The organism is Pseudomonas quasicaspiana, from assembly GCF_021147825.1.
Taxonomy (GTDB): domain Bacteria; phylum Pseudomonadota; class Gammaproteobacteria; order Pseudomonadales; family Pseudomonadaceae; genus Aquipseudomonas; species Aquipseudomonas quasicaspiana.
On the sequence record NZ_JAGTPI010000039.1, the window covers coordinates 1 to 55,809 of the forward strand.

The 55,809-nt window shown below is 55.7% G+C and carries 55 protein-coding genes and 1 tRNA gene; 27 read left to right on the plus strand and 29 right to left on the minus strand.

All coding sequences use genetic code 11. The features are described 5' to 3' along the window. Positions 1 to 147 precede the first annotated feature (147 nt). The 3 genes from KDX30_RS20025 to KDX30_RS20035 all read right to left on the minus strand — a co-directional run bounded on the left by KDX30_RS20025 (position 148) and on the right by KDX30_RS20035 (position 3,898). Positions 148 to 1,512, minus strand: coding sequence for an aspartate aminotransferase family protein (locus KDX30_RS20025; protein ID WP_231677312.1), 1,365 nt, complete (start codon positions 1,510 to 1,512; stop codon positions 148 to 150). A gap of 216 nt (positions 1,513 to 1,728) precedes the next feature. Next, complete coding sequence (locus KDX30_RS20030; protein WP_027900697.1) at positions 1,729 to 3,087, minus strand: glutamine synthetase family protein; 1,359 nt, start codon at positions 3,085 to 3,087, stop codon at positions 1,729 to 1,731. 34 nt (positions 3,088 to 3,121) lie between these two features. Then, a complete protein-coding gene (locus KDX30_RS20035) occupies positions 3,122 to 3,898 on the minus strand; it encodes a gamma-glutamyl-gamma-aminobutyrate hydrolase family protein (RefSeq protein ID WP_231677313.1) in 777 nt (258 codons plus the stop codon). A gap of 275 nt (positions 3,899 to 4,173) precedes the next feature. Here KDX30_RS20035 and KDX30_RS20040 point away from each other — a divergent pair, with 275 nt between their 5' ends. Together KDX30_RS20040 and KDX30_RS20045 are read left to right on the plus strand one after the other, a co-directional pair. Next, positions 4,174 to 5,550 carry a glutamine synthetase family protein gene (locus tag KDX30_RS20040; protein WP_099267909.1) on the plus strand — a complete coding sequence of 459 codons (1,377 nt, stop codon included), beginning with the start codon at positions 4,174 to 4,176 and terminating at the stop codon, positions 5,548 to 5,550. A 212-nt stretch (positions 5,551 to 5,762) separates the two neighbouring features. Beyond that, positions 5,763 to 6,407, plus strand: a complete 645-nt coding sequence (locus KDX30_RS20045; RefSeq protein WP_231677314.1) for a TetR/AcrR family transcriptional regulator — start codon at positions 5,763 to 5,765, stop codon at positions 6,405 to 6,407. A gap of 3 nt (positions 6,408 to 6,410) precedes the next feature. Here the strand turns inward: KDX30_RS20045 and KDX30_RS20050 are convergent, their stop codons facing one another. Further along, positions 6,411 to 7,298, minus strand: a complete 888-nt coding sequence (locus KDX30_RS20050; RefSeq protein WP_231677315.1) for a LysR family transcriptional regulator — start codon at positions 7,296 to 7,298, stop codon at positions 6,411 to 6,413. Between the two features lie 392 nt (positions 7,299 to 7,690). On the opposite strand from KDX30_RS20050, the gene KDX30_RS20055 reads away from it, so the two are divergent. Then, positions 7,691 to 8,536 (plus strand): alpha/beta fold hydrolase, encoded by an 846-nt coding sequence (locus KDX30_RS20055; protein ID WP_231677316.1) that lies wholly within the window; start codon positions 7,691 to 7,693, stop codon positions 8,534 to 8,536. Between the two features lie 256 nt (positions 8,537 to 8,792). On the opposite strand, the gene KDX30_RS20060 is transcribed toward KDX30_RS20055, so the two are convergent. The 7 genes from KDX30_RS20060 to KDX30_RS20090 form a co-directional block, all read right to left on the minus strand. Further along, positions 8,793 to 9,008, minus strand: a complete 216-nt coding sequence (locus KDX30_RS20060; protein ID WP_020291765.1) for a TOBE domain-containing protein — start codon at positions 9,006 to 9,008, stop codon at positions 8,793 to 8,795. A 38-nt stretch (positions 9,009 to 9,046) separates the two neighbouring features. Continuing rightward, complete coding sequence (ssuB, locus tag KDX30_RS20065) at positions 9,047 to 9,862, minus strand: aliphatic sulfonates ABC transporter ATP-binding protein (protein ID WP_027902266.1); 816 nt, start codon at positions 9,860 to 9,862, stop codon at positions 9,047 to 9,049. Further along, positions 9,859 to 10,656 (minus strand): aliphatic sulfonate ABC transporter permease SsuC, encoded by a 798-nt coding sequence (gene ssuC / locus KDX30_RS20070; protein WP_027902267.1) that lies wholly within the window; start codon positions 10,654 to 10,656, stop codon positions 9,859 to 9,861. The genes ssuB and ssuC overlap by 4 nt, the downstream gene beginning before the upstream one ends. Before the next feature lie 27 nt (positions 10,657 to 10,683). Further along, complete coding sequence (locus tag KDX30_RS20075; RefSeq protein WP_231677317.1) at positions 10,684 to 11,649, minus strand: sulfonate ABC transporter substrate-binding protein; 966 nt, start codon at positions 11,647 to 11,649, stop codon at positions 10,684 to 10,686. Positions 11,650 to 11,990: 341 nt separating this feature from the next. Continuing rightward, positions 11,991 to 12,629, minus strand: a complete 639-nt coding sequence (locus KDX30_RS20080) for a peroxiredoxin (protein WP_231677318.1) — start codon at positions 12,627 to 12,629, stop codon at positions 11,991 to 11,993. Positions 12,630 to 12,796: 167 nt separating this feature from the next. Beyond that, positions 12,797 to 14,170, minus strand: coding sequence for an OprD family outer membrane porin (locus tag KDX30_RS20085; RefSeq protein WP_099267905.1), 1,374 nt, complete (start codon positions 14,168 to 14,170; stop codon positions 12,797 to 12,799). Positions 14,171 to 15,066: 896 nt separating this feature from the next. Continuing rightward, positions 15,067 to 15,507: a hypothetical protein gene (locus KDX30_RS20090; RefSeq protein WP_099267904.1), complete on the minus strand. Its 441-nt coding sequence runs from the start codon at positions 15,505 to 15,507 to the stop codon at positions 15,067 to 15,069. On the opposite strand from KDX30_RS20090, the gene trmL reads away from it, so the two are divergent. Beyond that, positions 15,506 to 15,961, plus strand: a complete 456-nt coding sequence (gene trmL, locus KDX30_RS20095) for a tRNA (uridine(34)/cytosine(34)/5-carboxymethylaminomethyluridine(34)-2'-O)-methyltransferase TrmL (RefSeq protein WP_027898931.1) — start codon at positions 15,506 to 15,508, stop codon at positions 15,959 to 15,961. The genes KDX30_RS20090 and trmL overlap by 2 nt on opposite strands. 179 nt (positions 15,962 to 16,140) lie before the next feature. On the opposite strand, the gene secB is transcribed toward trmL, so the two are convergent. From secB to KDX30_RS20110, 3 genes are read right to left on the minus strand one after another with little or no spacing between them, the layout of a single operon-like run. Then, a complete protein-coding gene (secB, locus tag KDX30_RS20100; RefSeq protein WP_027898930.1) occupies positions 16,141 to 16,629 on the minus strand; it encodes a protein-export chaperone SecB in 489 nt (162 codons plus the stop codon). A 49-nt stretch (positions 16,630 to 16,678) separates the two neighbouring features. After that, complete coding sequence (grxC, locus tag KDX30_RS20105; protein ID WP_027898929.1) at positions 16,679 to 16,927, minus strand: glutaredoxin 3; 249 nt, start codon at positions 16,925 to 16,927, stop codon at positions 16,679 to 16,681. 1 nt (position 16,928) lies between these two features. Then, positions 16,929 to 17,342 carry a rhodanese-like domain-containing protein gene (locus KDX30_RS20110; protein ID WP_027898928.1) on the minus strand — a complete coding sequence of 138 codons (414 nt, stop codon included), beginning with the start codon at positions 17,340 to 17,342 and terminating at the stop codon, positions 16,929 to 16,931. A 206-nt stretch (positions 17,343 to 17,548) separates the two neighbouring features. On the opposite strand from KDX30_RS20110, the gene gpmI reads away from it, so the two are divergent. The 4 genes from gpmI to KDX30_RS20130 all read left to right on the plus strand — a co-directional run bounded on the left by gpmI (position 17,549) and on the right by KDX30_RS20130 (position 22,695). Further along, positions 17,549 to 19,081, plus strand: coding sequence for a 2,3-bisphosphoglycerate-independent phosphoglycerate mutase (gpmI, locus tag KDX30_RS20115; protein ID WP_231677319.1), 1,533 nt, complete (start codon positions 17,549 to 17,551; stop codon positions 19,079 to 19,081). Positions 19,082 to 19,224: 143 nt separating this feature from the next. After that, entirely contained in the window at positions 19,225 to 20,547 is a 1,323-nt protein-coding gene (locus KDX30_RS20120; RefSeq protein WP_027898926.1) for a murein hydrolase activator EnvC family protein, read from the plus strand. Positions 20,548 to 20,577: 30 nt separating this feature from the next. After that, positions 20,578 to 21,900 carry a S41 family peptidase gene (locus KDX30_RS20125; protein ID WP_099267902.1) on the plus strand — a complete coding sequence of 441 codons (1,323 nt, stop codon included), beginning with the start codon at positions 20,578 to 20,580 and terminating at the stop codon, positions 21,898 to 21,900. A 3-nt stretch (positions 21,901 to 21,903) separates the two neighbouring features. Continuing rightward, complete coding sequence (locus KDX30_RS20130) at positions 21,904 to 22,695, plus strand: divergent polysaccharide deacetylase family protein (protein WP_231677320.1); 792 nt, start codon at positions 21,904 to 21,906, stop codon at positions 22,693 to 22,695. A gap of 166 nt (positions 22,696 to 22,861) precedes the next feature. Here KDX30_RS20130 and KDX30_RS20135 read toward each other — a convergent pair whose 3' ends face one another. Beyond that, entirely contained in the window at positions 22,862 to 23,638 is a 777-nt protein-coding gene (locus KDX30_RS20135) for a substrate-binding periplasmic protein (RefSeq protein ID WP_099267900.1), read from the minus strand. 209 nt (positions 23,639 to 23,847) lie between these two features. Between KDX30_RS20135 and KDX30_RS20140 the strand changes: the two genes are divergently transcribed. Further along, positions 23,848 to 25,353 carry a trypsin-like serine peptidase gene (locus KDX30_RS20140; protein WP_231677321.1) on the plus strand — a complete coding sequence of 502 codons (1,506 nt, stop codon included), beginning with the start codon at positions 23,848 to 23,850 and terminating at the stop codon, positions 25,351 to 25,353. Between the two features lie 270 nt (positions 25,354 to 25,623). Here KDX30_RS20140 and hisF read toward each other — a convergent pair whose 3' ends face one another. From hisF to KDX30_RS20170, 6 genes are all read right to left on the minus strand, one after another. Continuing rightward, the gene (hisF, locus tag KDX30_RS20145) at positions 25,624 to 26,394 is read right to left on the minus strand and encodes an imidazole glycerol phosphate synthase subunit HisF (protein ID WP_231677322.1); all 771 of its coding nucleotides are present in this window, start codon (positions 26,392 to 26,394) and stop codon (positions 25,624 to 25,626) included. Between the two features lie 204 nt (positions 26,395 to 26,598). After that, entirely contained in the window at positions 26,599 to 27,336 is a 738-nt protein-coding gene (hisA, locus tag KDX30_RS20150; RefSeq protein ID WP_027898921.1) for a 1-(5-phosphoribosyl)-5-[(5-phosphoribosylamino)methylideneamino]imidazole-4-carboxamide isomerase, read from the minus strand. 115 nt (positions 27,337 to 27,451) lie between these two features. After that, positions 27,452 to 27,712, minus strand: coding sequence for a DUF2164 domain-containing protein (locus KDX30_RS20155; RefSeq protein WP_027898920.1), 261 nt, complete (start codon positions 27,710 to 27,712; stop codon positions 27,452 to 27,454). 5 nt (positions 27,713 to 27,717) lie between these two features. Then, positions 27,718 to 28,356 carry an imidazole glycerol phosphate synthase subunit HisH gene (gene hisH / locus KDX30_RS20160; RefSeq protein ID WP_122397909.1) on the minus strand — a complete coding sequence of 213 codons (639 nt, stop codon included), beginning with the start codon at positions 28,354 to 28,356 and terminating at the stop codon, positions 27,718 to 27,720. After that, a complete protein-coding gene (hisB, locus tag KDX30_RS20165) occupies positions 28,356 to 28,949 on the minus strand; it encodes an imidazoleglycerol-phosphate dehydratase HisB (protein WP_027898918.1) in 594 nt (197 codons plus the stop codon). The genes hisH and hisB overlap by 1 nt, the downstream gene beginning before the upstream one ends. A gap of 308 nt (positions 28,950 to 29,257) precedes the next feature. After that, on the minus strand, positions 29,258 to 30,919 hold the full coding sequence (locus tag KDX30_RS20170; RefSeq protein WP_027901316.1) for an OFA family MFS transporter: 1,662 nt from the start codon (positions 30,917 to 30,919) through the stop codon (positions 29,258 to 29,260). A 255-nt stretch (positions 30,920 to 31,174) separates the two neighbouring features. On the opposite strand from KDX30_RS20170, the gene KDX30_RS20175 reads away from it, so the two are divergent. The 5 genes from KDX30_RS20175 (at position 31,175) to KDX30_RS20195 (ending at position 35,559) form a co-directional block, all read left to right on the plus strand. Next, the gene (locus KDX30_RS20175) at positions 31,175 to 31,573 is read left to right on the plus strand and encodes an acetyl-CoA sensor PanZ family protein (protein WP_122807183.1); all 399 of its coding nucleotides are present in this window, start codon (positions 31,175 to 31,177) and stop codon (positions 31,571 to 31,573) included. 108 nt (positions 31,574 to 31,681) lie between these two features. Next, positions 31,682 to 33,901, plus strand: a complete 2,220-nt coding sequence (locus tag KDX30_RS20180) for an AsmA family protein (RefSeq protein ID WP_122807184.1) — start codon at positions 31,682 to 31,684, stop codon at positions 33,899 to 33,901. Positions 33,902 to 34,045: 144 nt separating this feature from the next. After that, on the plus strand, positions 34,046 to 35,113 hold the full coding sequence (gene mutY, locus KDX30_RS20185; RefSeq protein WP_231677323.1) for an A/G-specific adenine glycosylase: 1,068 nt from the start codon (positions 34,046 to 34,048) through the stop codon (positions 35,111 to 35,113). Then, positions 35,110 to 35,382 carry an oxidative damage protection protein gene (locus KDX30_RS20190; protein WP_027901312.1) on the plus strand — a complete coding sequence of 91 codons (273 nt, stop codon included), beginning with the start codon at positions 35,110 to 35,112 and terminating at the stop codon, positions 35,380 to 35,382. The genes mutY and KDX30_RS20190 overlap by 4 nt, the downstream gene beginning before the upstream one ends. 101 nt (positions 35,383 to 35,483) lie before the next feature. Continuing rightward, positions 35,484 to 35,559: transfer RNA gene (locus KDX30_RS20195), tRNA-Phe, on the plus strand. 219 nt (positions 35,560 to 35,778) lie between these two features. Here KDX30_RS20195 and KDX30_RS20200 read toward each other — a convergent pair. Next, entirely contained in the window at positions 35,779 to 36,336 is a 558-nt protein-coding gene (locus KDX30_RS20200; protein WP_231677324.1) for a hypothetical protein, read from the minus strand. Between the two features lie 507 nt (positions 36,337 to 36,843). On the opposite strand from KDX30_RS20200, the gene KDX30_RS20205 reads away from it, so the two are divergent. The 13 genes from KDX30_RS20205 (at position 36,844) to KDX30_RS20270 (ending at position 50,578) form a co-directional block, all read left to right on the plus strand. Next, positions 36,844 to 37,812: a hypothetical protein gene (locus tag KDX30_RS20205; RefSeq protein WP_231677325.1), complete on the plus strand. Its 969-nt coding sequence runs from the start codon at positions 36,844 to 36,846 to the stop codon at positions 37,810 to 37,812. Positions 37,813 to 37,929: 117 nt separating this feature from the next. Beyond that, entirely contained in the window at positions 37,930 to 38,598 is a 669-nt protein-coding gene (locus tag KDX30_RS29530) for an AlpA family phage regulatory protein (RefSeq protein ID WP_406643958.1), read from the plus strand. 187 nt (positions 38,599 to 38,785) lie between these two features. Next, entirely contained in the window at positions 38,786 to 39,526 is a 741-nt protein-coding gene (locus tag KDX30_RS20220; RefSeq protein WP_231677326.1) for a TRADD-N-associated membrane domain-containing protein, read from the plus strand. A 1,161-nt stretch (positions 39,527 to 40,687) separates the two neighbouring features. Beyond that, entirely contained in the window at positions 40,688 to 41,149 is a 462-nt protein-coding gene (locus tag KDX30_RS20225; RefSeq protein ID WP_231677327.1) for a hypothetical protein, read from the plus strand. Between the two features lie 449 nt (positions 41,150 to 41,598). Then, positions 41,599 to 42,309, plus strand: a complete 711-nt coding sequence (locus KDX30_RS20230) for a hypothetical protein (protein WP_231677328.1) — start codon at positions 41,599 to 41,601, stop codon at positions 42,307 to 42,309. Between the two features lie 181 nt (positions 42,310 to 42,490). Next, positions 42,491 to 42,715 carry a hypothetical protein gene (locus KDX30_RS20235; RefSeq protein ID WP_231677329.1) on the plus strand — a complete coding sequence of 75 codons (225 nt, stop codon included), beginning with the start codon at positions 42,491 to 42,493 and terminating at the stop codon, positions 42,713 to 42,715. A gap of 747 nt (positions 42,716 to 43,462) precedes the next feature. After that, the gene (locus KDX30_RS20240) at positions 43,463 to 43,909 is read left to right on the plus strand and encodes a RuvC family protein (protein WP_231677330.1); all 447 of its coding nucleotides are present in this window, start codon (positions 43,463 to 43,465) and stop codon (positions 43,907 to 43,909) included. Between the two features lie 2 nt (positions 43,910 to 43,911). Next, positions 43,912 to 44,940, plus strand: coding sequence for a serine/threonine-protein kinase (locus tag KDX30_RS20245; protein ID WP_231677331.1), 1,029 nt, complete (start codon positions 43,912 to 43,914; stop codon positions 44,938 to 44,940). Between the two features lie 874 nt (positions 44,941 to 45,814). Beyond that, the gene (locus tag KDX30_RS20250) at positions 45,815 to 46,366 is read left to right on the plus strand and encodes a hypothetical protein (protein ID WP_231677332.1); all 552 of its coding nucleotides are present in this window, start codon (positions 45,815 to 45,817) and stop codon (positions 46,364 to 46,366) included. Beyond that, complete coding sequence (locus tag KDX30_RS20255) at positions 46,356 to 47,114, plus strand: DUF1828 domain-containing protein (protein ID WP_231677333.1); 759 nt, start codon at positions 46,356 to 46,358, stop codon at positions 47,112 to 47,114. The genes KDX30_RS20250 and KDX30_RS20255 overlap by 11 nt, the downstream gene beginning before the upstream one ends. A gap of 257 nt (positions 47,115 to 47,371) precedes the next feature. Continuing rightward, a complete protein-coding gene (locus KDX30_RS20260; RefSeq protein ID WP_231677334.1) occupies positions 47,372 to 47,854 on the plus strand; it encodes a hypothetical protein in 483 nt (160 codons plus the stop codon). 217 nt (positions 47,855 to 48,071) lie between these two features. Beyond that, a complete protein-coding gene (locus KDX30_RS20265) occupies positions 48,072 to 49,604 on the plus strand; it encodes an amidase (RefSeq protein WP_231677335.1) in 1,533 nt (510 codons plus the stop codon). 596 nt (positions 49,605 to 50,200) lie between these two features. Further along, a complete protein-coding gene (locus KDX30_RS20270; protein WP_231677336.1) occupies positions 50,201 to 50,578 on the plus strand; it encodes a hypothetical protein in 378 nt (125 codons plus the stop codon). Between the two features lie 49 nt (positions 50,579 to 50,627). Here the strand turns inward: KDX30_RS20270 and KDX30_RS20275 are convergent, their stop codons facing one another. From KDX30_RS20275 to epd, 7 genes are all read right to left on the minus strand, one after another. Continuing rightward, positions 50,628 to 51,155 carry a hypothetical protein gene (locus KDX30_RS20275; RefSeq protein ID WP_231672168.1) on the minus strand — a complete coding sequence of 176 codons (528 nt, stop codon included), beginning with the start codon at positions 51,153 to 51,155 and terminating at the stop codon, positions 50,628 to 50,630. 227 nt (positions 51,156 to 51,382) lie between these two features. Continuing rightward, the gene (gene fba, locus KDX30_RS20280) at positions 51,383 to 52,447 is read right to left on the minus strand and encodes a class II fructose-bisphosphate aldolase (protein WP_027901305.1); all 1,065 of its coding nucleotides are present in this window, start codon (positions 52,445 to 52,447) and stop codon (positions 51,383 to 51,385) included. A gap of 116 nt (positions 52,448 to 52,563) precedes the next feature. Then, complete coding sequence (locus tag KDX30_RS20285) at positions 52,564 to 52,884, minus strand: MliC family protein (protein ID WP_027901304.1); 321 nt, start codon at positions 52,882 to 52,884, stop codon at positions 52,564 to 52,566. 53 nt (positions 52,885 to 52,937) lie between these two features. Then, entirely contained in the window at positions 52,938 to 53,135 is a 198-nt protein-coding gene (locus tag KDX30_RS20290) for a hypothetical protein (protein WP_099267888.1), read from the minus strand. Positions 53,136 to 53,225: 90 nt separating this feature from the next. Beyond that, entirely contained in the window at positions 53,226 to 53,450 is a 225-nt protein-coding gene (locus KDX30_RS20295) for a hypothetical protein (RefSeq protein WP_231677337.1), read from the minus strand. Between the two features lie 28 nt (positions 53,451 to 53,478). Further along, the gene (locus KDX30_RS20300; RefSeq protein WP_027901301.1) at positions 53,479 to 54,642 is read right to left on the minus strand and encodes a phosphoglycerate kinase; all 1,164 of its coding nucleotides are present in this window, start codon (positions 54,640 to 54,642) and stop codon (positions 53,479 to 53,481) included. A gap of 16 nt (positions 54,643 to 54,658) precedes the next feature. Then, positions 54,659 to 55,708, minus strand: a complete 1,050-nt coding sequence (gene epd, locus KDX30_RS20305) for an erythrose-4-phosphate dehydrogenase (RefSeq protein ID WP_099267887.1) — start codon at positions 55,706 to 55,708, stop codon at positions 54,659 to 54,661. Between the last annotated feature and the right edge of the window lie 101 nt (positions 55,709 to 55,809).

Sequence of the window (55,809 nt, forward strand, 5' to 3'; positions counted from 1 at the left end):
TGTGAGGGGAGCCCGATCCGCTGTAGACAGGGGGATGCCATCTCATGTGGGAGCTGGGCTTGCCCGCGATAAGGCTGGACGCGGTTCACTTTAGATCGCGTCCAGCCTTATCGCGGGCAAGCCCGGCTCCCACAGTTCAAGACCGGCCTAACCTTGCAGCTCAGCCAACGTCAGATCCAGGCACTTGCGGGCCTTCTCGACCAACTCATCAATTTCCGCAAAACTGATCACCAACGGTGGCGCGATAATCATGGTGTCGCCTACAGCCCGCATAATCAGGCCATTGTTGAAGCAGAAGGTTCGACAAATCATGCCCGCCCCTTTACCGGTGTAACGCTCGCGGGTTGTCTTGTCCTTGACCAGCTCAATGGCCCCCAACAAGCCCACACCACGGACCTCACCCACCAGCGGGTGATCGCTCAGCTCACGTAGACGTTTCTGCAAGTATGGTGCCGTTTCCGCATTGACGCGTTCGACGATTTTCTCTTCACGCAGGATGCGAATGTTCTCCAGCGCCACGGCCGCAGCCACCGGATGCCCTGAATACGTAAAGCCGTGATTGAAGTCGCCGCCTTCGTTGAGCACAGCCACCACTTCGTCACGCACGATCAACCCGCCCATAGGGATGTAGCCTGAGGTCAGGCCTTTGGCGATGGTCATCATGTCCGGCTTGAGGCCGCAGAAGTCGCTACCAAACCACTCACCCGTACGGCCAAACCCACAGATCACTTCGTCGGCGACGAACAGGATGTCGTACTTGTCGAGGATCTCTTTGACCTTAGGCCAGTAGGTATCAGGTGGCACGATAACGCCGCCCGCACCCTGAATTGGCTCGGCAATAAACGCACCGACGTTGTCCACGCCCAGTTCGAGAATTTTCTTCTCCAGTTGCTCGGCAGCCCAGATACCGAACTCGTCCGGCGTCATGTCACCGCCTTCACCAAACCAGTACGGCTGCGGGATATGCACGATGCCCGGGATCGGCAAGTCGCCCTGCTCGTGCATGTAGGTCATGCCACCCAGGCTTGCGCCCGCGACTGTCGAGCCGTGGTAACCGTTGACCCGGCTGATGATGGTTTTCTTGTTCGGCTGGCCTTTGATTGCCCAATAGTGGCGAACCATGCGCAACATGGTGTCGTTGCCTTCCGAGCCGGAACCGGTGAAGAACACATGGTTCATGCCTTCAGGGGCGATTTCGGAGATAACTTTGGCCAACTCCAGCACCGGCGGGTGAGCCGTCATGAAGAACAGGTTGTAGTAAGGCAGTTCGCGCATCTGCTTGGCGGCTGCATCGGCCAGTTCTTCGCGGCCATAACCGATGGCGACACACCATAGGCCGGACATGCCATCAAGGATCTTGTTGCCCTCGCTGTCCCACAGATAAACCCCGCTGGAACGGGTGATGATCCGAGGGCCAACCTCTTTGAGTTGCTTGTAATCGCTGAACGGGGCCAGGTGATGCTCACTGCTCAAGGCCTGCCATTCGAGGGTTTGCGGGTTTTTGGAACTCATTACACAACTCCATATGCTTTTAGCTTGTAGTGCTTAAGAGCATCCAAGCTGGAACACGGTTTTGATGTGGGAGCGAGGCTTGGTCTGGGCGGCATTCCGACGATAAGGCTGGACGCGATTCACTTGAGTCCGAGGTGTTCTTATCGTCGGAATGCCGCCCAGACCAAGCCTCGCTCCCACAGGTCCAGCGTTCACTTCAGATCTGGGTGCCTTGTATCAAACCGCAAACAACAGGAACTCGCGTTCCCACGAACTGATGACGCGTTTGAAATTTTCGTGCTCGGCACGTTTGACCGCGACGTAGCCCTTGATGAATTTCTCACCCAGGTATTTCTCGACGGTCTTGCTGTTTTCCATGCGCTCCAGTGCATCTTCAATGGTCAGCGGCAGACGCAGGTTGCGCCGTTCGTAACCACGGCCGACGACCGGAGCGCTCGGGTTGATGTGTTCAACCATCCCAATGAAACCGCACAGCAGACTCGCGGCAATCGCCAGATAAGGGTTGGCGTCGGCGCCGGGCAAGCGGTTCTCGACACGACGGTTCTGCGGGCCGGCATCCGGGACACGTAAGCCAACCGTACGGTTTTCTTCGCCCCACTCAACGTTTACCGGTGCCGAAGTATCGGGCAGGAAGCGGCGGAACGAGTTGACGTTGGGCGCGAACAGCGGCAACAGCTCGGGGATCAGCTTCTGCAAGCCGCCGATATGCTGCAGGAACAGCTCGCTCATGGTCCCGTCTTCGTTGGAGAAGATGTTCTTGCCAGTCTTGATGTCGATGATGCTCTGGTGCAAATGCATGGCGCTGCCAGGCTCGCCCGTCATCGGCTTGGCCATGAACGTCGCTGCGACATCGTGCTTGAGGGCCGCTTCGCGCATGGTGCGCTTGAATACCAGAATCTGATCGGCCAGCGACAAGGCGTCACCGTGACGGAAATTGATTTCCATCTGCGCCGTGCCGTCTTCATGGATCAGTGTATCCAGGTCGAGATTTTGCAGTTCGCACCAGTCATAGACGTCTTCGAATAGCGGATCGAACTCGTTGGCTGCTTCGATGGAGAACGACTGACGACCCGTCTCAGGACGCCCGGAGCGCCCGACTGGCGGCTGCAACGGGTAGTCAGGGTCGTCGCTGCGCTTGGTCAGGTAAAACTCCATCTCCGGCGCAACAATGGGCTGCCAGCCTTGATCGGCGTAGAGCTTGAGGACTTTCTTCAAGACGTTACGCGGCGACAGCTCAATGGGGTTGCCCTGCTTGTCGTAGGTGTCGTGGATGACCTGCGCGGTGGGCTCGATGGCCCAGGGCACTACATAAACCGCGTTGGCATCCGGACGGCAGAACATGTCGATGTCTGCCGGGTCGAGCAATTCGTAATAGATGTCGTCTTCGACGTAGTCACCGGTTACCGTCTGCAGCAATACGCTCTCCGGCAAGCGCATGCCCTTCTCGGCAATGAATTTGTTGGTGGGAGAAATCTTGCCGCGAGTGATCCCGGTCAGGTCGGCAATCATGCATTCGACTTCGGTGATCTTGTGTTCTTTCAACCAATCGGTGAGCTGGTCGAGGTTGGTACTCATAAATACCTCAGGTGGTCAGAGTCCTGATCGCGAATCAGGCGTTATTTGACGCATCGGCGTCGCGTTGTAGTGCTCGTTTACGGCAGGCATCGCCAAACGCCTGGAAGATGACAAGGTAATCAGGGTTCGCTGTAACTTGCCACTCGGGATGCCATTGCACGCCCAGCGCAAAGCCCGGACTGCCCTGGACCGAGACGGCCTCAATCAGGCCATCGGGTGCGAGGGCCTCAACCCGCAGACCCGGTGCCAGACGCTCGATACCTTGTCCATGAATCGAATTGACGCGGATTTCACTCGCCAGCCCCAATGCATCCAGCACACCACCCTGCTGAACGCGCATGGGATGACTCGGCGCGTACTGGATTTCTACCGGTTCATTGTCGGGTTCACGATGATCCATAAAGCCTTCAGTTTCATGGACGCGCTGATGCAGGCTGCCACCAAACGCCACATTCATCTCCTGAAAACCACGGCAAATGCCTAAAACCGGAACACCGGCTGCCACGGCAGCACGAATAAGCGGTAAGGTGGTGCGGTCGCGTTCGGGATCATGAGCAGTACCCGGCGCACTGGCTGGGCCACTATAGTGGTAGGGTTCGACATTGGAAGGCGAACCGGTAAACAGCAGTCCATCGAGACTGGAAAGAATGTCAGCGGGGTCCAGCAAGGGGCCAAGTGAAGGCAGAATCAACGGCATGCCCTTGGCAGCCACTGCTACCGCGCGGACGTACTTGTCGCCAGAAACATGATAAGCATGATGACCGATCTGCTTGGTGCAGGCGGTGACGCCGATCAAGGGCAGGCGTGACATGGGACCCCCGTGTTGTTGCTGTTCTGGGTTGCAATCGAGCTTAGCCTTGTTCGTTTTTTTACACAACAGGCCTTTAGAAATCGAACAGGCACCGTGAAAGCCCCGTAATCCGTAGCCTTCCGCTGTTAAATACTTGCCCTGATTTGCGGCAAAAACGGCCTTTTTGCGCCCTTTCGGGGCAAGGGAAGGCTCTATTGACTTCATCATGGCTTTCGGATTGACTGAAACCCGTAAAGCTCGATGATTGATATTTTTAACAACAAAGGTGTTGCATCATGTCGGTACCCCCGCGTGCCGTTCAGCTTAACGAAGCGAACGCGTTCCTTAAGGAACATCCTGAGGTTCTGTACGTTGACCTTCTGATTGCAGATATGAATGGTGTGGTGCGCGGCAAGCGCATTGAACGCACCAGCCTCCATAAGGTTTACGAGAAGGGCATTAACCTGCCTGCCTCTTTATTTGCCCTGGATATCAATGGCTCGACGGTCGAAAGTACCGGCCTGGGTCTGGATATCGGTGATGCTGACCGAATCTGTTATCCAATCCCTGACACCCTGTGTAATGAGCCTTGGCAGAAGCGCCCTACCGCGCAATTGTTGATGACCATGCACGAACTGGAAGGTGACCCGTTTTTCGCTGACCCGCGTGAAGTGTTGCGCCAGGTCGTGACCAAGTTCGACGAAATGGGCCTGACGATTTGCGCCGCTTTCGAGCTGGAGTTCTACCTGATCGATCAGGAGAACGTAAACGGCCGTCCGCAACCACCCCGCTCACCGATTTCCGGCAAACGCCCGCACTCGACACAGGTCTACCTGATCGACGACCTCGACGAATACGTCGACTGCCTCCAGGACATTCTGGAAGGTGCCAAGGAGCAAGGGATTCCTGCTGACGCCATCGTCAAGGAAAGTGCTCCAGCCCAGTTTGAAGTCAACCTGCACCACGTTGCCGACCCGATCAAAGCGTGTGACTACGCAGTACTGCTCAAGCGCCTGATCAAGAACATCGCCTACGACCATGAGATGGACACCACCTTCATGGCCAAGCCTTACCCGGGCCAGGCAGGTAACGGTTTGCATGTACACATCTCGATCCTGGATCGCGATGGCAAGAATATCTTCACCAGCGAGGATCCCGAGCAGAACGCCGCGTTACGTCATGCCATCGGCGGTGTGCTCGAGACCCTACCGGCACAGATGGCGTTCCTTTGCCCGAACGTCAATTCGTATCGCCGGTTTGGTGCTCAGTTCTATGTGCCCAACTCCCCGAGCTGGGGCCTGGATAACCGTACCGTGGCCGTACGAGTACCAACCGGCACTGCCGACGCGGTACGTATCGAGCACCGTGTTGCGGGTGCCGACGCCAACCCTTATCTGTTGATGGCTTCTGTTCTGGCGGGCGTGCATCACGGCCTGACCAACAAGATCGAACCAGGCGCGCCGGTTTCGGGCAACTCTTACGAGCAGAACGAACAAAGCCTGCCCAACAACCTGCGCGATGCATTGCGGGAGCTGGACGACAGTGAAGTCATGGCCAAGTACATCGATCCTAAATACATCGATATCTTCGTCGCCTGCAAGGAAAGTGAGCTGGAAGAGTTTGAACACTCCATCTCCGACCTTGAGTACAACTGGTACCTGCATACCGTTTAAATGATGGTATGAAGCATAAAAAACGCCGCATAGCCGAGAGGTTGTGCGGCGTTTTTTTGTGTGGAGCTTTCTGCGTCTGAACCGGCCTCTTCGCGAATGAATTCGCTCCCACAGATGTGCGATGTGATCCCCGTGGGAGCGAATTCATTCGCGAAAGCATTGAATCCATCACCGCTGTACAATCTCCGCAGCCCCGCCCACGAGAACGCCACATGACCCGCCCCGTCACCTCCCGCAAACCGCGCGCAGCCAGTCAGGCCCGGATCGGCTCGATCCTTGAAGCCGCACGCGAGTTGCTGGCGGCTGAAGGTGTCGCAAGCCTGTCGATCTACAGCGTGGCCGAACGGGCACAGATTCCGCCGTCATCCGTTTACCACTTTTTTGCCAGTGTTCCCGCCCTGCTGGAAGCACTGACGGCTGATATCCACGCTGCCTTTCGCGCCAGCCTGCAAGCGCCCATCGAACACAACTCGCTCACGAGCTGGCGTGATCTGTCACGCATAGTCGAACAACGCATGCTGGACATCTACAACGCCGATGCGGCTGCTCGTCAGTTAATCCTCGCCCAGCATGGCCTGACCGAAATCACCCAGGCGGATCGTCAGCACGACATCGAACTGGGGCACTTGATGCTCGAGGTCTTTGAGCGACACTTCGCGCTGCCGGTATTACCGGGCGATGTTGACGTGTTCGCCCTGGCCATGGAGCTAGGCGACCGGGTGTACGCACGCTCGATGCAATTGCATGACGAAATCACGCCGCGCATGGCGGAGGAAGGGATGCGGGTGTTTGATGCGTATATCGGCCTGTATTTACCGCCCTGCCTGCCGAAAAGAGAGCAGCCACTGACGGCTTGATTTTCACGCAGGAGTCGGCGACTCGTCCCGGACACGCGTCAACGTCTGCGCCAGCATCTGCTGCAATGCCTGTAATACCGGATCGTGCTTGCGCTGGCTAAAACGCAACACGTTAGCCACTTCTGGCAACGGCATACTGCGCTCGAACAAATGATTGATCTCGACGCGTTTATCGACATTGCTCGCCGTCACCAACCCGATGCCCAGGCCTGCCGATATGGCCGACAACACGCCCTCAGTCGAGGGGCACTGCACCGCCACCTTGCAGCGAATACCTGCTCCCTGAAGACGATCCTGCGCCAGATTGCCGTAGAAACATCCTGCCCCGTAGGTCACGAGAGCAACCGTCGTGTCAGGGCTGTATTCCCAACCGGCAGGCACGCACCAGTTCAGCCGTTCACTCCACAGCAAGTGATCTTCAGTACTCAGCCCGTGAGCGAAATCCTGATGCAAGGCCAGATCCAGCGCGCCGTTGATCAAAGACTCGCGCAGCGCCTGACTCTGTTCGACGACGACACGAACGTCGACATTACCGTGCTGCCTGGAAAACTTCGCCAATATCGGTGACAACTGAGCGAGCGAAGCCTGCTCGGTTACGCCCAGTCGGACGGTGCCTTCAAGGGTGGATGGCGCAAACAGCGCCAGCGCTTCGTCGTGGGAATTGAGGATGCGCCGCGCATGAATCAGCAACTCGGCACCGTCGCTGGTCGCAACCAGACGCTGGCCTTCACGACAAATCAGCAGACGTCCGAGCTGCTTCTCCAATCGCTTGATCTTCCAGCTGACCGCGGACTGAGTGAGGTTCAGGCTTTCGGCTGCGCGGGTCACACTGCCCAGCTCGACAATGCTGCGTAGAGCCCGGAGTACGTCGATGGGGAGGCGTTGATTCACAATTTACCCCTGTAAACGAATTCGTCGTAGGAGCGGCTTTAGCCGCGAGAAGGCCAGTAAATTCGCCATATGCCCTTCGCCTGAAATGCCGCTCTCCCGGCTAAAGCGGAACGCCGCCCGGCCGGTCCTACGGAATAGCGCGGTCCATGTGGGAGCAGAGCTTGCTCGCGATACGGGCGATGCGGTGTGGCATCTAGACCAGGGTGTCTTTATCGCGGGCAAGCCCGGCTCCCACAGAAGATTGCGATCAATATGAGCTGGGAGCTTGCTCCATTCCGAATGCAAACATGCACATGACAAAAATCGAATTCCAGCAGCATAAGTTGTCATTGGCGTCATGAAAACCCCTTCGATACGCTGAATCCGTCATCAACGTCTCGGAGACCACGCACATGAACAACCCACTGCTCAATCATCAGGTGATCATCGAAGGGCGACGTATCGCTACTGGCTGCCACGGCGAAGGGCTGCCGGTTGTCCTGCTGCACGGCACGCCTGCGCACTCGATCATCTGGCGCAACGTTGTCCCCGAACTGGTAGCTGCCGGGCTGAAAGTGCACCTGTTCGATCTGCTGGGTTTCGGCGCCTCGGAGTTTCCGCAAAACCAGGACACGTCAGTAGCAGCCCAACGGATCCTGTTGGAACAGTTGCTGGATCACTGGGGGCTGAAGCGCACGCATGTGATCGCCCACGACATTGGTGGAGGCGTTGCGCTTCGGTTGGCGATCGAAGCACCTGAACGTTTCTTGTCCCTGACCATTGCCGATATCGTCAGCTACGACTCGTGGCCATCTGCAAGCTGGCAGCACATCCGCGCGCACTACGCAGAACATGCCGTAATGAACGCAGACGAGCATCGGCAATTAATGATCCGCCAGCTGCTTATGGCGGTTTTCAATAAAAGCATCATGGAAGGCGAGTTGCTTGAAGCTTACCTGGCACCGATCACCGGCCTCATCGGCCAGCAAGGCTTTTACAAGAATCAGGTCGCGCATTACGACTCGCGCTACACGGAAGACTTCGCGCAACGCCTGCCCGAGCTGAACATTCCGGTGCAGATCCTTTGGGGTGCCGAAGATGAATGGCAGCCATCAAGTTACGCCCACCGCTTGCACGGCGACATTCCCGGCTCGACGTTGCAGCTCATCGACAATGCGGGTCATTTTCTGATGGAAGATCAACCGCTGATGTTCGCCGAGAAGGCCAGTGCGTTTATCCACAAACACAATCTCCTGTAGCAGCTCGTGGACTATCATCAATAACCATCTGAGTTTTAGACGATTTTCTGTAGGAGTGAGCTTGCTCGCGATAGCGTCAGGTCAGATGACATCTTCTTAACAGATCTAACGCTATCGCGAGCAAGCTCACTCCCACAGACTCCTTTTTAGCAGGGCGACAGCGCTGTCTGCATGAAGGGAGGGCTCCTACAGCCATGCGCTCCAACAAAAAACCCCGGAGGGCATTCACCGTCCGGGGTTGTTTTTTGCGCATCGGTCACAGCTTGGCGATGGAAACCTCGGTGGATTTCACGAACGCGATCACTTCACTGCCTACCACCAGCTCCAGCTCTTTTACCGAGCGGGTTGTGATGACTGAAGTCACGATACCCGAAGCAGTCTGCACGTCGATTTCCGACAGTACGTCGCCTTCGACGATTTCCTTGATGGTGCCTTTGAACTGGTTACGAACGTTGATGGCTTTAATAGTCATGATGATCTTCCTGTGTGGGATTGATGGGTAACGGTCGGTTAATTGGCCCAACGCAGTTGCGTAGGCAGCGGTGAAACGGGATCAGGTTCAGGAGGCGAGCCAGGCAACGACAGCACTCGTTCGAGCACTTGCGCTTCAAGGTTGGCCAGACGATGCGAGCCGCGGGCACGTGGGCGCGGCAGATCAACCAGCAAGTCCAGGCCGATACGCCCTTCCTCGATAAGAATCACGCGATCAGCAATCGCAACGGCTTCGCTGACGTCATGGGTCACCAACAACACGGTGAAGCCATGTTTGCGCCAGAGGTTTTCAATCAGTTGCTGCATTTCGATACGGGTCAAGGCATCCAGCGCCCCCAGTGGCTCATCGAGCAACAGCAGGCGTGGTTGGTGAATCAGCGCACGAGCCAGAGCCACACGCTGCTTCTGCCCACCGGACAATGCCGCTGGCCATTCCTCGGCTCGTTCGGCCAGGCCCACCGCCTCAAGAGCTTCCAGTGCTTTACCGCGCCAGTCTCCGCTGAGACCGAGGCCGACGTTGTCGATGATCTTCTTCCAGGGCAATAGACGCGCTTCCTGGAACATGAGGCGCGTGTCTTCACGGGCGTCAGCCAATGCACCAGAACCCGCCAACAGTTGCCCGGCAGTTGGCTTGTCGAGCCCGGCCAGCAAACGCAGCAGCGTACTTTTGCCACAACCGCTGCGGCCGACCACGGCAACGAACTGCCCGGCCGGAATGTGCAGATCGATGTTCTTCAACACTTCACGGCTGCCGAACGCTTTCTTCAGCTGTTGAACCGCCAGAGGGATGCCGCGCAGCAGATGCGCGGGCTGTTGCTGTTTCAAGCTGCTCATGCGGCACCGCCTTTAGTCACTTGATAGGCCGGGTGCCAGCGCAGGCAAACGCGCTCCAGACCACGCGCAGCCAGGTCGGCCAGCTTGCCCAATATTGCGTACAGCACGATGGCCAGTACCACGACGTCCGTTTGCAGGAATTCCCGGGCGTTCATTGCCAGGTAGCCAATACCGGAGCTGGCAGAAATGGTTTCAGCGACGATCAGCGTCAACCACATAAAGCCCAATGCGAAGCGCACGCCGACCAGAATCGAAGGCATCGCCCCTGGCAGAATCACATGCCAGAACAGACCGAAGCCGGACAAACCATAGCTGCGGGACATCTCGACCAGCGCGGGATCAATGTTGCGAATCCCGTGATAAGTATTCAGGTAAATCGGGAACAAGGTGCCCAATGCGACCAGAAAGACCTTGGCGGTTTCGTCGATGCCGAACCACAGAATCACCAGCGGGATCAGCGCCAGATGAGGGATGTTACGGATCATCTGTACCGAGCTGTCCAGCAGGCGTTCGCCCCATTTCGACAGGCCGGTGATAAAACCCAGTGCCAGGCCAATGCCGCCACCGATAGCGAAGCCGACGCCTGCGCGCCAGCCGCTGATTGCCAGATGGGTCCAGATTTCACCACTGGAAACCAGATTGACGCCCGCCTCTATGACCGCGCTCGGCGCAGGCAGAATGCGGGTGGACAGCCAGCCAGCGCTGACCGACAGCTGCCAGATAGCCAGCAGCAGAATCGGCAGAGCCCAAGGCGCGAGGCGCTGGATTGTTCGTTGCGAAGCACTAGTGCTCATGGAGTTGTCTCCTCAGGGTCCGACTGATTACGGCGCTTTCGCGACGGCGGCGGGCGGCGTCCAGACCACATCCGCGATGTTCAGCGGCTTTGGAATCAACTTGAGCTGATAAAACGTATCAGCGATTTTTTGCTGCGAGGCGACCACTTGCGGCGTCAGGAACAGCGCTCCGTAGCCTTGGCGTTTGACCGACGTCAGGGTGATATCCGCAGGCAGACCGAGCAGAGGAGCAACCTGTTTGGTCACCTCTTCGGGGTGAACCTTGGACCACTCCCCTACCGCGCGAACTTCTTCAATCAGCGCCTGAACGACTTTCGGGTTTTTCTGAGCATAAGGCTTGGTCGCCAGATAGAACTGGTGGTTATCCACAATCCCGGTGCCATCGCGCAGGGTTTTCGCTTGCAGTTGTTGCTCGGCAGCTGACTGGTAGGGATCCCAGATAACCCAGGCATCAACGCTGCCACGCTCGAATGCCGCGCGGGCATCGGCTGGCGGCAGGAACACAGTCTGGATATCGGTGTATTTCAGGCCAGCATCTTCAAGGGCTTTGACCAACAGGTAATGCACGTTGGAGCCTTTGTTGAGGACGACTTTCTTGCCTTTGAGCTCTTTGACGGAAGTGATCGGTGAGTCCTTGGGTACCAGAATCGCTTCGCTGGTCGGCGCGGGAGGCTCGTAAGCGACATACACCAGATCAGCACCCGCGGCCTGGGCAAACACCGGCGGCGTTTCGCCCGTCACACCAAAATCAATGGAGCCGACGTTCAGACCTTCAAGCAATTGAGGGCCACCGGGAAACTCGGTCCATTGCACTTGCACGCCTTGCTCGGCCAGACGCTTCTCCAGCGTGCCTTTGGCCTTGAGCAGCACCAGCGTGCCGTACTTCTGATAACCGATACGCAAGGTCTCGGCCTGTGCCTGGGTGACAGCGCCGAAGGCGACCGCTGCGGCAAACAGAGCGACCAAACCTTGACGCAAAATAGCTGTGCGCATGGCGCGCTCCTTTGCTAATTCAGTGGCACCTGCTGGCCCGTTGGCGGACGAGTAAGGTGTGAGGGTTTTGTTGAATTGCAGTGACCATATCAGTGATTTTTTATATCCATAAATCTTATTTTTTCATTTGGTTATTCTTTAAATGCATATGAAGGGATTGCATGATTTTTGTGGGAGCAGAGCTTGCTCGCGATAGGACTGGACGCGATTGACCTGATATCTGTGCCGCCCTTATCGCGAGCAAGCTCTGCTCCCACAAGGGGATCCAGTGTTATTCGAGACATATAAAAAAGGGCCGACGAATCGGCCCAAGCTAACCCCATCTGTCGTGGAAGGGTGATTCAGCGATTAGGCTGTGGCGTCAGACGCAGGTACGGTTTGACGGCTCTATAGCCTTTTGGAAAGCGTTGCTTGATCTCGTCTTCATCCTTGAGCGAAGGCACGATCACCACGTCATCACCGTCGACCCAGTTAGCGGGCGTGGCGACTTTGTGGTTGTCGGTGAGTTGCAAGGAGTCGATGACCCGCAGAATCTCGTTGAAGTTACGCCCGGTACTGGCCGGATAAGTGATGGTCAGACGCACCTTCTTGTTCGGATCAATCACGAACAGAGAACGCACGGTCAGGGTTTCACTGGCGTTGGGGTGGATCAGATCGTACAGCTCGGACACCTTGCGATCCGCATCGGCCAGGATCGGGAAATTGACTCGGGTGTTCTGGGTTTCGTTGATGTCGTCGATCCACTTCACGTGGGAATCGACTGGATCCACAGAGAGCGCAATGGCCTTCACGCTGCGCTTGGCAAACTCGTCCTTGAGCTTGGCGGTGAAGCCCAATTCGGTGGTGCAGACCGGGGTGAAGTCAGCGGGGTGGGAGAACAACACGCCCCAGCTGTTACCCAGCCATTCGTGAAACCGGATACGACCTTCGCTGGAATCCTGTTCAAAATCAGGGGCGATATCGCCAAGTCGCAAGCTCATGGATGTGGCTCCTTGTTGTGATGTTTGCTAATTCATTGAAGCCACTCTGCGCCCCTTCGTTAGAAATTAAAAAGAATAGATAACGCTTTGAATATAGCGTTTGGAGATATCAAATTTCAGGCAAAAAGAACCCCGCCGAAGCGGGGTTCCTTTTCAACTGACCAGGCTTATTTGAAAGCGTAGGTGTAGTTGAAGATCAAACGAGTTTGATCGGTATCGGTTGCGCCGTTCAGACCAGCATCGGCACGGTACGAACCATGACGCAGTGTAGTACCGAAGCCTTTCAATGGACCGCTCTGGATCACGTAGTCAACGCGCATATCGCGTTCCCACTGAGAGTAGTCGTTGTTGCGGGTAGCATTGGTGTTGCCACGAATGTCATCGCCATGCAGGTAAGCGATTGCGGCTTTCAGGCCCGGAACGCCTACACGTGCGAAGTCGTAGGAGTACTGACCGAAGGTAGTGTTGGTACCAGCACGGTTAAAGCCATCGACCATGGAGTCAGTGAAGAGGTAGAAGCTCGAACCACCGTTACCTTCGTTGCGACCGCGGTCATTGGTAAGGCTACCCTGGTTCAGGAAGACCATACCGCCGTCATCACCGACTTGCTGGTGACCGACCATCAACGCGTGACCACCCAAGGCGTAGGTGAACATTGCGGACCAAGTGCTGTTGTCAACCTGGCCAGCATTTTTGGCGTAACCGCTGTTGTTGTTGAAGCGATAACCAGCGGTAGCGTCGTCGTTCTTGCCGTCAGCACTGCTGTTGAAGTAGCGGAGGTCTGTCTTGAAGGACTGATCTTCACCCAGTGGCAACACGTGCACCAGACCCAGGAAGTGCTGTTTGTAGAAGTCTTCCAGGTTGGCGAAGTAGTACTGCAAAGTCAGGTCTTTAGTGACTTTCCAATCAGCGCCCGCGAAACGGAAGTGATCGCTTTCTTCAGTTGCGCCGTTAACGGACAACCCTGTCCAGTTGCTCGACGCACGGCCAATGGTCTTGTCCAGTTGGCCAGCGGTGAAGGTAACACCTTCCAGCTCTTTAGAAGTTACGATGCCGCCTTGAAAGGCAGATGGCAGCAAACGACCATCGTTCGAAACGAGAATTGGCAGGTTCGGTGCCAACGCGTTACCCAGACGAAGTTCGGTTTTCGAGAAGCGAGCCTTGGCGTTACCGCCAATACGAGTCCACTCGTCAACGGATTTAGCAGTAGCGTTACCGTCTTTGGTTGCAAAGTCTTCACTAGGAGTGATAGCACCGTTAACGCCGTGATGACCGCGACCACCGTCAAGGTGAATACCAACCAATGCCTGCAAGTCCAGACCAAAGCCAACAGTGCCCTGGGTGAAACCGGACAGGTAGTCGAATTTCAAACCAGTTGCTGTTTCTTCGGTACGGTTGCCAGTGCCTTCACGTGGGTCGCTGTTGAAATACAGAGTACGCGAACTAACGGACGCTTTGCTGTCTTCAATAAAACCTGCTGCACCGGCCTGCTGAGCCATAACGCCGAAGGCTACAGCCATGGCCAGAGTGGACTTCTTCATGAATCGCTCCTCGTGAATCTTAATTTTTTATAATTTCTGGTGCCGAGGCCCTGGGACGCTCTGACCCAAAAATTTACGGTTAGCGCTAAACCCGACCGAAGCCAATGGTTAATCAGCGCCTCAAGACCAATGACCCACCGGTCACGGTGGTCGCAGGGTAGTGAACATTTAACAAATCGAAAAAGAATTATTACTGAGCTTTTAAGACCTGTCGGTTATATGTCACATACCATGTCGGATCCATCCGTCATTGAGTGTATCGAGCTGTTTCACTAATTCCTAAATAATATTTCACTGCCGTTCGTCAGATCATTCTGACTGGTCGAACGGAAAGCAAAAAGCGACCGGCCTGCTCTCTGGAATCAGCCCACCCAAAACAGCTCAACAACCACTCAAATCCCCGCAATCATTGAGGCGCAGAGGGTACATCACGGATTGTTACAGTTGTCATCACCCGGACGTAGCCCCGTAAAATTTGTTCTGAGAAAAGTTTGAAACGGCCGTTTCAGGTCCATCTGTCGGCCGATTTTGGGGCTGCGGGAGGGCACCTGACAGCGAGCGCAGCGAACAAAATCGGGAAATTGTTGTCGTGCGGCGTAATTGGGAAACGTTAAAACCGTGCATCCAACGCCAGGTTTGCACCATAACGAAGCGGTTTTCGAGTTCGGCAAAACTCAGGCCCATCCCGATCCGGCAGCCTGAATGGACGCTGAACACACATTTGATAAGTGAATGAAACACTCGAGAAGCCCGAAAACACGGGCTTGGGGGGCACGAAACAGGACAGGCAAATATTTTTGAAAGCAGAAATTTCAAAACTGGCACGACGCCTGCAATAGGTTACGTATCACCAGTTTTGGGGACCTTGGTACAGGCAGGCCGGGGATTCCCCTCTTTTATTCCTCTCGGAGACTGACCTCCAGTCTCCAGCGCCCGTCCAGCTCCGCACCGCGCAAGTCGCCGTGCAGAGGACGGGCCGCCAGCAGAGTCAGCAGCAAATCCTTCTTGTCCCGCTCCAGCTTCCAGCGCACATCCTTTCCGTTGACCTTCAGTTGCCCTCTCCACGGCTGACCTTTGGCCGCAAAGCGCATGGCGAACGTTCCGTCCTGGTGCTCAGGCACAACCTCAGGTTCACGGTTGAACCACAAGGCAAGCCCGGTCGGCTGTTCCTCTATCTGCAGCAGTTCCAGCGGAGTCGGCTCGGTAAGACGCCCGATCATCAAGCCGACCAAAAGCCCGACAATTGCCAGCGAACCCAGAACCTTTGGCCATAGCTTCGGCCGCGGGTCCTCTTCAGGGGTAGAATGCTCCCCATTCTTCAGCTCGGAGCCGTGCATGTTTCACGTCATCCTTTTTCAACCAGAAATTCCGCCGAATACCGGCAATGTCATCAGGCTGTGCGCCAATACCGGCAGCACCCTGCATTTGATCGAGCCCTTGGGCTTCGAACTGGATGACAAACGCCTGCGCCGCGCCGGGCTCGATTATCACGAGTTCGCCACTTTGCAGACCCATCCCGACCTCGCCAGTTGCCTGGAAAGCATCGGTCATCCGCGGCTGTTTGCTTTTACCACAAAAGGCTCTCGCCCCTTCCACGACGCCAGCTTTCAGGAAGGTGACGCTTTCCTGTTCGGCCCGGAAAGTCGCGGCCTGCCGGCTGAAGTTCTGGATGCCCTGCCCTCCGATCAGCGACTGCGCTTGCCGATGCGTGAGGGTTGTCGGAGCCTGAATCTATCCAACACCGTTGCCGTGGCAGTGTATGAAGGCTGGCGGCAGTTGGGATTCAAGTAGACGTGGTCTTTCCCTGTGGGAGCGAATTCATTCGCGAAGGCGGGTGTGTCAGTCACCATCATCGGAGCCTGACTCACCGCTTTCGCGAATGAATTCGCTCCCACAGGTCATATTCCAACGCCTTCATAACCCACAAAAAAGCGCCTCAAAAGGCGCTTTTTTGGGTCCAGCTAAAACACTTACTGAACAGTAGGTGTTTCGCCAGCAGCCTGCATGCGCTGCAGTTCTTGCGCGTACAGGGCATCGAAGTTCACCGGGGACAGCATCAGCGCCGGGAAAGAACCACGGACGACCAGGCTGTCGATGGTTTCGCGAGCATACGGGAACAGAATATTCGGGCAGAAAGCACCCAGCGTATGGCTCATCGAACCTTGATCCAGGCCTTTGATCAGGAAGATGCCGGCTTGCTGCACTTCAACGATGAAAGCCACTTCGTCACCGTTGTTGACGGTAACCGACAACGTCAGCACCACTTCGTAGAAATCACCTTCCAGCGGCTTCTGACGAGTGTTCAGGTCGAGGCTGACGGTAGGCGTCCATTCCTGACGGAAGATTGCAGGGCTTTTTGGCGCTTCGAACGACAGGTCGCGAACGTAGATACGCTGCAACGAGAATTGCGGAGCATCTTCTTCGTTGGTAGCGGTGCCGTTTGTCGGTTGATCAGTCATCTCGGGTCCTTTTAACGTTTAAGTTCTGGAAAGAGGGTTGGAGTCAGGCTCAGAGCAGCTCATCAAGCTTGCCGGCGCGCTCCAGGGCGAAAAGATCGTCGCATCCACCTACATGGGTCGTACCGATCCATATCTGCGGAACAGAGGTACGGCCAGATTTTTTCACCATTTCGGCGCGAACTTGCGGCTTGCCATCGACTCTGATCTCTTCGAAAGCCACATGCTTGTTCTGCAACAATTGCTTGGCGCGAGTGCAGTAAGGGCAATAATCGCTGGAATAGACGATGACTTCAGCCATTTCACTTCACCAAAGGCAGATTATCTGCGCGCCAGGTGGAGACACCGCCGGACAGCTTGGCTGCCGTAAAACCGGATTTGAGCAGCTCGCGCGCGACAGAGCCAGCCTGCTGGCCCATTGCGTCGACGATGATAAGAGTCTTGGCCTTGTGCTTTTCCAGCTCGCTGGTGCGGGTCAGGACCTTGTCGTTCGGGAAGTTCAGGGCACCTACGATGTGGCCTGTGGCGAAATCCTTGGGGGAGCGGATATCGATGATCACGGCCTGATCCTTGTTGACCAGCGCGGTCAGTTCACCTGTGCTCAGGCTGCGACCGCCCTTGCTCAATTCGTAGGCGATCAGCATCCCCAGCAAAATGATGAAAGCGCCAGTGATCAAATAGTGGTTGGTAGCAAAAGCAAGCAGGTGCTGAAGCATCAGTAGGTTCCAGGGCGTTAAAATGTCGGCCAGTATACACAGCAGCCAAGGTCGGCCAAAGCCCGTCAGACAATGAGGTCGATCAAGCCCATACGACATCGCGCCAGAACCGATAACTCCGGTATCGCGGCTCGCAATTGCAGATCAACAGCCCCTAAAATGCCGATCTGTTCTCCAACTTACTTTTTCAGCCACGAGTGGGATCTATGACTACCACGCCAAAACCTTTGGTCCTGATCATTCTGGACGGCTTCGGACACAGCGAGAGCCATGAGGGCAACGCCATTCTGGCAGCCAAAATGCCGGTCATGGACCGCCTGTACAAGTCGATGCCTAACGGCCTGATCTCGGGTTCGGGCATGGATGTCGGTCTACCGGACGGTCAGATGGGCAACTCCGAAGTCGGCCACATGAACCTGGGTGCCGGGCGAGTGGTTTATCAGGATTTCACTCGAGTCACCAAAGCCATTCGCGATGGCGAGTTCTTCCAGAACCCCACTATTTGTAGCGCAGTGGATAAAGCCGTTGGTGCAGGCAAGGCCTTACACATTCTCGGCCTGCTGTCGGACGGTGGCGTTCACAGCCATCAGGATCATCTGGTGGCCATGGCAGAACTGGCGGCCCAGCGCGGCGCAGAAAAAATCTACCTGCACGCCTTCCTCGACGGTCGTGATACGCCACCGCGCAGCGCGCAGAAATCCCTCGAACTGCTGGACTCCACTTTTACCCGCCTGGGCAAAGGCCGGATCGCCAGCATCATTGGTCGTTACTTCGCCATGGACCGCGACAATCGTTGGGACCGTGTATCAGCGGCGTACAACCTGATTGTTGATGGTGCATCGGAATTCAATGCCTCCAGCAGCGTAGCGGGCCTTGAAGCGGCCTATGAGCGCGGCGAAAACGATGAGTTCGTCAAAGCCACCAGCATTGGTGACAAGGTCACAGTGGAAGACGGCGACGCCGTGGTGTTCATGAACTTCCGTGCCGACCGTGCCCGGGAAATCACCCGTGTATTCGTCGAAGACGATTTCAAGGACTTCGAGCGCGCCCGCCAGCCGAAGGTCAACTATGTGATGTTGACCCAATACGCAGCCAGCATCCCTGCGCCGTCCGCGTTTGCAGCAGGCAGCCTGAAAAACGTGTTGGGTGAATACCTGGCCGCCAACGGCAAGACCCAACTGCGCATCGCGGAAACCGAAAAATACGCGCATGTGACCTTCTTCTTCTCGGGCGGCCGCGAGGAAGAGTTCCCGGGCGAAGAGCGCATCCTGATCCCGTCGCCGAAAGTCGCGACCTACGATCTGCAGCCTGAAATGAGCGCGCCGGAAGTCACCGACAAAATCGTCGATGCCATCGAGCACCAACGTTATGACGTGATTATCGTCAACTACGCCAACGGCGACATGGTGGGCCACAGCGGCATCATGGAAGCAGCAATCAAGGCCGTTGAATGCCTGGACGTCTGCGTCGGGCGCATCACCGAGGCGCTGGAAAAAGTCGGCGGCGAAGCCTTGCTGACGGCTGACCACGGCAACGTCGAGCAAATGACCGATGACCACACCGGCCAGGCGCACACCGCGCACACGTCCGAACCCGTGCCTTTCGTTTATATAGGCAAGCGCAATCTGAAAGTGCGCGAAGGCGGAGTTCTGGCCGATGTCGCGCCAACCATGCTGAAACTCATGGGCCTGGAAAAACCGGAAGAAATGACCGGCCATTCGATCCTTGTTGACGCGTAAAAACGCTCCAAACCGGCATGTCGCTTAGCCATATGCCGGTTTTTTATCTGTCAGGCCTCATACGAGGCGTTTTTTTTGCAGCGTGTGGCGGGCATACTAAGCCTGACACTTTTTTTCACAATTCCTCGGTATCGCCCACCCCCATGCTTCGCGCCTTGATCACCCTTGCTTTGATCTGCCTGCTCAATCCGGCGTTTGCCGACGATCAGCGGGCGCTCACCCAGAAACAGATTGACGCAGCGCGTCAGGATGTCACCGAGCTGCAAAAAGCGCTTGGCGACTTGCAGAAAGAGAAAGCCGGCGTCCAGAAGGACCTGCGTGGCACTGAAACCGAAATGGGTAAGCTGGAAAAGCAGGTCGAGGTCCTGCAAAAGGAACTAAAAAAGACCGAAGCCGAGCTCAATCGGCTGAACCAGGAAAAAAGCAAACTCCAGAGCGCACGCGTTGAGCAACAACGGCTGATCGCCATTCAGGCCCGGGCTGCGTATCAAAGCGGTCGTCAGGAATACTTGAAGCTGCTGCTCAACCAACAACATCCGGAAAAATTCGCCCGGACGCTGACCTACTACGATTACATGAGCCAGGCGCGCCTGACTCAGCTGCGCACCTTTAATGAAACACTGCGCCAGCTCGCAGGCGTTGAAAAAGATATCGACCTGCAACAGGCGCAACTGCTGGTGCAGAAGAGCTCGCTGGAAACCCAGCACGAAGAACTCGACAAGGTTCGCCAGGAACGCCAGGCGGCACTGGCCAAGCTAAATCAGGACTACAAGTCGCGGGATCAGAAGCTTCAGGCACGGCAGCAGGAACAAGCTGAACTGGGCAAAGTTCTGAAAACCATCGAAGAAACCCTTGCACGTCAGGCCAAAGAGGCTGAAGAAGCCAGACAGAGAGCATTGGTCGCTGAACGTGAGGCTGAAGAAAAACGTCAGCGCGAAGCCCAGGCGCAAGCCAACAGCAGTAGCAAAAGCAGCAGCCGAACCGACAGCGATGATGCACCAAAACGTCCGGCCAAAGCGCCAGGCGCCATGGTTTCCAGTGCTGGCGCTTCATACGGCGGAGCTTTCTCTGCAGTCAAAGGCAAACTTCCCTGGCCTGTTGATGGTCGATTACTGGCACGCTTCGGTGAAGCCCGCGGTGATGACGCTCGTTCCACGTGGGACGGCGTAATGATCAGCGCTTCGGCGGGGAGTCAGGTTCATGCTGTGCACGGCGGTCGGGTGGTCTTCGCAGACTGGTTGCGCGGCGCCGGGCTTCTGGTCATTCTCGACCATGGCAACGGTTATTTGAGTCTGTATGGCCACAATCAGACATTGCTCAAAGCCGCCGGGGACATTGTTAAAGCCGGTGAAGCCATCTCTACTGTTGGCAACAGTGGTGGACAGGACACACCGGCGTTGTATTTCGCTATTCGTCAGCAGGGTCGCCCTAGTGATCCGGCCCAATGGTGCCGCACTCAAGGATAAGTCGGTTCCACCTTCAGGAGTTCGTTAGACATGCCGTATCTGTCCCGCCTCACCTCGCTGGCCCTGGCTATTGCCGTCGTTATCGGCGCTCCACTGGCTCAGGCTGCAGAAGTCAAAGCTGCGCCAGCCACTGCACCGGCTGCTGCGAACACCGCCAAAGCGCCTTTGCCGCTCGATGAGCTGCGCACCTTTGCCGAGGTCATGGACCGGGTCAAAGCCGCTTATGTCGAACCGGTGGACGACAAGACGCTGCTGGAGAATGCCATCAAGGGCATGCTCAGCAATCTCGACCCGCATTCAGCCTACCTCGGTCCGGAAGACTTCCAGGAACTGCAGGAAAGCACCAGCGGCGAGTTCGGCGGACTGGGCATCGAGGTCGGCGTCGAAGATGGCTTCGTGAAAGTCGTCTCCCCTATCGACGATACCCCGGCGTCCAAGGCGGGCATCGAGGCCGGTGACCTGATCGTCAAGATCAACGGTGCACCGACGCAAGGTCAGACCATGCAGGAAGCGGTCGACAAAATGCGCGGCAAGATTGGCGAGAAGATCACTCTCACGCTGGTTCGCGACGGCGGTAACCCGTTCGACGTGACGCTTGCCCGTGCGACGATTCAGGTCAAGAGCGTCAAGGCACAGATGCTGGAGAACGGTTACGGCTACATCCGCATAACCCAGTTCCAGGTCAAGACCGGTGACGAAGTCGGCAAAGCGCTGGCCAAGTTCCGCAAAGACAATGGCAAGAAAATGAGCGGGTTGATTCTTGACCTGCGTAACAACCCTGGCGGCGTGCTGCAGTCGGCCGTTGAAGTGGCTGACCACTTCCTGACCAAGGGCCTGATCGTTTACACCAAGGGCCGTATTGCCAATTCCGAACTGCGCTTCTCGGCTGATCCGGCCGATGCCAGCGAAGGCGTACCGTTGGTGGTGCTGATCAACGGCGGCAGTGCTTCTGCTTCGGAAATCGTCGCCGGTGCCTTGCAGGACCAGAAACGCGGCATCCTGATGGGCACTGACAGCTTCGGTAAAGGTTCGGTGCAAACCGTGCTGCCACTGAATAATGACCGCGCCTTGAAGATCACTACGGCGCTGTATTACACGCCTAACGGTCGCTCGATTCAGGCGCAGGGCATCAATCCGGATATCGTGGTGCGTCGCGCCAAGGTCACCAACGAAGCTGACGGTGAAGCGTACAAGGAAGCCGATCTGTTCGGTCACTTGGGCAACGGTAATGGCGGCGCTGACAAACCAACAGTCAAAGGTGCTGCCGCCAAGGCTCGCCCGCAGGACGATGACTTCCAGCTCAGCCAGGCGCTGAGCCTGCTCAAGGGCCTGAGTATCACGCGCGGCAACTAAACGATGCGTGTGCTCCTGTCTCGTTGGCTGCTGGCCGCATTTTGCGTACTCACTGGCGTTGCTCACGCAGCGCCAGCGACGCAGGCCAGCAAACCTCAGCCTGCTTTCCTGACACTGATCATTGATGACCTGGGCCAGAATCCGGCCCGGGATCAACGCGTGCTTGCCCTCCCCGGCCCCGTCACCTTGGCGATCATGCCGGATACCCCTCATGCCACCGAGTTTGCTCGTCAGGGGCATCGTGCTGGCAAGATCGTCATTCTGCACATGCCCATGGACCCGGCAACCGGTCCCTATGCGTGGCATCCCGAACTTCCCCTTGCCGAACTGGAAAGCAGGCTGAACGCTGCGCTGCTCAAAGTCCCCTATGCCGCCGGGATCAATAACCACATGGGCAGCCGCATGACCGCCGAACCGGTCGCCATGGGATGGTTGATGGCCGAGCTGCAGCGCCGTCACCTGTTATTCGTCGACAGCCGCACCAGCGCGAAAACCGTGGCGGCGGCCGAGGCGCAAAAAATAGGATTGGCCAGCGTGTCCCGGGATGTCTTTCTCGATGATGAGCGCACGCCTGAGGCCATTACCCGGCAACTGAAAATAGCCATTGAGCTGGCCCGCAAACAGGGCTCGGCGGTGATGATCGGTCATCCTTACCCGGTGACGCTCGACGTGCTGGAGCGCGAACTGCCGCGCCTCAAAGCGCAGGGCATCGAGTGGATCGACTTGCGCCAGATGATCAGCGTGCGGGGTAATCAGGCGACGGCTGCGCATGGCAAAAACGGGATTTACCGGTAAAAACCGGAATCGTTAAAACGGTAGGAGCGAACTTGTTCGCGAAGCGATATGTCAGGCAGCCCCTTATTGCGACTTGGCGGCGGCGGGGCTTAAAACCGTGCCATCGTTCTTCGCGAGCAAGCTCGGCTCCTACCATTGACCGCGCTCCAACATTAAAAATGCGGTGTTACCGGTACTGGGACAGGATCTTGTCCACAACCCCTTCCGCTCGTAGCTGGTCCAGCGACGCCTGCAACTTGTTCACCACTTCGTCGGGCGTCGCCTTGTTGAGCGCCAGATACAGATCAGCGTGATTGAACCGCAGTACGGTCTTGAGGCCGGTGACGCCTTCTATTCTGGCCAGATAAGGCCCTGTTGGATCGCCCGCTGCCCACAGGTCTATCTGCCCGTTGACCAGTTTTTTGGCATTGTCCTGATCGCGCAGCAACAGGATCGGGTTCAGCCCTTGGGCCAGCAGTCGCTCACCAATGGCGTCACCTTTATAAGCACCAATCCGGTAACCCTTGGCCTGCTCCAGGCTGGTCAGTTTGATAGGGCTATCGGCACGGGCGAGCAGGATCCAGTCGTAGGAACCCACTGGTCCGACCCACTTGAACAGCTTTTCCCGCTCAGGCAAACGCGCTGTAGAAAACACCGCGTAGCCTGGCTTTTCCAGGGCCAGCTTGTAGATACGCTCCCAGGGGAACCGTAACGTCATGCTGTAGCTGATCCCTGCACGCTTGAACGTCTCGCGCACCACTTGCGCAGCGATGCCTTCAATGTTGCTTTCCTGAGCGAAGTTTTTGCCGTCGATTGCCATGTTGTAAGGCGGCAGATTTTCGGTCATCAGCACAATGGAGTCGCGTCCCGGTGCCTCAATGGCGTCATCGGCCAGTGCAGCCTCAGTGGCGCTAAAAACCAGAGCGCTGAAGGCCGTTAGGGCAATAAAACGAGATTTGAACATTGGCGCTCTCCATACGCTGACGGCAGACAGAGTGCAGCGCTCAAAAGCGCTTGTCCAGCACACATGGCGTATTGCCAACAGAGTGGCGCAAACAGATAAAAAAGATTTTCGATAATTATTTACTCCCGCGAGGGGGGAGGCTTCTGACTACCTGCCGGACAGAACTTCACCGCGAAATGAATCGCCGTGAACAACCGCAAAGGTCTGTCATGAATATCCAGATAACCGGCATCACAATCGCCGCCCTGCTCGCTTTCGCCCTGGCACCTGTCGTGCATTCGAAAGATTATGGCAACGGACGCGAAAACCTCGCGCCTTCACTGCTGCTGGAAAACAGCAACGGCCAGAACGATCACTGGAAAGGCATAGGTCGCCTGATCATTAACGCTAGCCATCCAGACTCGCACTGCACGGCGACCTTGATCGATACTAGGGATCACGACACCGGCACGTCAGGCCCCGCTTATGTTTTAACCAGCGCCCACTGTGTCTCGTTTGACAGTCTGAACGTGGTGGCTCATCAAGCCAGCGACGGTCACATCGACTTCAACTACTTTCACGACACCGCCAACGATCACCGGCGTTACGCGCTAAAGCGTGTCGCCTGGAGCCGCCTGCGCGGCCTGGACATGGCGATCGTCGAACTTGATGCCAGCCTGCAGACCTTGATGGACAACGGTATCCAGCCATTGCAGTTGAAGACCTCGACACCTGCAATAGCCGCAGAATTATTGATCGTTGGCGCACCGACTCAATACCCGGAGAGAGGCTTGCGGCTATCAACCTGCCGCCACGTGTCCATCGAAACGCTGATCGAACAACCGGCTATCCATCGAGGCTTTTATAAAGATAACTGCCAAGGGCTGAGACCTGGAAGTTCAGGCAGCCCATTGCTCGACCGCTATTCGAATGAAGTATTGGGAGTTGTCTCTACCAGTACGGCGACCTCTTTGCCTGAAAACCGCTGCATGGAAGACGCGCCCTGCGAGCTTAAAAATGGTTGGCCGCATTGGTCCGCAGGCACTAATTACGCCAGCCCGACGGCTCACCTGCAGCACTGCTTCGCTAAAGGTCTATTCAGGGCCAGCACCGCTGGATGTGATTTGATGCCAAGCGTCACCTTTAGCCAGAAACGGCCAATGGTGAATTATTACCAGCGGGTGAAATACGATGCAGACGGCAGCGCGACACTGCCCACCTGGCAATTCGCATTCAGCCTCGACCAACCGCTCTACCGCTACAAATCCGTGCGGGACCCACAGCTCTGTGAAAGCCCGAACCATTACAGCGACGTAATGAGCGCAGAAGACGCACAGATCAACGACCCTGTAGGCGCAGAGCCGGGTATCTATCTGCTGTGTATCGTCGGCGTCGACTCAGCCGAACAGTCGCCCACAGTAGCCATGATGAAAAGCCCGCTGGTAATCGCGACGGAAATTGCTGAGCCCGGCCCGACAAGAGCGCCGCAATTCGATATCACAAGGCAGAACAACGGAGATCACAGCATTCAGTGGCACTTTTCTAACCCGACCTTGAGCGCTTATGAATACAAGGCCGGAGCTGAATCAGAGACAAACTGTGATGAACCGGAGGGTTACGCGATCACCTTCGATGACGCGCTGATTGCCGCAAGTGGACAGCCAGTGAAGCTGTGCACCAAGGCATTTGATATGTCGGGGCAACGCTCAGCGCCAAGGATGGATTTGCTGCCCTGACACTGCACTATCACACTGCAAACGGAGAACTTGCGGAAGATTCTATATTGGCCTGTAAACACAAATCCGTGGGAGCGAATTCATTCGCGAAGGGCCGGTACATCCGCAGTTGATGTATCGCTCGAAATGCCGCCTTCCCGAATGAAGTGAAGCGCCACCCCGGTCGGTCCCACAGGCTCAAACCTCGCGGTGCTCGTGCGCTCCTACTGGGATCGTGTTTGCAGCGCGACGCATGGGCGACCGGGCAACTCCCTCAGAAACAGCGCGACCTCAGCGAACCACAATCCCGCGCGCGGCCATATAGGCCTTGGCTTCCGGTACGGTGTATTCACCGAAGTGGAAGATACTCGCCGCCAATACCGCGCTGGCGTGGCCTTCAATCACACCGTCAGCCAGATGCTGAAGGTTGCCAACGCCGCCCGAGGCAATGACCGGAATCCCCAGCGCGTCACTGATTGCGCGGGTTACGCCCAGATCGAAGCCGTTCTTCATGCCGTCCTGGTCCATGCTGGTCAGCAGAATCTCACCGGCACCGAGATCCTCCATCTTCTTGGCCCACAGCACAGCGTCCAGACCTGTCGGCTTGCGACCGCCGTGGGTGAAGATTTCCCAGCGCGGAGTTTCACCCGGCAGCGAGACCTTCTTGGCGTCGATGGCGACAACGATGCATTGCGCTCCGAAATGCTGAGCAGCTTCGGCAACGAACTCCGGGTTGAACACGGCAGCAGTGTTGATCGACACCTTGTCGGCACCGGCATTAAGCAGGTTGCGGATGTCCTGCACGGTGCGCACGCCACCGCCTACAGTCAGCGGGATAAACACCTGGCTGGCCATGCGCTCGACGGTATGCAGCGTGGTATCGCGGCCATCGACACTGGCGGTGATGTCCAGAAAGGTGATTTCGTCGGCGCCCTGCTCATCGTACAGACGCGCAATTTCAACCGGATCGCCAGCGTCACGGATGTTTTCGAACTTGACGCCCTTGACCACACGACCGTTGTCGACGTCCAGGCAAGGGATGATGCGTTTGGCCAGGGCCATGGGCTTAATCTCCGAAACAGATAACCATCGAACAACACACAACTGCTCGAACCGGACGTGTATCTCCGTGGGAGCGAATTTATTCGCGAAGTGGGCAGGCCTGAAAATAAATCAGGGGCTGACACACCGCTTTCGCGAATAAATTCGCTCCCACAGGTTCTGCGTCAATGCCATACAGCGAGGTATCAGGAAGTCAGAAGCGGTTTAGCGCTGGTAGCTATCGCACAACGCCTGAGCTTCAGCCACATCCAGCGTACCTTCGTAAATCGCACGGCCTGTGATTGCGCCGATGATTCCCGGAGCCTTGGCATCCAGCAATGCGCGGATGTCGCCCAGGTTATGGATACCACCGGAAGCAATGACCGGTATCCGCGTCGCAGCAGCCAGCGCAGCCGTGAAGGGGATATTGCAGCCCTGCATCATGCCGTCTTTGGCGATGTCGGTGTAAACGATGGCAGAGACACCGTCAGCTTCGAAACGCTTGGCCAGATCAATGACCTGCACAGTGCTGACTTCAGCCCAGCCATCAGTCGCCACAAAGCCGTCTTTGGCATCAAGACCGACAATCACTTTGCCAGGGAATGCGCGACAGGCTTCAGCGACAAACTCGGGTTCTTTGACGGCCTTGGTACCGATGATCACGTAGCTAACGCCCGCTTTCACATAGTGCTCGATGGTCTCCAGCGAGCGAATACCGCCACCGATCTGAATCGGCAGGGTCGGATAACGCTTGGCAATGGCAGTAACCACATCGCCGTTGACCGGCTGACCTTCGAACGCGCCGTTCAGGTCAACCAGATGCAGACGACGGCAACCGCCCTCGACCCATTTGGCAGCCATGGCAACCGGGTCATCGGAAAATACGGTGGAATCTTCCATCCGGCCCTGGCGCAGACGCACACAGGCACCGTCTTTGAGATCGATAGCGGGGATGATCAGCATGCTTTTTCCTTCGTCAAAAGAGCTCAAGAGCAGCTACAAGCCGCAAGCTTCTAGCGGTAAGTTTCCGCGCCCGACGACTTGCAGGTTGAAGCTCGTCGCTTGCAGCTGCTTCTATTCAGTTTTTCTCGAGCGCCCACAAATCGCTTTCGATGCTCTCGAACCTCTCTTTGAGGTGCTGCTGAACATCGAAAATCGCTCGATTGTAATAATGCGGGGCAATCTCGCTGGTAAAGAACTCAAGCACCTCGGCGACTTCGAATGAACCAAGGTCCAGTTCGAAACGCTGAGAGAACAGCCGCTTGAGCTTGTCGATGGCCTGCTGCTCGTGCTCGGGGCTGAGCGTCAGGATCGGCGGCTTGCTTTTACCCTTGGCCATAACGATTACCAGCGACCGTCCCACGCAGCGAAGTTCTGCAGCAACTGCAGGCCATGGGTATGGCTCTTCTCCGGGTGAAACTGCACAGCAAAGCGCGAACCGTCAGCCAGCGCGGCGGCAAAGTCGACGCCATAGTGGCCGCGACCGACAACCTGACGCTGATTGGCCGCATCGATGTAGAAGCTGTGCACGAAGTAGAAACGCGCCATGTCCGGAATGCTGTGCCACAGCGGGTGATCCACTGCCTGCGCAACTTCGTTCCAGCCCATGTGCGGCACTTTTAGGTGCGCGCCGTCTTCATGCAGATCCTTGCCGAAGAACTTCACCTGGCCGGGGAACATGCCGATGCAATCCACGCCGCCATTCTCTTCACTGCTGTCGAGCAAAGCCTGCATGCCGACGCAGATACCGAGAAAAGGACGATCCTGGCTGACCTCACGGACCAGTGAGTCGAACTCCAGACGGCGGATCTCAGCCATGCAGTCACGAATCGCGCCGACACCAGGAAACACCACGCGGTCGGCTTCACGAATCACATTGGCGTCGCTGGTGATGTGCACCCGGCCAGCGCCAACATGTTCAAGCGCCTTGGCGACCGAGTGCAGGTTGCCCATGCCGTAATCGATGACTGCAACTGTCTGCATCAGAGCACACCCTTGGTCGAAGGCATTTGCCCGGCCATACGATCATCCAGCTCAACCGCCATGCGCAGTGCACGACCGAAGGCCTTGAAGACGGTTTCAATCTGGTGGTGAGTGTTGGTGCCACGCAGGTTGTCGATGTGCAGCGTCACATTGGCGTGGTTGACGAAGCCCTGGAAAAACTCCTGAAACAGGTCCACATCAAATCCGCCCACAACAGCGCGGGTATACGGCACATGCATTTGCAGGCCCGGACGACCCGAGAAGTCGATCACTACACGCGACAACGCTTCATCCAGCGGCACGTAGGCATGGCCATAACGACGGATGCCTTTCTTGTCGCCGATAGCTTTGCTGAAGGCCTGACCCAGAGTGATACCGACATCTTCCACCGTATGGTGATCGTCGATCTCAAGGTCGCCTTTGCAGTTGATATCCAGATCGATCAGCCCGTGACGGGCGATCTGGTCGAGCATGTGCTCAAGAAAAGGCACGCCGATATCGAATCGGGCCTTTCCGGTGCCATCCAGGTTGATCGAAGCGTTGATCTGGGTTTCCAGAGTATTACGCTCGACGTACGCCTTACGTTCGGCCATCACCAGCTCCGCAAAATCATTGGGCGAAAAAGGCGAGCATTATAGGCCCAGAACCGGCTGGCATGAAGCAAACAGAAGAAGGGAAAGAGAGAAGACGACGAATTACGGAGGGATGCTGCTTTTTGGTGCGAATAAATCGGGAGAATGTGGGAGCTGGGCTTGGTCTGGGCGGCATTCCGACGATAAGTCTGGACTCGATTCACTTTTGATCGCGTCGACCTTATCGTCGGAATGCCGCCCAGACCAAGCCCGGCTCCCACAGTACAGCGTTCCAACTTGAGGCTTGGGTTGCTAGCCTCTACAGCGGCTTAGTGGAACAACACCGCAGTCTTCTGCAGAGTGATCCAGACGCCCCACGCCAGCGGGATGCCTACAGCCAGCCAGGCGGCGATAGCCAGTGGTTTGCTGCCCGGATCGGCTTTCCACTCAAGAACAGTGGTGTGATCCGCGCCTTTATCCATACCGTAGGATTGCTCAACGGCCAGTTCTTCATCAGTCATGAAGTACTTGTCGGCCACCGGACGAACCAGCAGGTTGCAGATGAAGCCCAGCACCAGCAGGCCAGCCAGAATGTACAAGGTCATATCGTAAGCATCGGCACGGGCAACGCCGTGGCTCAGCTGATATTCACGCAGGTAGTTGACCAGAACCGGACCGAGGATGCCCGCCGCAGCCCAGGCAGTCAGCAGACGACCGTGGATCGCGCCAACCATTTGCGTACCGAACAGGTCAGCCAGGTAAGCCGGAACCGTCGCGAAACCACCGCCGTACATCGACAGGATCACGCAGAAGGCCGCTACGAACAGCGCGACGCTGCCCATGTGGCTCAGGCTTGGTACCAACGCGTAGAGCAGGAAGCCCAGAGCGAAGAACACGAAGTAAGTGTTTTTACGACCCAGGTAGTCCGAGAACGAAGCCCAGAAGAAGCGACCACCGATGTTGAACAGACTCAACAGACCGGTGAAGCCCGCAGCGATGGCAGCGATCTGGCCCAACTGAACAGCATCAAGCTGGTTGAACGCCAGGTCGAGGCCCAGCAGTTTACCGGCGAACACTTCCTGCAGCAGCGGCGAAGCCATGCCGAGAATACCGATACCTGCCGAAACGTTGAGGCACAGCACCAGCCATACCAGACGGAATTGCGGCGTTTTCCAGGCCACACTTACGTGTACATGACGGTTGGTGATCATCGCGTTGCTGGCTTTCTTGACCGGTGCGGTCCAGCCTTCTGGTTTCCAGCCGGTTGGCGGAACACGGTAGGACAATGCGCCACCGATCATGAAGATGAAGTAGATCACCGCCATCACCACGAAGCTCTGCCAAACGCCCACGCCTTCAGGCGAAGCGAAATGGTTCATCAACGCTGCGGCCAGTGGAGCACCTACCATCGCGCCGCCACCGAAGCCCATGATCGCCATGCCGGTAGCCATACCGCGCTTGTCCGGGAACCACTTGATCAGGGTCGAAACCGGCGAGATATAGCCCAGCCCGAGACCGATACCGCCGATCACCCCGGAGCCGACCCACATCAGCCATATCTGGTGGGTATAAATCCCTAACGCAGATATCAGCAGACCACCACACCAGCACAATGCCGATACAACACCGGCCTTACGCGGGCCTGCGTGTTCCAGCCAGCCACCCCAGATGGCAGCCGAACAGCCCAGGAAGATGAAGAACAGGGTGTAGATCCAGCCCAGCATGGAGATAGGCCAGTCGCAGGCAGACGAGAAAATCTGTGCGAAGAAGCTCATATCAGGTGCACAGGCTACTGGAGCCTTGATGCCAACTGCCTTGGACAACGGCAGCCAGAACACGGAGAAGCCATACGCCATGCCGATGCACAGGTGGATAGCCAATGCCGCAGGTGGTACGAGCCAGCGGTTGAAACCCGGCTTGGCGATGATGCGCTCTTTGGACAAGAACGCAGGCTGTGCGGGTGAACCGCCCAACGCAGTGCTTGTACTCATTGTTATATCCCCAGAAAAGATGCTCACAAGGTGTCGACGTTCCACCCACAGCCTCCGTGCACGCAGGCAACGACCGTTTTATCGGCAGAGTTCCCGAATACGTGACAAATAGACGCACCGGATTAACGAACGGCGCGAGATTATCACCTGTCAATTAAAAAAAGGCGTTTTGACATCACTTTTTTTGACGCCAACGCTCTGCCTTTTGAATTTAGGGCACAATCGCCGGTGCCGCCCGTCGCCAGAGGACATTTAATGCCTATCGTCGTTGAGTTTCTCCAGTCGGCCACCTATCAGGATCAGGCGGACTTGCAGAAGATTTACCGGGACGCACCCTCCTGGTTGTTCACGCCTTTTGCTGACGCGGTGCAACTGATCGAAAGCTGTCTTGAGGAAAATGCGCTCGTCGTTGCTCGCTTCAATGACCGGCTGGTGGCTGCCGCCCGGCTGAAACGTCACGAGGCGACGTGGGAGCTGTCGCATTTATGCGTCCGTAGCCCGACGCGCCGGAGAGGTTTTGCCGAACAACTGATCAGCGAAGCGCAAAAGTCGGCCCAACAGTCCGGCTGCGAGCTACGCTTGCTGGCAACCGCCGAACCTCCCGAAGTCCAGGCTCTGGCGGCCAAACTTCAGATGTCGCTCGTGCTCTATTAGCCGAAAAAGCTGAACAGGGTAGCGCTTGAGGCATCCAAAGCCCTGCACCTGCGTCAGGAGGTTATACTCGCGGGCAAATTTTAAACGTTCGAATACAAGGACTCGCCCATGAAAGCGTTCGGCAAAATCCTGGGACTTTTTGTTCTCGGGCTGTTGCTGATCATCGTGGCTCTCGGCTTTGCCCTGACCCATCTGTTTGATCCCAACGACTATAAAGACGAGATTCGCCAACTGGCCCGTGACAAGGCGCACGTTGAACTGACACTCAACGGTGATATCGGCTGGAGCCTGTTCCCTTGGCTCGGCCTTGAGTTGCACGAAGCCAGCGTCGCGACCTTGAACAACCCGACCAAGCCTTTTGCCGATTTGCAGATGCTGGGCCTGTCCGTTCGTGTACTGCCGCTGTTGCGTCGCGAGGTGCAGATGAGCGACGTCCGCGTTGAAGGCTTGAATCTGAGCCTGAGCCGCGACGAAAACGGCCATGGCAACTGGGAAGACATTGGCAAACCGGCCACCCCTGACGTAGCCACCAGCACGCCTCCGTCCGATGGCGAACAAGCTCCGGCAGTCAAACCGGACAAGCCTTCCCAGCCGATCAAACTTGATATCGACAGCCTCACCGTGAACAACGCCCGGGTGGATTACGTCGATGCGAGCAAAGGTCAGTCGTTCACTGCCGAAAGCATCCAGCTCAGCACCGGCGCGGTGCATGAAGGCGCTGACATTCCGATCAAACTGACCGCATTCCTTGGCACCACTCAACCCGTGATGCGCGCCAAGACCGAACTGGTTGGTCAACTGCGTCTGGATCGCGCCCTCAAGCGCTACCAGTTTGGCGACATGCGTTTGTCCGGCGAAGCATCGGGCGAGCCATTGCAGGGCAAGACGGTAACTTTCGCTGCACAAGGCCAGCTCTTGGTTGATCTGGCGGCAAACGTCGCTGAATGGACCAACATGAAGTTGTCCGCCAACCAGCTACGCGCTCTGGGCGAGTTCCGCGCCCGCGATCTGGACAAAACCCCGCAAATCAGCGGCGCAGTGTCCGTTGCACCGTTTGACCTGCGGACGTTCCTCGACAGCGTTGGCCATCCACTCCCGGCCATGGCAGAAGGCAGCCTGAGCCAGGTGGGCATGATCACCCGCATCAGCGGCACGCCGAACAGCGTGGCACTTGAAGAGCTGAACCTGAAAGTTGACGACAGCACCTTCACCGGTCGCGTTGCCTTGGAAGACTTCGCCAAACAGGCGCTGCGCCTGCAACTCAAAGCGGACACGTTCAACGCCGATCGCTATCGCCCGGCTGAAAGCGAAGAGAAAAAAGGCGCAAGCGCGGCACGCAAGTCTGAAGTACAGAACAGCGAAGCTGCTGCCGTTGCTGGCGCGGGCACTACGCCGCTGCCTGACCAGCCGACAAAAGCCGCCTGGAGCACCGCCAAACTGCTTCCTCTGGAGCGTATGCGTAAGCTTGATGTAGACGCCGACATCAGCTTCGGCGCTCTTACTGTGGAGAAGCTGCAAATCCAGAATGCCGTACTGAAAACCCAGGCCCTGAATGGCGAGGTCAAGGTCGACAGCCTGCGCGGCGATCTCTACGGCGGCAACTTCGAGGTCAAGGGCAATCTTGATGTGCGCCCGGACCTGCCGCTGCTGAGCCTGCAGACGCGAGTCGACAAGGTTCCGGTCGAGCGCTTCCTGCAAAGCCAGGATCAAAATCCGCCCGTCAGAGGCTTGCTGACCCTAAACAGTAATCTGACTGGCAAAGGCAACAGCGAAAAAGCACTGATCGACAGCCTGAACGGTACGGCCAGTTTCATGCTCACCAACGGCGTGCTGGTTAACGCCAACCTTGAGCAACAGCTTTGCCAGGGCATCTCGATACTCAACCGCAAAACACTCAGCGGTGAGCCACGCGGCAAGGACACCCCTTTCAAGCAGCTCAACGGCAATCTGGTGTTCCGCAACGGCGTGGCCAACAACCCCGACCTCAAGGTCCAGATTCCGGGCCTGACCGTCAACGGCAATGGCGATGTGGACCTGCGCGTGCTGGGCATGAACTACCGCGTCGGCATCATCATCGAAGGCGACAAAACCGAAATGCCCGACCCGGCCTGCGAAGTGAACCCTCGCTACGTGGGTATCGAGTGGCCTGTGCAGTGTCGCGGCCCACTGGAACTGGGCGCCAAGGCTTGCCGTCTCGACAAGGAAGGCCTGGGCCAGATCGCCGCGAAAATGGCGGGTGACAAGATCGGCGAGAAGATCGAAGAAAAACTCGGAGACAAAGTCAGCCCGGAATTGAAAGACGCCCTGCGCGGACTTTTCAAACGTTAAACACAACATCTGTAGGAGCGCGCTTGCCCGCGATTCAACCTGTCAGGCGACAATATCGTCGCCTGACCTGACGCATTCGCGGGCAAGCGCGCTCCTACCCCGAACAGGCGAAGACCTGGATTACTCATCAAAACCGGATCAGCAATGCAACCCGAGCAATTTTCCAGCGCTGTGCTTGATTGGTACGACCGCCATGGGCGACATAACCTGCCCTGGCAGCAAGGCATCACGCCATATCGGGTCTGGGTGTCGGAAATCATGCTGCAGCAAACCCAGGTCAGCACCGTACTGAATTACTTCGACCGCTTCATGGATGCCCTGCCCACCGTGCAGGCATTGGCCGAAGCGCCCGAAGACGAAGTGCTGCATCTGTGGACCGGCCTGGGCTACTACACCCGGGCGCGCAACCTGCAGAAAACCGCAAAGATCGTGGTCGCTGATCACGACGGCGAATTCCCGCGTGACGTGGAAAAACTGATCCTGCTGCCCGGCATTGGCTTGTCCACCGCCGGGGCCATTGCCAGCCTGAGCATGGGCCTGCGCGCGCCGATCCTCGACGGCAACGTCAAACGCGTTCTGGCGCGTTTTACGGCGCAGGAGGGTTATCCGGGGGAGCCGAAGGTCGCAAAACAACTGTGGGCCACCGCAGAGCGCTTCACGCCACATTCAAGGGTGAACAACTACACCCAGGCGATGATGGATCTCGGCGCCACGTTGTGTACTCGCAGTAAACCGAGCTGCCTGCTATGCCCGCTGGAATCCGGTTGCGAAGCGCATTTGCTGGGTCTGGAAACTCGCTACCCCATCCCCAAGCCGCGCAAGGAAGTCCCGCAAAAGCGCACGCTCATGCCAATGCTTGCCAACCGCGACGGTGCGATTCTGCTCTATCGCCGTCCTTCTAGCGGTCTCTGGGGCGGCCTGTGGAGCTTGCCGGAGCTGGATGACTTCGAGGACCTTGAGCATCTGGCAGTGCAACACTCGCTGGAACTGGGCCAACATCAGGAACTCCCAGGGCTGGTCCATACTTTCAGCCACTTTCAGTTGAGCATCGAACCGTGGCTTGTCAGGGTCGAGGAGTCAGCTCATCACGTGGCCGAGGCCGACTGGCTCTGGTATAACCTCGCCACCCCGCCGCGCCTGGGCCTTGCCGCCCCGGTGAAGAAGCTGCTGAAACGCGCAGCCGACGTATTGAACGCAGGAGAGTCGTCATGACCCGCACCGTAATGTGCCGCAAGTACAAAGAAGAACTGCCAGGCCTGGAACGCGCCCCTTACCCTGGCGCCAAAGGTGAAGACATCTTCAACCACGTCTCACAGAAAGCCTGGGCCGACTGGCAGAAACACCAGACCCTGCTGATCAACGAAAAGCGTCTGAACATGATGAATGCCGAAGATCGCAAATTCCTCCAGACCCAGATGGACAAGTTCCTGTCCGGTGAAGAATACGCGCAAGCCGAAGGCTACGTTCCCCCCGAGAAATAAAGCGTTTCAAGCAGTGCGGGTCGTAAGCGACGGTAATAATTCAGATTTTTTTAAAAACATGCTTGACGACCCCCTGAAAAACACGTCTAATGCGCCCCGTTGCCCAGATAGCTCAGTCGGTAGAGCAGGGGATTGAAAATCCCCGTGTCGGCGGTTCGATTCCGTCTCTGGGCACCACTAATTGATTTCAGGTGGTGCCAGCATCACCTGAAAAATAAAGAAACCCGCCTAGTGCGGGTTTTTTTATGGCTGCGGTTTGCTGCCACGACCTGAAAGCACTACCGGCTTGAAGCAAGCCAGTGCGCTCTAAAATCTAATCACATCACATCAGCAACTTATAAACGCTTGCGGGCAATCACCGCCTTCGAATCGCTTCGCGTCCTGCGCTCTGCGGCATTACGGCCGGTAGAGCGGGAAAGCCTCCATCAGCGGCGGTATCTCTTGGCCCATCTCTGCTGCGCTGTCAGAAGGGTTGCTCGGTTTTGGAATATTTCTGGCGAAGTGAAAGATGATGGTCTGGCCAGTGGTGCCATCCTTGTAATACTTGAAATAGCTGATCTCCGAGAATTGCCCGTCTTTACGCAGTGAATTGGGATAAAACATCATCGCGTAATCGATCCCGGTTCTATTGTCGGTCAGCAGGACTGCCGGCATGTTCGGGTTTTCCTGCTGATGAAGCTGTATGGCGCGCTTGCCGAGGTCGAGGGGTTTGAAGCGGTGCATCTCGCGAGGTACGACGGTAAAGTCCACCATCTCATTCCAGGCCTCCATGCTTTCCTCTGCCGGAAAGTACTCCCACAAGCCCGGTTTCTGGAATTTCAGGACGAACGTCTTGCCGCCGAACACTACTGTTTTGGTTTCGGCAATTGACGGGCTGGACATGTCGGAGGTTAACGGCGTGGCGCAGCCGTAGAGCAGGAGGAAGGCGGATAACACAAGCAATGTGGCCTTCATTTCAATCCTTGAAGATGTGAGTCAGTGTATTTTTAGCAAGTACAGTAGCTGAACGCATCACTGAATACTTTCTTTATAGGGATCGAAGGCGAAGATGCAGAACCCAAAGCACACTGCTCATACGATGACCGGGATGGAGAAGTAGACAACCGACTTCGGTAAGTTTGGAGCGTGGCGTATAGCGATATGACGTCATCCTTGAGCTTAGGCCGTCGACTCCATGCCCCACCCACGAGGCAACCACACGGCCTATGTCGAGCAGCGCCGGAAATTGATACAAGCCTGGGCCGACTCAATTGATGCGCTAAGCGCTGGCGCTAAGGTGGTGAGCATCAAGCGCTAGGCATAATACTTATCCACGCGGGTACGATTGGTTGTGGTCGGGCCCAGCTGATAAGATACTAGCCATCGCTGGATATTCGTACAGCAATGAGTATCAGCCGGTTGTTCCAATCTAGGCGGCCAATCGCTTGGCTCACCCCAAAAGTGCGCGGACAGGACAATTAAATGCTTCCACCCGGAGAGTACATACCGCTTGAAAGCGCTATAGCCTCACTCAGGCGCGAATCCCCCGAGGTGTTAAAGGCCATCGCGAAGACCATTAACTCAGTAGAACCGCACGCTGAGTTCAACCGGGAAACCATCGCCGGATCAAGATACGGGAACAGCATTCCAGGCTTCGCCATCACTTATGGGCAGCTTGGCGCATATCTGAATACAGCTGTGACTAGGCTCGTTTCGGTCCTTATCGAGACCAAGGTTGGGGTTATTGAGTCGTCGCACGTCGCAGTCAATCGCGAATGGCTGTTCAACCAGCGCGAGCACGCCGCATGCCAGCCTGAGGTGATGCGAGAGATAGAGCTACGCTCCTACGCCTCACATGGCGCAACTGTAACCCCGATCATTCAACCGCTGGAAGACCAAGACCCGAAAGCCGCACGCGCCGAACTTCGCAAACTAAATATCCGCATAGAGCGGAACTTGGTAATACGCCCAGACGACGAGCGAGACGGCGAAATCGAACGATTGCTGGAGCTGCTGGAGGTTTCTAACGCTGAGAAAATTGCCGCGACTGCCGAAAAAACTGCATTAGCAAAAATGGTCAGAACCCTCACTATCGAGAATGACCGATTACGTATATCCCGCGCCAATTCTGCCCATCCAGTAGCGTCAGTCCAACCAACTGCGCCGAAAGCAAAAAAGCTCAAAATCACCAACGTAGAGATTCTCAACGAAGAAGTGAGAGCAACCAGAAAGGCCATAGCTGAACGAGCTCGTTTAATGTGGAGTCACGAGGACTATTCCAAGCATAAAACTATGGATATGGTTCGCACGATAAGGTGCCTAGCCGAAACGGAACCCATGGGAAGGCTGCCAGCGACGGATGAAGTTCTAGCTCGATGGCTATCAGAAGATGCGGCACCGCCGTTTGCGAAGCGGCCAGGCCGCCCGCGAAAGGAAAAATCAAAAAAATAAATCACACGCCCGGCCGGATAACAGATTATCCGACGCCGCTCAGCAATTTTAACTGCGCTTAGTCCCTGCCAGCATTCCCATCGTCGATTACCCAAGCCGCCCTGGAGCGATTAGACGATGACAGCCACTACACACTCAGTCCGCACATCAGCCAAGCAAGCCAAATCTGTTTCCGGCGCTAAACCAGAAACTCGCTTCATCAAGCGCCAAGCTGTGGAGGGCATCACCGGCCTTTCATGTACTGAGATTTACCGCAGGATCGCTGCCGACAACTTCCCCAAGCAAGTAGTGCAAGGCCCTAAGTGCGTCGCTTGGGTCGAATCTGAAGTGCTAGCGTGGTTGGAAGCACGTATCACTGAAAGCCGCGACTTGGTTAAGCAGTTGGGCAATAAGCACAAAAGCTCCATGGCGCTGATTGAGCGCTACTCCGAGAAATTCAAAGAGCTCGGCTTGCTGGCGCTTGAAACGGAGGCAAGGCAAGTCGGCCAGCATGGCGGTGGTGATGTGCGCTTCGCACTACTGAATGAAGATCAAGCTTTCTTCCTGCTGTCGCTGTCCCGTAATACCGACCGCGTTGTGGAACTGAAAGCGAGCCTCATCATGGCGTTCCGCGAGGCCCGTTATGGGCGCGCCTGCCAGACGCTGGAGGCCCGAAAGAAAGAAGCCAGCAGCAGTGGACGCCGCCTAGCCCATTGGCGGTATGACAAGCCAAGCGTATACGCCCACGTCGCTAATCTGAGGGAGCAACTGAAGCTGCCAATCGATCTGGAGGACCGGCACCCATGAACGCAGTGCTCATGTTCAACGATGAACGGTCGATAAGCCCTATTAGCCAAAACAGAGCATGTACAGATTATCAGTGTCTCCGTAATGTTAGTTGCAGACACGTCGCTCATTCCCCTCTAATGTCGCGGCGCCCACTGAAAGCTTCGCGTCACTCCCATCGCCGACTCACTAACTAGGCTTTTTGCAAATGATTCCTTTTATCGAACCTCTCATGGGGTTTTTTGAAATTCTGGTGAAGGCTTGGAAGCGTGACGATAAATACGTCCGCTTATTACTGGTATGCGCGACCATAGCTACGGCCAGTGCCATTGTGATTTTGGTTTGCGGTCAATCCGGGCTATTCGATAAGAAATTTACGGAGCCGTTGGCAGGAGCCGTTGGTGCATTTGCAGGGATAGTTGGCTGCGGTGTTGCGGCCTATCAAAGTTTTATTGATCAAGAGGCAAGAGAGCAAAAAATAGAGACGGTTGAGCAGCGTGTACGTGAACATCCAGAAAAGCCTCAGCTGGCTTGGGATCTCGCCAGAGCGAAGCTTGAGAATTATCTAGATCGCAACCTCAGCCAAGTAAGATCGATATATTGGCTAACCTTAATGGTTATGCTTTGCGGGTTCGGCTTTGTCAGCTACGGACTTTTCCAGGCATCCCAAAATCCAGCTCAACTTCCAGTTTCGATAGTTGCCTCAGCTTCAGGTGTGCTCATCAGTTTTATCGGCGGGTCATTTCTGCTCATCTATCGGTCGATATTGGCCCAGTCTAAAGAATACGTCACCGTGCTAGAGCGCATTAACGCCGTAGGAATGGCCGTCCAAGTCATTGCCACGATCCCGGAGGCTAGTGCTGAGCTGAAAAGCCAGACCAAAGCGGAGCTTGCAAAGCAGTTATTGAACCTCTATGCACGCTCACCTCTCATGAACAAAGATAGCTGAGAATCTAAGGCCTAGTCTTTCAAATCCGGGAGCGCTACAAGCAAAGTAGGACGTGCAATCTCGCTTCAACCGCTTGCGAGTTGCCACTCTCACCAACCTTACCAAGGACTAACTTTTGCTAACAGGCCGCGAGCGTTGCCAATGGCTCCAAGCTGATCTGACCTAAACATTTGTCAACATCGAGCCTAGCCCCGCACTCAATCCAATGTCAGGCTTTGTCAGGTTCTGGCCCCGCTCGATGACAGGCTTTGACAGATTCTCGACCTGAAAAAAGGTTAAGCTTTGTTAAGTCGATGACGCTGGATAATGCGGACGGTATCCACTCTGGTATCCATATCCACCATTTGTTAGCAAAAGTTAGTGCGCATCATCGCCCGCAGTATGGCATCGGCCCCCTCGCACCTCCGTTGACCAGTCGCGGTTACCGCCATTTGTGACCGCTTCACACGGCCACCGGGTCATTCAATGCCGTTCCGCGAAAACAACCCCCATGAATAAGCCTTCGCGCACAGCTTCACGCACCATCGTCACGCACCCAAGAGCGCGCGAAATCCATGTGGATGCACGATGCGCAACGCTGGTACGCAGAGTGATACGCACGATCGGTACGCACTTGTAACAGCAGATGTAACAGCAGAACGCGCCGTTACAGATCAGGCCAAGCAGTCGCCAGCAAGTTAGCACCGGTGGTTCGCACCTAGCTCGCAACCGCCATAGCGCGCGAACCGGGAAACAGCCTGCGATTACCGAAGCGCTCCTAGATCAGCCATTCAGCCATTTACGACTAACTCGCAAAACTTATGGCTGACCATCCAATCGCCGAGCGAATGGTGGACTGATCTCCCGCACAACAGGGCTAGCTGCAAACCGGCATGCACAGTAGTAGTCACTCGCACGCGCTATGGCCGCTTGGTTGATTACTGCGACCTGGTCCCGGGTCAGGATCAAGTCGGGAAGATCTGCGACGATCGCGATCTTGGGTGAGATGGGAACTATCATCACATCGTCGAAGCAATCCGGAACTATGAACTCGCCAGCGATGGATCGAGCAATACCCCATCGCATTGACTTGTTATCGTGGATAAATCGATCTTGATATCCAAACACGTGGACGCTTGCCAGTAGCCTCCCCCTCATGACCCCATCAACGGAGTACATCACGTGATTCCGTTCCAAGATCTCCTGCTCATCCTTGGTAAGAGAGTCACCATTGATGCCGTTGAGGTGGACGTCCTCCAGACCTTGAAGCCTAAATTTCTGGCGCGTTCGCCACAGCGAAAAAAACTCCTCAACGATGCGTTTCTCGAAAACCCCAATGGTGGTCACTGCGCCCTTTTCTATCGCACACGCCAACGCTTGAAACCGATCCTCAATGTGCTTCCCAATCCCGGCCTCGGTTTTCTGATCCCAAACTCGCTTGGCGCAGAAGATCGAATTGTTTGGTTTCAGTTTCAGTACACGGTTCAACTTTTTGACGAAGATTTCAACGCTGCCTCCCGGGTTCGTGAAGCGCTGGATGCTCGCTTTCGGGAAGACATGCTGGTCTATTGTCAGACGGTGAGGGTTACCAGGCTGGGTAGGCTCAAACTTCACAATTCGTCTGCCTTAGTCGTTTTCTTGTAAAAATAGAGCTTCGCACCTTTGGTCTGAACCTTACAACGCGAACTAGCGCGAACTCGGCCATGGCTATGACGGAAGGTTACCTATGCGAGCGGTTGCCAAGCGCATGGTTCCACTATTGTTTCCACCAAAAGAAGGCGTTCTGACTGCCAACCTAGGGAAATATAGGCACATTATCTGAAAACCGCATACGGCAAGAGCATTGTCCCCAAATTGGGGAAGCACACTGTAAATGATCACGCCCGTTCTATTCAGCTACATTCCTTCTCATCATCGTAAGGGATAAGGCTATGCCATCAATGGAAGTAGCTCTTGTGGGCGGAGAGCGCACTGCGCCAGCGCCAGGCCTTAAAGGCGAGTGTCCATTATGCGGAAAACCCGCTAAGGCGAAATGCGGGGCAATTATTCGTTGGCATTGGGCACACGCTGGCCAAAGGCACTGCGACCCATGGATGGAGAACGAAGGCCCTTGGCATCGCGCCTGGAAAGCTCTGTTTCCGTTCGAGTGGCAAGAGGTTGTGGCCTATGACCATACTGGCGAGAAGCATATCGCGGACGTGAAGCGGCCAGACGGGATGGTGGTTGAACTGCAGAACTCGCCAATGGGCATTGAGGAAATGAAAAGCCGCGAGACGTTCTATGGAGAGCGGATGATCTGGATAGTGAACGGAGAAAAGTTCAAGGATCACATCTGGATAGGCGAATCGCTGCCTGACCCTAATCACGATCGGCTGCGAGATTTCAAGCTGGGAATGCCTACCTACACGAAATGGTCGAGCCACTTTAGGCAACCGAGTCACGACGGCAGTGCTTACGGCTATTTCTGTAGGAGTGATATTGCAGCAGACCCGTCACGGGGTGCGATGTATGAATTGCACCACGGCAAAGCGTTCGATGGAATCGTGGCTGAGTCTTACCGGGGGCAACATGCATGGTCTTGGAGAAATCCTCGCGAGGGATGGCTGATGTCCCAGCGCACCGTTGTCTTTGACATGGGTCAAAGGGGGGTGTGGGCGATAGCGAAATACGGCCACGACGGGGGGCCATGCCTTCAGCACGTATCGCTCAAAGCGCTCCTGGATTCGCTGCTGTCGGGCGCTACACCTGATTTTAGCTGGGTGGTGAAACCTGCCTGGGATCTAATAAACCCATCAGCACTTTGACCACACACTTTGACGGATTGCGAGACAGGCATCAGACCAAAACCATGCCGGTTGGGTGTCTGAGGCTTATTCCGAGCGGGCTGCGTCAAAGTAGGCGCCTGGCCATGTCATACCCCTGACATACCCTAGACGGTTCTCCAGAAGCCGGTAATACGCTCCCTCAAAAACACGCAGAGCCACAATGACGGATACCAAACTGATTACCAGCCTGTTCGACCGCCTCAATCAAAACCAGCTCGCACTGGGCGCCGCAGTGGAGGAGCTTTCCAACTGGGTCGAACAGCGCGGATTGGCAGACATCGCAAATAACGTGCGCGGCGCTCTCGAAACGCTCGATGAGAACCTGGTGTTCATTCGCCAGGGCATTGCTGAGCTGACCGTCGCCGGCAGTCTGGGCCAGTCGTGACGCTGGCTAGGATTCTGGACAGGCTCTGGACGGCTGAAGGGGACGCAGTTCTTCCGGCCCGGCCCGCAGTCCAAAGCCAGCAAAGACTGGCGGCAGATTGGGCATGCGGCCGGATAGCCACCTCGCCCAGAAACGGGGACGAGCCGGGACAGTCAATTGCGGAACAAGTGGCCCACGGTCGAACCAAAAAAACGTGGCCAAAATCCTTGACCGGCCTTGACGGATTTATCTGACGCCATCGGCAGTTGGAACGCTGAAAGCCACACAGAGCAACGCTTTGCGGGCATTCGCGCAGCTTGGCCAGCACCAGCCTCGTCAAGAATTCAAGAGGTGGCCGTCAAGGGAACCGCCCGATCAATAACCAGGCTCACGCTGGTGGGATGGGGTGGTGAAATACCGCGTCAGACAAGTCCTTAGCGCCACACACAATTCTAGACAGGCCCTTGACGGTTTTTAGAGCACCTATGCTCCTCAAACGGCCTAAGAGGTATGCGATATGGCGCTCGGGCGCTCAGTGCATGTCCAAACAGCAGAGACCCTGTCTAGAGCTTTAGACAGACCCAACAATAACGTAAAGGGTAGGTCGTGTAGAGCACGCGCTATCAGTCAAATTGAGTAGTAGGCACTCCCTAAAGTCGACTCCCTCAGAGTGATGCAAACAAAGACTGCTGACAGCATAGCTAGCAACATGACACCATCGGGCGAGCAGGTTGAGATAACGTATTTATTTTTATCGGAGCATCAAGGATGAAACTAGGCGTAAGAGCGTCACCTTCTGAAGTAGTTTACTGTGTAATTGATGACAAAAAAGGAGAAATTATCACCATTGGAAAAATAACAACACCGAAATCAATGAACACTCCAGAAGCACTTAAACATATCCGACTAAACCTTATAGACATCTTGCGAGAATACTCGATACTAGAAGCAGGCATCCGAATCCTCGAGCCTACTGCACAACGAATTTCCATAGAGCGCGTTCAGATCGAAGGTGTAATACAAGAAGCATTTGCTAGCAGCCCGCTTAAAAGCTACTACATTGGACAAATATCAAACATCTCTTCTCGTATCGGGATTAAAAGAACTGAATTCAAGCCACTTGTGGAAGGCGAAAACGCACCCGATGGATTTGAAGGCTGGGGTGATCTTTCCAAGGCCGAGCGTGAAGCCGTTCTTTGTGCGATGGGGGCATAATCATGTATGGAATGTATAGTAAGGCTGAAGTAAGCTTCGAATATCGCAAAGAAATCGGACAGGATGGCGCGAACTCTAGAGCATTCATTGCCCATGATAGATATTTGGATGCCCTGCTAGTTGTGAAAGAGATTCCAAAGGGTCGTTTTTCACATCCAGATCTATTCTTCAATGAATCCAGGGTATTGTATAAGGCGACTCATCCTCACGTAGTTCAGATCCAATATGCTTGCGAGTGCGATCAAAACATATATCTTGCACTACCATACTATGAAAATGGCTCATTGAAAGACCTGATGAAAACAAGGCATCTTTCGGTGCGAGAAATTGTTAGATTCGCAATTCAAATATGCACCGGACTTCATAACATCCACTCAAAAGGCTTGATTCATTTCGACATAAAACCGGACAACATTTTACTTTCAAATAGATTTGACGCGCTCGTGTCCGATTTTGGCCTATCGAAAAGTATGGATGCAAACTTCCGAGCAACCCCCGAACTCATATACAAAAAACATGTTGCCCCAGAACACTTTTCAGACAAGTCATTCAATTGTCAATATGACATCTATCAACTCGGACTGACGATATACAGAATGACACATGGAGAGAGGGCCTTTGATCTTCAGATCCAAGCATTCAATAATAATATGGACGCTTATCGAAATGCGATTTGTGCCGAAACCTTTCCATCTCGGGCTCTCTTGGAGCACATCCCATCTAAGCTTGGGAATATTATTAAAAAATGCCTGAAGGCAAACCTTGCAGAGCGCTATCAATCCGCGCTCGAAGTGGCTAACGACCTGGCATCGATTGATGACAATACGCTCGACTGGGTCTATAACGAAGTCAACGGTGTTCGCACCTGGAGCAAGGTAACCGATACCCATGAATTCTATCTTGAGGTCGGAGCAGATGGCTCGTCTGTCGCGAAGAAGAAGACCTCTGCAGGAAAATGGACTATGGTTAAGGACTTCTGTAGCCCAAGAATCACAGTGGCAGCCATCAAGAGGTTTCTGAGGAGCGTGTGATGCGCATCATTAGGAACGACAAAAAAAACTACCGTACCCGGGAGTCTTTGTCGTCGCCCCCGAAGCGTGAACCAGTGGAGAATGAGCCCAAGCTTCAATTCACTTTTGAAGTGGTTGGCCATTACTTAAAACGTAGCGAGAAATAATCAGAACCCCACCTAGCGTGGGGTTTTCCTTTTATCCCTGCTGTTTTTTTCCTCTTGTCCAACGCCCCGACCAGCATGGACGTCGGATACCTCCAGCAACTGACATACCGAAATGGGACGTCGGGCAATCCTCCAAAAATCACGGTAAGCAAAACAAACCGTATAGGGTGGGTTATCCATCAATTGTCGCGCGGTGAAAACCGCCCCAATGACCACGACCACCACCCTGATCTGGGGTAGTGCTTGCGCGAGAGGGTTTAACAGGACACCTCAGTGTAGTGGAAGTGCCACGCGGCGCCAGCATCACAACCACCGTAAAAGTGAGCAGCCAGGCAATGGGGCGATCCAAAAGGGCTTACCACTCGTCGGGTACAGGCAGAGAAAATCAACACCATTTCAGCCGTCGTGGGTGGGTTCAAAATAGGGCCACATTTTAAAAATAGAGTAGATTTAAATGTCGACTACAGACATCCCCTTTAAAATCGTGACCTGTAGCCAACTGTTCGATTCCGTCTCTGGGCACCACTAATTGATTTCAGGTGGTGCAAGCATCACCTGAAAAATAAAGAAACCCGCCTAGTGCGGGTTTTTTTATGGCTGCGGTTTGCTGCCTGTAAATCGTAAAGCCTCACTCCTGCTCCCCCCCCTGCGTCTTCCCCTCAAGCCCTCCTCCCTATCGGGAAAAGCCACACGCCAGAAACGGAATGGACTGACAGCAAAATCCGGTCGTGCTCCGTATTCTGCTGGCCAGATTCATCGTCGCGCAATTCACCAAGCGAGGATCAAGCTGCAACCAACTATCGATATCGGTCCAGAGCATCAAAGAAATGGATGACATTGAGCTAATCAGGCTGCGCAAATCCTATGCAGGCGAGCTTTCATTTGAGGGGAAGGAGACCAACCTTGCCTTCAAGGTAATAGCGTTCCGCCCGGTCGATGAAGAAGGGTTGAGCATTCCGGGCCTGACCGTTGAAATCCACTTGCGAGTGGGCCTGACTGCGGACCGGTGCAAATATACGTTCACACTGTTCCGGCTGAGCAGGCAGAAAAAGCGGCGCATCTACCAATTGGAAGTCGTGCCAAAAGCAAAGCGATCACACTATGGGCCGCCACGGCTCTTTGGCCCGCACGAGCACCTTGGAGAATCCAAAATCCTGCCTGTACAAAGCGATATGGACTGCACAAACTACGTCGGATGGCTGGAGTTTTTTTGCACTAGAGTGAATCTCGCATTGGACGCGGCGATGCCCTTCCCATTTGGTGACGATAATGGAATGTAACTGGCTGATGAATAATCTGGGTTTTGAATGCAGGTCTGTTCAGGGACGGCATCACGGATCGGTGCTCGAGGTCGACACGTCATTCTCATTCTCAGATGGTGAGCCGGTTGCCTTCTACGTAATTGAGCACGGTAATGCGCTGGTACTTAGTGACAACGGCGACACCCTTGCGCACCTGACGGGGGTTGGCCTTGCTGTCGGCGACAAGCGTCGCTGGGCATCAATTCGTAACCGACTCGAGCTTTTCGAGATGGGTATCAGTGACGACGGAGAGATCAAGGCGTCCGGCCCCAAGGATGATGCACCCAGGCTTATAGCTCGCTACCTTGAGGGCATTCTTTCTGTCATTAGCTATGAGAGGGAGTCGCTCTGCGCACCGGTTGACACCAATACCTTCATTGACGAAGTAGCGATGCTGTTACGCCAATGGAAACCGAACGCGAGGCTAACGCTAAATCCCAAGGTTCGAGGCATGTCCCAACGCGAACATCACTTTGATTTCCAACTCGACAACTTACTGGTCGATGCCATCAACCCGAACGCTAACGCCACAGGCGGCGTGATGCGCAAAGCCGGCGATGTCATCAGCAGCCCATACTCCGGCGGTCAGGATCTATTGGTCATAATTGACGACCGGATTGACAGGGCGCTAGCCACTACGGAATGTGGAATCGTTTCGTCGCTAGTGAAAGCTGTTTTGTTTACTGACCTTGAGAAAAGAGGCCCCTCCTCAGAGGCGCAGCACTAAAGACCGGACTAGCAAGCTCCCGCTCAATAAACGCGGCTGACGCACCTCGCGACGAGGTAACGCGCCTTCAACCGGATAGCTTTCAGTCGATACCCCCGACGAGCTGTGGCCGCTCTTTAGGGGAATGAACGTCAGCGCCGCCAGCAACGAGCCTCTCTGCGTGCGGACGCTGTAAAAAAACACAGACCTTGGTGATTCACACAGTTCTGCGCTTCAATAGCGGCCTGTCATCACTCGCCGCAACAGGACTCATGCTCATGGCTTCGCCAGATAAACAGCAAAAACGCGCCCAACGGGCGAAAGCCAAGGCCAAGCAGAACCGCTCGCAAAAGCCGGGCAAAAAAGTGGTGCACCCGATTTTTGCATCACCGCTGGTCGACCAGCCTTTCGATGACGTCGAAATTGATCTGAGCACGTTCGACTTTAAAGACATCGTGGAAAACGGCTTTGATCCGGCTGACTTCGACGACCTGTTCCAGACCATGAAGCAAGCGCAGTCCATCAGCCAATTGGCGATGTGCGCCGTGTTCCTGCAATACCCGGTCCTTGCGCTAGTCATTGCCGAGGAAGACGAAGAGCAAGCCACTGACTTCATGATGGGCCTGCTGATCACCTACCGCGCAATGTTCCACGATGAAGACGAAGATGCCGCCATCGAATGGATCGGCAGCCCTTCCTTCCAGGCTGATTACAACGAAGCGTCGCGGTTGTTGATGGTGCGAGACCAGAAGGCTTCGTGATCCGAACCCAGAGCCATGGTTGTAGGAGCTGCCGAAGGCTGCGATCGCGGTGCGCCAGAAGAAATACTTTCGCAGCCTTCGGCAGCTCCTGCAGCGGTCTCGCACAGCAAAACCTCCCATGCCGAAACAGCAATAAATCATTCGAAAACTTGAAATTGTGGCAAGCCTCGGTCTGCTCTAGATTCGAGGCAACAATCACTGTTGCCAGGTATTCCGAATGCGCCGTCCCGATGAGCTTGTGGAAAAAACCGCCGTTGAGTTGCGCCGCCTGATCGGCAGCAAACAGATTTCACCTGTGGAATTGATGGACGCGTGCATCGAGCGCATCGAGCGGGTCAATCCTTACGTCAATGCTGTGACCGCCACCTGCTTCGATCAGGCCCGTCAGCAGGCGCGCGAAGCCGAGCAGGCGGTGCTTTCGGGCCAACCCTTGGGCTTGCTGCACGGCCTGCCGATTGGCATCAAGGATCTGGAAGCCACAGCGGGTCTGCTGACCACCTACGGCTCGCCACTTTACCGCAATAACATTCCGGCCAAAGACAACGCACTCGTAGCCAGACTGCGAGCCGCCGGGGCGATTGTCACCGGCAAGACCAACGTGCCGGAAATGGGCGCAGGTGCCAACACCCGTAATGACGTATGGGGCGCCACAGGCAACCCGTTCAACCCTGAAGTCAATGCCGGAGGCTCATCCGGTGGCTCGGCTGCTGCACTGGCCACCGACATGCTGCCGTTGTGCAGTGGCTCGGACACGGGCGGCTCATTGCGCATCCCCGCAGCGAAATGCGGCGTAGTGGGCCTGCGCCCCTCTCCAGGCCTCGTACCCAGCGAAAGACGCCTGCTGGGCTGGACACCCATCTCGGTCGTTGGCCCCATGGGGCGCACAGTGGCTGATACGCTGCTGCAACTGCAAGCTACGGCCGGTTTCCACGTAAGCGAACCGCTGAGCTACGAGGTCGACAAAAACCTCTTCAGCGCGCTGCCAGACGTTGACCTTGGCACCTTGCGTGTCGGTTACACCGAAGACTTCGGCTGCTGCGACGTGGATGACAATATTCGTCAGGTGTTCCGCCGCAAAATCGACGCCTTGCGACTCTTGTTTCGCAGTTGCGATGAAGTGCAGATGGAGCTTGGTGAAACGGATCGTTGCTTCGATGTTTTAAGGGCTGAAAGCTTTGTCGCAGGCACTCGCGACGCATATCTGCGAGATCCGAACTCCCTGGGCGAAAACCCGCGCGCCAACTACGAAATGGGCATGCGCATGACCCTGGAAGACTGCGCTTGGGCCGCCACGGAACAGACCCGGATCTATCGCCGCTTCCAGGCACTTTTCGAGGACTACGACCTGATCCTTTCGCCCACCACGCCTGTGTCGCCCTTCCCCTGGCAAGACCTTTACCTGAAGAGCATCAATGGCAAAGAGCTGGCGAATTATTACCGCTGGCTGGCCCTGACCTATGTCGTCACGCTGGCGACCAACCCCGCCCTGTCGCTGCCCTGTGGCGTTGACCACAAAGGCATGCCATTCGGCCTGCAAGTAGTGGGCGCATTCCGCGCTGACGCCTATCTGCTGGCGTGTGGCGAACAGATAGAGCGGGCGACCGGGAGCAACCCGGAGCTGCAGCGCCCCAAGCCGGACATCGACAAGCTGCTGCAGAGCCGGATTGACTTGAAATCCATCGTCACCGCCCCGCCGCTGGCTTCGGGTGAGACAGGGACAGTGAGCACAACCGAAGCGTCATCGGTTTAAACGCGGGACCTGTAGGAGCTGCCGAAGGCTGCGATGGCGGTGTATTAGGAGAAATGCTTCGCAGCCTTCGGCAGCTCCTACAGAAAATGCATTTCAACCCATTGATTGCATTTTGCTGAATGAGAATGAGCTTGCCCGCGATAGCGTCAGTTCAGGCGATAAATTCGTGAGTGAAGAAACCAAATCACGAGCGCCAGCACAACTTCCGTGGGAGCGAATTCATTCGCGAAGGGGTCGGGACATCCGCAGCCTCTGTGCCGCCTGAAATATAGCTTTCCCGAATAAATTCGGTCCTACCAGTCTTTCGCTGTATCAAACAAATAAATCACGTCTCAATGTCAGCCTGCAAAGGCCACTTTCGCGTGCGCACTATCCTTTCGGATAAACTTTCAGTTTAAGGGTTGATTTTCTAATCAGAAAAAGATTACGTGCAGTCACACCTCAAAAACGGAAAAGAATAAATACATGTAAGAAACATCCTACAAATAACGCTTCACATCAAAGAACCTTCCTACCTGCGGAATAAATTTCCCGCGCGGATTCGTTCGAGCTCAATAATTCAACATCAACCAACTTATATTAAGCGAGAAATTATTATGAAAAAGACATTATTGGCATCCTTGGTCACTCTGGCACTGGCATCACAAGCTGAAGCTGCGTGTTTGACTATCAGCAATCCATTCTCGGGTGTTATCCCTGCAAATAAAACCGTGGTTTCCTATGGACCGGTCACAATCGCTAATGGACCTACCTGTCGTTCGGTGTTGATCGTATCCAAGGTTCGATCCGAAAATGGAGGTTTCGCACCGTTAATGCGTATTGAGAAACTGGAGAATGGACAGTGGCGACCCATCGCTGAATCTTCCGGTGGATATATCTCGCAGGTAACGACCGCGGGCACCTTCAGGGTTAAACATCAGAACCATCATGAAACCCCTTGGGCCTACAACGGTAGCATAGCCATAACACGATAACTGCCTGTCAATGCGCCGGCGCTCAGGCAAAGGCGCATTGATCTGCAGATCATGCTTGCTCATTTATTGAGGGGAGTTTATGTGCAGTTTTCACGAAATAGGAGAGTGCGGCGACTATATGATTCGCATTGGCAATGCCACTCAAAATTCGACCATACGCCTTGTCGCCCTTCAGCCCTTCTGTGGCAGCAAAGTCAATTTGCCCTTGGAGTTTCTCGTAGACCAAAGGGATTGCATTGAACTTGACATCCAGGTTACGAGATCTTCCGTCAAATCCTGAATCCTCATTCCCTTCAGCCAGAAAAAAATAAGCGCTTACATCGTTAAAGCCCAATTTATTGAGGCCCGCACACAAACTACTCAGCTCTCGTGTACTGATTGAAGTCATATCCAGCCCCTCGAGAAGCGATTTGAGACCGTCGAGATCCACAATCCCGACATTCCTCATGATTTCTCGCGCCGCCTCATCATCTTTTACCGTGTATTCGTTCTCTACCATCTCTGGTTGTTTTATTTTAAATACATATTCCATTGGCACATAGGTGATTGATCCCGCACCGCTGATATTAATAGCCATCTTCATTTCCCTATTGAGACAGTTCAATATCTATATCGGCAAGAGAGTAATGGAGGCACAGTTATGTATCAGCCAATCTAAATGCCGGACTGGCCAAAGATGTAACTTAAGTTTCCTGGCAGCGTTAAAACACTCACACTCCCATCGACAAGGAAACGACCTCCTAAACGCCCCCACAAAAAAGCCCGCATTGCTGCGGGCTTTTTCATTGCTCAATCAACCATCACTCAGTTGATCTTGGCATCCAGTTCGCCGCGAGCATAGCGCTCGAACATCGCGTCCAGAGACACTGGCTTGATCTTCGATGCGTTGCCAGCAGTACCGAACGCTTCGTAGCGAGCGATACACACGTCACGCATGGCCGTTACAGTCTTGGCCAGGTACTTACGTGGGTCGAACTCGCCCGGGTTCTTGGCCATAAACTCACGAATGGCACCGGTGGAGGCCAGACGCAGGTCGGTGTCGATGTTGACCTTGCGCACGCCGTGCTTGATGCCTTCAACGATCTCTTCGACTGGTACGCCGTAGGTTTCTTTGATTTCACCGCCGTACTGGTTGATGATTTTCAACCACTCTTGCGGGACCGAAGACGAACCGTGCATCACAAGGTGAGTGTTCGGGATGCGCTTGTGGATTTCCTTGATGCGATCAATCGCCAGGATGTCACCGGTAGGCGGCTTGGTGAACTTGTAAGCGCCGTGGCTGGTGCCGATGGCGATAGCCAGCGCATCAACCTGGGTTTTCTTGACGAAGTCAGCGGCTTCTTCCGGATCGGTCAGCATCTGGCTGTGATCGAGCATGCCTTCAGCGCCAACGCCGTCTTCTTCGCCAGCCATACCGGTTTCCAGCGAGCCCAGAACACCCAGCTCACCTTCAACCGAAACGCCACAGGCGTGAGCGAAGGCAACAACACGACGAGTCACTTCAACGTTGTACTCGTAGGTGGTCGGCGTTTTGCCGTCCACGCCCAGCGAGCCGTCCATCATCACCGAGCTGAAGCCCAGCTGGATCGAACGCTGGCAAATATCAGGGCTGGTGCCGTGATCCTGGTGCATAACCACCGGGATATGCGGGAATTCTTCAACCGCGGCCAGAATCAGGTGACGCAGGAACGGAGCACCAGCGTATTTACGGGCGCCGGCCGAGGCCTGAACGATCACCGGGGAATCGGTCTTGTCGGCCGCTTCCATAATGGCGCGCATTTGTTCCAGGTTGTTCACGTTGAAAGCTGGGACGCCATAACCGAATTCGGCTGCGTGGTCCAACATCTGGCGCATGCTGATAAGTGCCATTGTCTGTCTCTCTCCCGGTAGGGTCGTTATCGTGCAAACCTGCCGTAGCGGCGGCTGCTATTAAAGTTCTACGCATGAGCCCGCAGGCTATGCGGTGAATCATCGGTGCAGCTTTTTCAACGCTTCTTGCAACCGCGCCCGATCAAATCGTTTGTAGCGTCCCAGTACACCAGGCCTTCGTCGCCCTTGTTCTGGAAAGCCAGCACACCATTACTGTACAGCGATGGCGAACCAGGCTCGGCAGTCAGCCGGAAGACCTGATCGCTTTCATTCAAACGTACATCGACTTCGGCCTTGGCCTTGTCAACGTAACGCCAATGGACCTGAGCCTTGCTGTCGCAAACCCAACTTGTCCAGGTATTACCCGTTTCCGGAGCCTTCATGCTGGCGCAACCACCAAGCACTGCAAATGTCGCAAGGGCAATCAAGCCTTTCATTACTTCTCCTGGCCCGCCCCGGGAAGCGGGGCGAATGCCAGTCGCTTCAACCTTCAGGGGCAGTTCTGTTCCTGATTCCGATCATCGGCCGGTTCACCCGTAGCCAGCGCTTCAACCCGTTGAGAACTCTGGGTCGTCGGCACGTTTACGGACGCCGGGCTGAATACTTCACAAGCCTTGGCACGCGGGCCAGAATTGCTGCATCCGGCAAACATCACACAACTCAACAGGGCAACGGCGGCGATCTTCATGGCGAAATTCCTTGTTCAAAAAGAGTTATCCACCCTTAAGTGACCACCGCCGGCCCAAGATGTTGCCAAACTCATCCCTGCGATCAACGCTTAACGACAGGCCACTGGCCCGAGATTAGGCATGAACTCGTACTTATCCAGCACCGCTTCACCGCCGCGCTTATAGATCACCGGCACGGTTTCGGCCTGCCAGTTCGCCTGATAGCAACTCAATTGAACCAGCGCAGGCTCGCGCACAACCTCGTCGGCCTCCGGCTTGCTGGCGCAGCCAGCGAGCAGTGCAGCAATCATGAGCATTGGTAACGGCCTGAGCATTTCATTTCCCTTTTGCAAAGCCTGATCCTCAGGCCTTGGCACGTTGTTCCAGAACTTCCACGGCTGGCAGGACTTTGCCTTCGACAAATTCCAGGAATGCGCCACCACCGGTAGAAATGTAGGAGATTTGATCCGCTACGCCATATTTGTCGATCGCCGCCAGCGTGTCGCCACCGCCTGCGATGGAGAACGCCGAGCTTTCGGCAATGGCTTTAGCCAAGGTCTTGGTGCCTTCGCCGAACTGGTCAAACTCAAACACACCTACCGGGCCGTTCCACAGAATAGTCTTGGAAGATTTCAACAATTCGGCGAAGTGCGCTGCAGTTTGCGGGCCGATATCCAGAATCATATCGTCATCAGCAACGTCGGCAATCAACTTGACCGTTGCGGCTGCGCTTTCAGCGAACTCTTTGGCTACGACTACGTCCACCGGCAACGGCACGCTGACCTTGGCGGCGATTTCACGGGCGGTATCAAGCAGGTCCGGCTCGTACAGCGATTTGCCAACCTTGTGGCCTGCCGCAGCCAGGAACGTATTGGCAATACCACCACCGACGATCAACTGGTTGCAGATGGCGCTCAGGCTATTGAGCACGTCGAGCTTGGTAGATACCTTGGAACCGGCAACGATGGCGGCCATTGGCTGGGCCGGAGCGCCGAGGGCTTTGCCCAGCGCCTCCAGCTCTGCAGCCAGCAGCGGGCCTGCTGCAGCGACTTTGGCGAATTTGGCCACACCATGGGTCGAGCCCTCAGCGCGGTGGGCGGTGCCAAAAGCGTCCATCACGAAGACGTCGCACAGGGCAGCGTATTTCTGCGCCAGCTCGTCAGCGTTCTTTTTCTCGCCCTTGTTGAAGCGTACGTTTTCGAAAAGCACGATGTCGCCCGCTTTAACGTCAACACCGTCCAGATAGTCAGAAACCAGTGGCACTTCACGGCCCAGAGCCTTGCTCAGGTATTCAGCAACCGGCTTGAGGCTGTTCTCGGCAGAGAACTCACCTTCGACTGGACGACCCAGATGCGAGCAGACCATCACGGCTGCGCCCTTTTCCAGCGCGAGCTTGATGGTTGGCAACGACGCCAGGATGCGCGCATCACTGCTGACTTTGCCGTCCTTGATCGGGACGTTGAGGTCTTCGCGAATCAATACACGCTTACCTTGCAGGTCGAGCTCGGTCATCTTCAACACGGTCATGAGTGAATCCCTGTTTTTAATGTTGTGGGTCTGCGACGCGCAAAAAGTGCTCAGCGACGTCAAGCATTCGATTGGCAAAACCCCATTCGTTATCGAACCAGGCCAGCACGTTGACCAGCCTCGGGCCGGAAACTCGCGTCTGACTCGCATCAACGATGGCCGAATGAGGGTCATGGTTGAAATCACAACTGGCGTGCGGCAACTCGGTGTAGGCCAACAGTCCTTTCAACGGGCCACTGGTGGCGGCCTCGCGGAGCAGGCGGTTGATCTCGAGGGCATCGGTATCACGCGCGGTTTGCAAAGTGATATCGAGGCAGGACACGTTTACCGTCGGCACGCGAACTGCTTTGGCCTGAATTCGGCCCGCAAGTTCCGGAAGCAGCCGCTCAATACCGCGCGCCAGACCAGTGGACACCGGAATAATCGACTGGAAAGCCGAGCGCGTACGGCGTAGATCCTCATGGTGATAGGCGTCTATCACCGGCTGATCGTTCATCGCCGAGTGGATCGTGGTGATAGTGACGTATTCCAGCCCGACAGCCTGATCCAGCAGACGCAGCAAGGGCACGCTGCAGTTGGTGGTGCAGGATGCGGCGGAAACCAACAGCTCGCGCCCCGTCAGCTTCTGCTGATTGACGCCGAACACAATCGTGGCGTCGACGTCGACTTCGCTGGCCATCGGCTGGGAAAACAGCACCCGTGGCGCGCCAGCGTCAATGAAGCGCTGGCCGTCTTCACGGGTGTTGTAGACGCCTGAACATTCGAGCACCAGATCAACTTCCAGCGCCGCCCAGTCGACGCCTTCCGGCGTCTCGCTGCGCAGCACTCTGATCTTGTGATCATTGATGTGCAGGTATTGCCCTTCGACCCGCACTTCGCCGGGGAACCGGCCGTGTGTGGAGTCAAAGCGCGTGAGGTATTCGAGACTGGCCATGTCGGCCAGATCGTTGATGGCAACCACTTCAAACCCGGCCTTGGCCCCTCGCTCGCAAAGCGCGCGCACGACGCAACGTCCAATACGGCCGTAGCCGTTGAGTGCAACTTTGTAAGGGCGGTGCTGAGGCATGGGGTTCTCGTTGGGCAAACTACCAAGCGAACTCTGTGGGAGCAGGGCTTGCCCGCGATAAGGTACAAACGGGGGAGTCGCCAGGGTTTACCGGTCGCTGG

What these genes read in the sequence shown, in the direction of transcription:
- KDX30_RS20025 (WP_231677312.1), bottom strand. Translation starts at nt 1,512, where the DNA reads ATGAGTTCCAAAAACCCGCAAACCCTCGAATGGCAGGCCTTGAGCAGT.
- KDX30_RS20170 (WP_027901316.1), bottom strand. Translation starts at nt 30,919, where the DNA reads ATGAGTACAAGCACTGCGTTGGGCGGTTCACCCGCACAGCCTGCGTTC.
- KDX30_RS20040 (WP_099267909.1), top strand. Translation starts at nt 4,174, where the DNA reads ATGTCGGTACCCCCGCGTGCCGTTCAGCTTAACGAAGCGAACGCGTTC.
- secB (WP_027898930.1), bottom strand. Translation starts at nt 16,629, where the DNA reads ATGACTGATCAACCGACAAACGGCACCGCTACCAACGAAGAAGATGCT.
- KDX30_RS20125 (WP_099267902.1), top strand. Translation starts at nt 20,578, where the DNA reads ATGCCGTATCTGTCCCGCCTCACCTCGCTGGCCCTGGCTATTGCCGTC.
- KDX30_RS20120 (WP_027898926.1), top strand. Translation starts at nt 19,225, where the DNA reads ATGCTTCGCGCCTTGATCACCCTTGCTTTGATCTGCCTGCTCAATCCG.
- KDX30_RS20090 (WP_099267904.1), bottom strand. Translation starts at nt 15,507, where the DNA reads ATGCACGGCTCCGAGCTGAAGAATGGGGAGCATTCTACCCCTGAAGAG.
- hisH (WP_122397909.1), bottom strand. Translation starts at nt 28,356, where the DNA reads ATGCAGACAGTTGCAGTCATCGATTACGGCATGGGCAACCTGCACTCG.
- KDX30_RS20220 (WP_231677326.1), top strand. Translation starts at nt 38,786, where the DNA reads ATGATTCCTTTTATCGAACCTCTCATGGGGTTTTTTGAAATTCTGGTG.
- KDX30_RS20290 (WP_099267888.1), bottom strand. Translation starts at nt 53,135, where the DNA reads ATGAAGATCGCCGCCGTTGCCCTGTTGAGTTGTGTGATGTTTGCCGGA.
- KDX30_RS20055 (WP_231677316.1), top strand. Translation starts at nt 7,691, where the DNA reads ATGAACAACCCACTGCTCAATCATCAGGTGATCATCGAAGGGCGACGT.
- KDX30_RS20300 (WP_027901301.1), bottom strand. Translation starts at nt 54,642, where the DNA reads ATGACCGTGTTGAAGATGACCGAGCTCGACCTGCAAGGTAAGCGTGTA.
- KDX30_RS20060 (WP_020291765.1), bottom strand. Translation starts at nt 9,008, where the DNA reads ATGACTATTAAAGCCATCAACGTTCGTAACCAGTTCAAAGGCACCATC.
- KDX30_RS20255 (WP_231677333.1), top strand. Translation starts at nt 46,356, where the DNA reads ATGGAATGTAACTGGCTGATGAATAATCTGGGTTTTGAATGCAGGTCT.
- KDX30_RS29530 (WP_406643958.1), top strand. Translation starts at nt 37,930, where the DNA reads ATGACAGCCACTACACACTCAGTCCGCACATCAGCCAAGCAAGCCAAA.
- KDX30_RS20245 (WP_231677331.1), top strand. Translation starts at nt 43,912, where the DNA reads ATGTATGGAATGTATAGTAAGGCTGAAGTAAGCTTCGAATATCGCAAA.
- KDX30_RS20265 (WP_231677335.1), top strand. Translation starts at nt 48,072, where the DNA reads ATGCGCCGTCCCGATGAGCTTGTGGAAAAAACCGCCGTTGAGTTGCGC.
- ssuC (WP_027902267.1), bottom strand. Translation starts at nt 10,656, where the DNA reads ATGAGCACTAGTGCTTCGCAACGAACAATCCAGCGCCTCGCGCCTTGG.
- KDX30_RS20180 (WP_122807184.1), top strand. Translation starts at nt 31,682, where the DNA reads ATGAAAGCGTTCGGCAAAATCCTGGGACTTTTTGTTCTCGGGCTGTTG.
- hisF (WP_231677322.1), bottom strand. Translation starts at nt 26,394, where the DNA reads ATGGCCCTGGCCAAACGCATCATCCCTTGCCTGGACGTCGACAACGGT.
- KDX30_RS20240 (WP_231677330.1), top strand. Translation starts at nt 43,463, where the DNA reads ATGAAACTAGGCGTAAGAGCGTCACCTTCTGAAGTAGTTTACTGTGTA.
- KDX30_RS20175 (WP_122807183.1), top strand. Translation starts at nt 31,175, where the DNA reads ATGCCTATCGTCGTTGAGTTTCTCCAGTCGGCCACCTATCAGGATCAG.
- KDX30_RS20235 (WP_231677329.1), top strand. Translation starts at nt 42,491, where the DNA reads ATGACGGATACCAAACTGATTACCAGCCTGTTCGACCGCCTCAATCAA.
- KDX30_RS20190 (WP_027901312.1), top strand. Translation starts at nt 35,110, where the DNA reads ATGACCCGCACCGTAATGTGCCGCAAGTACAAAGAAGAACTGCCAGGC.
- trmL (WP_027898931.1), top strand. Translation starts at nt 15,506, where the DNA reads ATGTTTCACGTCATCCTTTTTCAACCAGAAATTCCGCCGAATACCGGC.
- epd (WP_099267887.1), bottom strand. Translation starts at nt 55,708, where the DNA reads ATGCCTCAGCACCGCCCTTACAAAGTTGCACTCAACGGCTACGGCCGT.
- mutY (WP_231677323.1), top strand. Translation starts at nt 34,046, where the DNA reads ATGCAACCCGAGCAATTTTCCAGCGCTGTGCTTGATTGGTACGACCGC.
- KDX30_RS20130 (WP_231677320.1), top strand. Translation starts at nt 21,904, where the DNA reads ATGCGTGTGCTCCTGTCTCGTTGGCTGCTGGCCGCATTTTGCGTACTC.
- fba (WP_027901305.1), bottom strand. Translation starts at nt 52,447, where the DNA reads ATGGCACTTATCAGCATGCGCCAGATGTTGGACCACGCAGCCGAATTC.
- KDX30_RS20275 (WP_231672168.1), bottom strand. Translation starts at nt 51,155, where the DNA reads ATGGCTATTAATATCAGCGGTGCGGGATCAATCACCTATGTGCCAATG.
- KDX30_RS20205 (WP_231677325.1), top strand. Translation starts at nt 36,844, where the DNA reads ATGCTTCCACCCGGAGAGTACATACCGCTTGAAAGCGCTATAGCCTCA.
- KDX30_RS20085 (WP_099267905.1), bottom strand. Translation starts at nt 14,170, where the DNA reads ATGAAGAAGTCCACTCTGGCCATGGCTGTAGCCTTCGGCGTTATGGCT.
- KDX30_RS20135 (WP_099267900.1), bottom strand. Translation starts at nt 23,638, where the DNA reads ATGTTCAAATCTCGTTTTATTGCCCTAACGGCCTTCAGCGCTCTGGTT.
- KDX30_RS20260 (WP_231677334.1), top strand. Translation starts at nt 47,372, where the DNA reads ATGGCTTCGCCAGATAAACAGCAAAAACGCGCCCAACGGGCGAAAGCC.
- KDX30_RS20110 (WP_027898928.1), bottom strand. Translation starts at nt 17,342, where the DNA reads ATGCTTCAGCACCTGCTTGCTTTTGCTACCAACCACTATTTGATCACT.
- hisA (WP_027898921.1), bottom strand. Translation starts at nt 27,336, where the DNA reads ATGCTGATCATCCCCGCTATCGATCTCAAAGACGGTGCCTGTGTGCGT.
- KDX30_RS20285 (WP_027901304.1), bottom strand. Translation starts at nt 52,884, where the DNA reads ATGAAAGGCTTGATTGCCCTTGCGACATTTGCAGTGCTTGGTGGTTGC.
- KDX30_RS20035 (WP_231677313.1), bottom strand. Translation starts at nt 3,898, where the DNA reads ATGTCACGCCTGCCCTTGATCGGCGTCACCGCCTGCACCAAGCAGATC.
- hisB (WP_027898918.1), bottom strand. Translation starts at nt 28,949, where the DNA reads ATGGCCGAACGTAAGGCGTACGTCGAGCGTAATACTCTGGAAACCCAG.
- KDX30_RS20270 (WP_231677336.1), top strand. Translation starts at nt 50,201, where the DNA reads ATGAAAAAGACATTATTGGCATCCTTGGTCACTCTGGCACTGGCATCA.
- grxC (WP_027898929.1), bottom strand. Translation starts at nt 16,927, where the DNA reads ATGGCTGAAGTCATCGTCTATTCCAGCGATTATTGCCCTTACTGCACT.
- KDX30_RS20230 (WP_231677328.1), top strand. Translation starts at nt 41,599, where the DNA reads ATGGAGAACGAAGGCCCTTGGCATCGCGCCTGGAAAGCTCTGTTTCCG.
- KDX30_RS20075 (WP_231677317.1), bottom strand. Translation starts at nt 11,649, where the DNA reads ATGCGCACAGCTATTTTGCGTCAAGGTTTGGTCGCTCTGTTTGCCGCA.
- KDX30_RS20200 (WP_231677324.1), bottom strand. Translation starts at nt 36,336, where the DNA reads ATGAAGGCCACATTGCTTGTGTTATCCGCCTTCCTCCTGCTCTACGGC.
- KDX30_RS20045 (WP_231677314.1), top strand. Translation starts at nt 5,763, where the DNA reads ATGACCCGCCCCGTCACCTCCCGCAAACCGCGCGCAGCCAGTCAGGCC.
- KDX30_RS20295 (WP_231677337.1), bottom strand. Translation starts at nt 53,450, where the DNA reads ATGCTCAGGCCGTTACCAATGCTCATGATTGCTGCACTGCTCGCTGGC.
- KDX30_RS20080 (WP_231677318.1), bottom strand. Translation starts at nt 12,629, where the DNA reads ATGAGCTTGCGACTTGGCGATATCGCCCCTGATTTTGAACAGGATTCC.
- ssuB (WP_027902266.1), bottom strand. Translation starts at nt 9,862, where the DNA reads ATGAGCAGCTTGAAACAGCAACAGCCCGCGCATCTGCTGCGCGGCATC.
- KDX30_RS20140 (WP_231677321.1), top strand. Translation starts at nt 23,848, where the DNA reads ATGAATATCCAGATAACCGGCATCACAATCGCCGCCCTGCTCGCTTTC.
- gpmI (WP_231677319.1), top strand. Translation starts at nt 17,549, where the DNA reads ATGACTACCACGCCAAAACCTTTGGTCCTGATCATTCTGGACGGCTTC.
- KDX30_RS20030 (WP_027900697.1), bottom strand. Translation starts at nt 3,087, where the DNA reads ATGAGTACCAACCTCGACCAGCTCACCGATTGGTTGAAAGAACACAAG.
- KDX30_RS20155 (WP_027898920.1), bottom strand. Translation starts at nt 27,712, where the DNA reads ATGGCCAAGGGTAAAAGCAAGCCGCCGATCCTGACGCTCAGCCCCGAG.